Origin of the sequence: [Scytonema hofmanni] UTEX 2349 (genome assembly GCF_000582685.1) — a bacterium.
Lineage (GTDB): Bacteria > Cyanobacteriota > Cyanobacteriia > Cyanobacteriales > Nostocaceae > Hassallia > Hassallia hofmanni.
This window is the reverse complement of the sequence record NZ_KK073768.1, coordinates 1,390,865-1,448,248: the sequence shown is the minus strand read 5'-3', so window position 1 is coordinate 1,448,248 and position 57,384 is coordinate 1,390,865. Positions and strand designations below refer to the sequence as shown.

At 41.0% G+C, this 57,384-nt stretch carries 59 protein-coding genes and 1 pseudogene (1 of these 60 running past the window's edge); 28 read left to right on the top strand and 32 right to left on the bottom strand.

From position 1 onward, the window contains the following. From TOL9009_RS0111635 to TOL9009_RS0111605, 6 genes are all read left to right on the top strand, one after another. Window positions 1–854: the 3' portion of a nitrilase-related carbon-nitrogen hydrolase gene (locus TOL9009_RS0111635; protein ID WP_029632960.1), read on the top strand. It extends 190 nt beyond the left edge of the window; 854 of the gene's 1,044 nt are visible here — the last part of the coding sequence; its start codon lies beyond the left edge, outside the window; the stop codon is at window positions 852–854. Window positions 855–1,115: 261 nt separating this feature from the next. Beyond that, window positions 1,116–2,531: an aldehyde dehydrogenase family protein gene (locus tag TOL9009_RS0111625; RefSeq protein ID WP_029632959.1), complete on the top strand. Its 1,416-nt coding sequence runs from the start codon at window positions 1,116–1,118 to the stop codon at window positions 2,529–2,531. A 116-nt stretch (window positions 2,532–2,647) separates the two neighbouring features. Continuing rightward, on the top strand, window positions 2,648–3,094 hold the full coding sequence (locus TOL9009_RS0111620; RefSeq protein ID WP_029632958.1) for a DUF3598 family protein: 447 nt from the start codon (window positions 2,648–2,650) through the stop codon (window positions 3,092–3,094). Window positions 3,095–3,131: 37 nt separating this feature from the next. Next, window positions 3,132–4,520, top strand: coding sequence for a histidine--tRNA ligase (gene hisS / locus TOL9009_RS0111615; RefSeq protein WP_029632957.1), 1,389 nt, complete (start codon window positions 3,132–3,134; stop codon window positions 4,518–4,520). Between the two features lie 54 nt (window positions 4,521–4,574). After that, window positions 4,575–5,342: an HpcH/HpaI aldolase family protein gene (locus tag TOL9009_RS0111610; RefSeq protein ID WP_199341504.1), complete on the top strand. Its 768-nt coding sequence runs from the start codon at window positions 4,575–4,577 to the stop codon at window positions 5,340–5,342. A gap of 79 nt (window positions 5,343–5,421) precedes the next feature. Continuing rightward, window positions 5,422–5,877, top strand: coding sequence for a RidA family protein (locus tag TOL9009_RS0111605; protein ID WP_029632955.1), 456 nt, complete (start codon window positions 5,422–5,424; stop codon window positions 5,875–5,877). 8 nt (window positions 5,878–5,885) lie between these two features. Here TOL9009_RS0111605 and TOL9009_RS0111600 read toward each other — a convergent pair whose 3' ends face one another. The 3 genes from TOL9009_RS0111600 to TOL9009_RS0111590 all read right to left on the bottom strand — a co-directional run bounded on the left by TOL9009_RS0111600 (window position 5,886) and on the right by TOL9009_RS0111590 (window position 8,818). Further along, a complete protein-coding gene (locus tag TOL9009_RS0111600; protein WP_029632954.1) occupies window positions 5,886–6,707 on the bottom strand; it encodes an alpha/beta fold hydrolase in 822 nt (273 codons plus the stop codon). A 293-nt stretch (window positions 6,708–7,000) separates the two neighbouring features. After that, entirely contained in the window at window positions 7,001–7,924 is a 924-nt protein-coding gene (locus TOL9009_RS0111595; protein WP_029632953.1) for a BKACE family enzyme, read from the bottom strand. Between the two features lie 78 nt (window positions 7,925–8,002). Beyond that, window positions 8,003–8,818: an alpha/beta fold hydrolase gene (locus tag TOL9009_RS0111590; RefSeq protein WP_029632952.1), complete on the bottom strand. Its 816-nt coding sequence runs from the start codon at window positions 8,816–8,818 to the stop codon at window positions 8,003–8,005. A 115-nt stretch (window positions 8,819–8,933) separates the two neighbouring features. On the opposite strand from TOL9009_RS0111590, the gene TOL9009_RS49250 reads away from it, so the two are divergent. After that, window positions 8,934–9,062, top strand: a complete 129-nt coding sequence (locus TOL9009_RS49250) for a hypothetical protein (RefSeq protein WP_260675881.1) — start codon at window positions 8,934–8,936, stop codon at window positions 9,060–9,062. Window positions 9,063–9,206: 144 nt separating this feature from the next. Beyond that, window positions 9,207–9,815 carry a PEP-CTERM sorting domain-containing protein gene (locus TOL9009_RS0111585; protein WP_242055581.1) on the top strand — a complete coding sequence of 203 codons (609 nt, stop codon included), beginning with the start codon at window positions 9,207–9,209 and terminating at the stop codon, window positions 9,813–9,815. A gap of 180 nt (window positions 9,816–9,995) precedes the next feature. On the opposite strand, the gene TOL9009_RS0111580 is transcribed toward TOL9009_RS0111585, so the two are convergent. After that, window positions 9,996–11,471: an amidohydrolase family protein gene (locus TOL9009_RS0111580; RefSeq protein WP_029632950.1), complete on the bottom strand. Its 1,476-nt coding sequence runs from the start codon at window positions 11,469–11,471 to the stop codon at window positions 9,996–9,998. Between the two features lie 117 nt (window positions 11,472–11,588). Here TOL9009_RS0111580 and TOL9009_RS0111575 point away from each other — a divergent pair, with 117 nt between their 5' ends. From TOL9009_RS0111575 to TOL9009_RS0111565, 3 genes are all read left to right on the top strand, one after another. Next, on the top strand, window positions 11,589–12,389 hold the full coding sequence (locus TOL9009_RS0111575) for an aspartyl/asparaginyl beta-hydroxylase domain-containing protein (RefSeq protein WP_029632949.1): 801 nt from the start codon (window positions 11,589–11,591) through the stop codon (window positions 12,387–12,389). Window positions 12,390–12,562: 173 nt separating this feature from the next. After that, window positions 12,563–13,570, top strand: coding sequence for a zinc-binding dehydrogenase (locus tag TOL9009_RS0111570; protein ID WP_029632948.1), 1,008 nt, complete (start codon window positions 12,563–12,565; stop codon window positions 13,568–13,570). 16 nt (window positions 13,571–13,586) lie between these two features. Next, a complete protein-coding gene (locus TOL9009_RS0111565) occupies window positions 13,587–13,982 on the top strand; it encodes a nuclear transport factor 2 family protein (RefSeq protein ID WP_029632947.1) in 396 nt (131 codons plus the stop codon). Window positions 13,983–14,065: 83 nt separating this feature from the next. On the opposite strand, the gene TOL9009_RS0111560 is transcribed toward TOL9009_RS0111565, so the two are convergent. Then, complete coding sequence (locus tag TOL9009_RS0111560) at window positions 14,066–14,554, bottom strand: hypothetical protein (protein WP_029632946.1); 489 nt, start codon at window positions 14,552–14,554, stop codon at window positions 14,066–14,068. 213 nt (window positions 14,555–14,767) lie between these two features. Between TOL9009_RS0111560 and TOL9009_RS0111555 the strand changes: the two genes are divergently transcribed. After that, window positions 14,768–15,193 carry a ketosteroid isomerase family protein gene (locus TOL9009_RS0111555; protein WP_029632945.1) on the top strand — a complete coding sequence of 142 codons (426 nt, stop codon included), beginning with the start codon at window positions 14,768–14,770 and terminating at the stop codon, window positions 15,191–15,193. Here the strand turns inward: TOL9009_RS0111555 and TOL9009_RS45490 are convergent. The 4 genes from TOL9009_RS45490 to TOL9009_RS0111540 form a co-directional block, all read right to left on the bottom strand. Then, the gene (locus TOL9009_RS45490) at window positions 15,147–15,332 is read right to left on the bottom strand and encodes a hypothetical protein (RefSeq protein ID WP_144238209.1); all 186 of its coding nucleotides are present in this window, start codon (window positions 15,330–15,332) and stop codon (window positions 15,147–15,149) included. The two genes, TOL9009_RS0111555 and TOL9009_RS45490, sit on opposite strands and share 47 nt — an antisense overlap. 40 nt (window positions 15,333–15,372) lie before the next feature. Beyond that, on the bottom strand, window positions 15,373–15,798 hold the full coding sequence (locus TOL9009_RS0111550) for an ATP-binding protein (RefSeq protein ID WP_029632944.1): 426 nt from the start codon (window positions 15,796–15,798) through the stop codon (window positions 15,373–15,375). Window positions 15,799–15,801: 3 nt separating this feature from the next. After that, the gene (locus tag TOL9009_RS0111545; protein WP_029632943.1) at window positions 15,802–17,472 is read right to left on the bottom strand and encodes a SpoIIE family protein phosphatase; all 1,671 of its coding nucleotides are present in this window, start codon (window positions 17,470–17,472) and stop codon (window positions 15,802–15,804) included. A 729-nt stretch (window positions 17,473–18,201) separates the two neighbouring features. Then, window positions 18,202–18,921 carry a response regulator transcription factor gene (locus tag TOL9009_RS0111540; RefSeq protein ID WP_029632942.1) on the bottom strand — a complete coding sequence of 240 codons (720 nt, stop codon included), beginning with the start codon at window positions 18,919–18,921 and terminating at the stop codon, window positions 18,202–18,204. A gap of 619 nt (window positions 18,922–19,540) precedes the next feature. On the opposite strand from TOL9009_RS0111540, the gene TOL9009_RS0111530 reads away from it, so the two are divergent. Next, window positions 19,541–20,293 carry a WecB/TagA/CpsF family glycosyltransferase gene (locus TOL9009_RS0111530; RefSeq protein ID WP_029632940.1) on the top strand — a complete coding sequence of 251 codons (753 nt, stop codon included), beginning with the start codon at window positions 19,541–19,543 and terminating at the stop codon, window positions 20,291–20,293. A gap of 278 nt (window positions 20,294–20,571) precedes the next feature. Here the strand turns inward: TOL9009_RS0111530 and TOL9009_RS0111525 are convergent, their stop codons facing one another. After that, window positions 20,572–21,336, bottom strand: a complete 765-nt coding sequence (locus TOL9009_RS0111525; protein WP_029632939.1) for a hypothetical protein — start codon at window positions 21,334–21,336, stop codon at window positions 20,572–20,574. A 147-nt stretch (window positions 21,337–21,483) separates the two neighbouring features. Beyond that, the gene (locus TOL9009_RS0111520) at window positions 21,484–22,071 is read right to left on the bottom strand and encodes a hypothetical protein (RefSeq protein WP_038296297.1); all 588 of its coding nucleotides are present in this window, start codon (window positions 22,069–22,071) and stop codon (window positions 21,484–21,486) included. Between the two features lie 367 nt (window positions 22,072–22,438). On the opposite strand from TOL9009_RS0111520, the gene TOL9009_RS0111515 reads away from it, so the two are divergent. Then, complete coding sequence (locus TOL9009_RS0111515) at window positions 22,439–23,041, top strand: P-loop NTPase family protein (RefSeq protein ID WP_242055606.1); 603 nt, start codon at window positions 22,439–22,441, stop codon at window positions 23,039–23,041. Between the two features lie 79 nt (window positions 23,042–23,120). On the opposite strand, the gene TOL9009_RS0111510 is transcribed toward TOL9009_RS0111515, so the two are convergent. The 6 genes from TOL9009_RS0111510 to TOL9009_RS0111485 form a co-directional block, all read right to left on the bottom strand. Continuing rightward, window positions 23,121–23,807 carry a PHP domain-containing protein gene (locus tag TOL9009_RS0111510; RefSeq protein ID WP_029632936.1) on the bottom strand — a complete coding sequence of 229 codons (687 nt, stop codon included), beginning with the start codon at window positions 23,805–23,807 and terminating at the stop codon, window positions 23,121–23,123. A gap of 845 nt (window positions 23,808–24,652) precedes the next feature. Further along, complete coding sequence (gene purM / locus TOL9009_RS0111505; RefSeq protein WP_029632935.1) at window positions 24,653–25,678, bottom strand: phosphoribosylformylglycinamidine cyclo-ligase; 1,026 nt, start codon at window positions 25,676–25,678, stop codon at window positions 24,653–24,655. A 127-nt stretch (window positions 25,679–25,805) separates the two neighbouring features. Beyond that, a complete protein-coding gene (locus tag TOL9009_RS0111500; RefSeq protein ID WP_029632934.1) occupies window positions 25,806–26,012 on the bottom strand; it encodes a hypothetical protein in 207 nt (68 codons plus the stop codon). Between the two features lie 215 nt (window positions 26,013–26,227). After that, window positions 26,228–26,824, bottom strand: a complete 597-nt coding sequence (locus TOL9009_RS0111495) for a superoxide dismutase [Fe] (RefSeq protein WP_029632933.1) — start codon at window positions 26,822–26,824, stop codon at window positions 26,228–26,230. 420 nt (window positions 26,825–27,244) lie between these two features. After that, a complete protein-coding gene (locus TOL9009_RS0111490) occupies window positions 27,245–28,849 on the bottom strand; it encodes a bifunctional pantoate--beta-alanine ligase/(d)CMP kinase (protein ID WP_029632932.1) in 1,605 nt (534 codons plus the stop codon). A 203-nt stretch (window positions 28,850–29,052) separates the two neighbouring features. Further along, window positions 29,053–30,171, bottom strand: coding sequence for a septal ring lytic transglycosylase RlpA family protein (locus tag TOL9009_RS0111485; RefSeq protein ID WP_029632931.1), 1,119 nt, complete (start codon window positions 30,169–30,171; stop codon window positions 29,053–29,055). Between the two features lie 1,619 nt (window positions 30,172–31,790). On the opposite strand from TOL9009_RS0111485, the gene TOL9009_RS0111480 reads away from it, so the two are divergent. The 3 genes from TOL9009_RS0111480 to TOL9009_RS0111475 all read left to right on the top strand — a co-directional run bounded on the left by TOL9009_RS0111480 (window position 31,791) and on the right by TOL9009_RS0111475 (window position 33,518). Then, window positions 31,791–32,477, top strand: coding sequence for an acyltransferase (locus TOL9009_RS0111480; protein WP_029632930.1), 687 nt, complete (start codon window positions 31,791–31,793; stop codon window positions 32,475–32,477). 129 nt (window positions 32,478–32,606) lie between these two features. Beyond that, window positions 32,607–32,909, top strand: a complete 303-nt coding sequence (locus TOL9009_RS49245; RefSeq protein ID WP_072022125.1) for a hypothetical protein — start codon at window positions 32,607–32,609, stop codon at window positions 32,907–32,909. Between the two features lie 150 nt (window positions 32,910–33,059). Beyond that, a complete protein-coding gene (locus tag TOL9009_RS0111475; protein WP_029632929.1) occupies window positions 33,060–33,518 on the top strand; it encodes a hypothetical protein in 459 nt (152 codons plus the stop codon). An 87-nt stretch (window positions 33,519–33,605) separates the two neighbouring features. On the opposite strand, the gene TOL9009_RS0111470 is transcribed toward TOL9009_RS0111475, so the two are convergent. Then, a complete protein-coding gene (locus TOL9009_RS0111470; RefSeq protein ID WP_029632928.1) occupies window positions 33,606–34,814 on the bottom strand; it encodes a NupC/NupG family nucleoside CNT transporter in 1,209 nt (402 codons plus the stop codon). Between the two features lie 194 nt (window positions 34,815–35,008). Beyond that, entirely contained in the window at window positions 35,009–36,409 is a 1,401-nt protein-coding gene (locus TOL9009_RS0111465; protein WP_029632927.1) for an amidohydrolase, read from the bottom strand. Between the two features lie 71 nt (window positions 36,410–36,480). On the opposite strand from TOL9009_RS0111465, the gene TOL9009_RS0111460 reads away from it, so the two are divergent. Beyond that, window positions 36,481–37,248 (top strand): cysteine hydrolase family protein, encoded by a 768-nt coding sequence (locus TOL9009_RS0111460; RefSeq protein ID WP_029632926.1) that lies wholly within the window; start codon window positions 36,481–36,483, stop codon window positions 37,246–37,248. Between the two features lie 123 nt (window positions 37,249–37,371). Then, window positions 37,372–37,827, top strand: coding sequence for a cupin domain-containing protein (locus TOL9009_RS0111455; protein WP_029632925.1), 456 nt, complete (start codon window positions 37,372–37,374; stop codon window positions 37,825–37,827). Window positions 37,828–38,012: 185 nt separating this feature from the next. Here the strand turns inward: TOL9009_RS0111455 and TOL9009_RS0111450 are convergent, their stop codons facing one another. After that, entirely contained in the window at window positions 38,013–39,146 is a 1,134-nt protein-coding gene (locus tag TOL9009_RS0111450) for a DUF58 domain-containing protein (RefSeq protein ID WP_029632924.1), read from the bottom strand. Between the two features lie 191 nt (window positions 39,147–39,337). Between TOL9009_RS0111450 and TOL9009_RS0111440 the strand changes: the two genes are divergently transcribed. Beyond that, window positions 39,338–39,781 (top strand): DUF29 domain-containing protein, encoded by a 444-nt coding sequence (locus TOL9009_RS0111440; RefSeq protein ID WP_029632923.1) that lies wholly within the window; start codon window positions 39,338–39,340, stop codon window positions 39,779–39,781. Between the two features lie 163 nt (window positions 39,782–39,944). Here the strand turns inward: TOL9009_RS0111440 and TOL9009_RS0111435 are convergent, their stop codons facing one another. Then, a complete protein-coding gene (locus TOL9009_RS0111435) occupies window positions 39,945–40,517 on the bottom strand; it encodes a Uma2 family endonuclease (protein WP_038296296.1) in 573 nt (190 codons plus the stop codon). A gap of 217 nt (window positions 40,518–40,734) precedes the next feature. Between TOL9009_RS0111435 and TOL9009_RS0111430 the strand changes: the two genes are divergently transcribed. Further along, window positions 40,735–42,435, top strand: coding sequence for an AIPR family protein (locus TOL9009_RS0111430; RefSeq protein ID WP_029632921.1), 1,701 nt, complete (start codon window positions 40,735–40,737; stop codon window positions 42,433–42,435). Window positions 42,436–42,574: 139 nt separating this feature from the next. Here TOL9009_RS0111430 and typA read toward each other — a convergent pair whose 3' ends face one another. After that, the gene (gene typA / locus TOL9009_RS0111425) at window positions 42,575–44,365 is read right to left on the bottom strand and encodes a translational GTPase TypA (protein ID WP_029632920.1); all 1,791 of its coding nucleotides are present in this window, start codon (window positions 44,363–44,365) and stop codon (window positions 42,575–42,577) included. Between the two features lie 306 nt (window positions 44,366–44,671). Next, the gene (locus TOL9009_RS0111420; RefSeq protein ID WP_029632919.1) at window positions 44,672–45,118 is read right to left on the bottom strand and encodes a hypothetical protein; all 447 of its coding nucleotides are present in this window, start codon (window positions 45,116–45,118) and stop codon (window positions 44,672–44,674) included. 139 nt (window positions 45,119–45,257) lie between these two features. Between TOL9009_RS0111420 and TOL9009_RS0111415 the strand changes: the two genes are divergently transcribed. The 5 genes from TOL9009_RS0111415 (at window position 45,258) to TOL9009_RS0111395 (ending at window position 47,871) form a co-directional block, all read left to right on the top strand. Continuing rightward, window positions 45,258–45,470 carry a helix-turn-helix domain-containing protein gene (locus tag TOL9009_RS0111415; protein WP_029632918.1) on the top strand — a complete coding sequence of 71 codons (213 nt, stop codon included), beginning with the start codon at window positions 45,258–45,260 and terminating at the stop codon, window positions 45,468–45,470. Between the two features lie 80 nt (window positions 45,471–45,550). After that, window positions 45,551–46,813, top strand: coding sequence for a serine/threonine protein kinase (locus TOL9009_RS38890; protein WP_260675880.1), 1,263 nt, complete (start codon window positions 45,551–45,553; stop codon window positions 46,811–46,813). After that, window positions 46,746–47,087: a helix-turn-helix domain-containing transcriptional regulator gene (locus tag TOL9009_RS0111405; RefSeq protein ID WP_029632917.1), complete on the top strand. Its 342-nt coding sequence runs from the start codon at window positions 46,746–46,748 to the stop codon at window positions 47,085–47,087. The genes TOL9009_RS38890 and TOL9009_RS0111405 overlap by 68 nt, the downstream gene beginning before the upstream one ends. Window positions 47,088–47,186: 99 nt before the next feature. Further along, window positions 47,187–47,528 (top strand): type II toxin-antitoxin system RelE/ParE family toxin, encoded by a 342-nt coding sequence (locus tag TOL9009_RS0111400; RefSeq protein WP_029632916.1) that lies wholly within the window; start codon window positions 47,187–47,189, stop codon window positions 47,526–47,528. Beyond that, complete coding sequence (locus tag TOL9009_RS0111395) at window positions 47,518–47,871, top strand: helix-turn-helix domain-containing transcriptional regulator (protein WP_029632915.1); 354 nt, start codon at window positions 47,518–47,520, stop codon at window positions 47,869–47,871. The genes TOL9009_RS0111400 and TOL9009_RS0111395 overlap by 11 nt, the downstream gene beginning before the upstream one ends. Before the next feature lie 167 nt (window positions 47,872–48,038). Here the strand turns inward: TOL9009_RS0111395 and TOL9009_RS0111390 are convergent, their stop codons facing one another. Together TOL9009_RS0111390 and TOL9009_RS38885 are read right to left on the bottom strand one after the other, a co-directional pair. After that, complete coding sequence (locus TOL9009_RS0111390; protein WP_038296295.1) at window positions 48,039–48,725, bottom strand: hypothetical protein; 687 nt, start codon at window positions 48,723–48,725, stop codon at window positions 48,039–48,041. Window positions 48,726–49,150: 425 nt separating this feature from the next. Then, window positions 49,151–49,396 carry a Uma2 family endonuclease gene (locus tag TOL9009_RS38885; protein WP_398344923.1) on the bottom strand — a complete coding sequence of 82 codons (246 nt, stop codon included), beginning with the start codon at window positions 49,394–49,396 and terminating at the stop codon, window positions 49,151–49,153. On the opposite strand from TOL9009_RS38885, the pseudogene TOL9009_RS38880 reads away from it, so the two are divergent. Continuing rightward, a pseudogene (locus TOL9009_RS38880) lies at window positions 49,391–49,822 on the top strand (HD domain-containing protein); the annotation flags it as partial. The gene TOL9009_RS38885 and the pseudogene TOL9009_RS38880 sit on opposite strands and share 6 nt — an antisense overlap. A 36-nt stretch (window positions 49,823–49,858) precedes the next feature. On the opposite strand, the gene TOL9009_RS0111375 reads toward TOL9009_RS38880, so the two are convergent. Next, window positions 49,859–50,935, bottom strand: a complete 1,077-nt coding sequence (locus TOL9009_RS0111375) for an AI-2E family transporter (protein WP_029632913.1) — start codon at window positions 50,933–50,935, stop codon at window positions 49,859–49,861. A 118-nt stretch (window positions 50,936–51,053) separates the two neighbouring features. Here TOL9009_RS0111375 and pdxH point away from each other — a divergent pair, with 118 nt between their 5' ends. Next, entirely contained in the window at window positions 51,054–51,698 is a 645-nt protein-coding gene (gene pdxH / locus TOL9009_RS0111370) for a pyridoxamine 5'-phosphate oxidase (RefSeq protein ID WP_029632912.1), read from the top strand. Window positions 51,699–51,929: 231 nt separating this feature from the next. Here the strand turns inward: pdxH and TOL9009_RS0111365 are convergent, their stop codons facing one another. The 6 genes from TOL9009_RS0111365 to TOL9009_RS0111340 form a co-directional block, all read right to left on the bottom strand. Beyond that, window positions 51,930–53,567 carry a hypothetical protein gene (locus TOL9009_RS0111365; protein ID WP_242055603.1) on the bottom strand — a complete coding sequence of 546 codons (1,638 nt, stop codon included), beginning with the start codon at window positions 53,565–53,567 and terminating at the stop codon, window positions 51,930–51,932. A 275-nt stretch (window positions 53,568–53,842) separates the two neighbouring features. Continuing rightward, window positions 53,843–54,637 carry a DUF3153 domain-containing protein gene (locus tag TOL9009_RS0111360; protein WP_029632910.1) on the bottom strand — a complete coding sequence of 265 codons (795 nt, stop codon included), beginning with the start codon at window positions 54,635–54,637 and terminating at the stop codon, window positions 53,843–53,845. Between the two features lie 293 nt (window positions 54,638–54,930). Beyond that, the gene (locus TOL9009_RS0111355; RefSeq protein ID WP_029632909.1) at window positions 54,931–55,452 is read right to left on the bottom strand and encodes a tetratricopeptide repeat protein; all 522 of its coding nucleotides are present in this window, start codon (window positions 55,450–55,452) and stop codon (window positions 54,931–54,933) included. 14 nt (window positions 55,453–55,466) lie between these two features. Next, window positions 55,467–55,616, bottom strand: coding sequence for a hypothetical protein (locus TOL9009_RS47185; protein ID WP_186227536.1), 150 nt, complete (start codon window positions 55,614–55,616; stop codon window positions 55,467–55,469). Between the two features lie 98 nt (window positions 55,617–55,714). Further along, window positions 55,715–56,611 (bottom strand): acetylglutamate kinase, encoded by an 897-nt coding sequence (argB, locus tag TOL9009_RS0111345; protein ID WP_029632908.1) that lies wholly within the window; start codon window positions 56,609–56,611, stop codon window positions 55,715–55,717. Window positions 56,612–56,752: 141 nt separating this feature from the next. Beyond that, window positions 56,753–57,295 carry a shikimate kinase gene (locus TOL9009_RS0111340; protein ID WP_038296294.1) on the bottom strand — a complete coding sequence of 181 codons (543 nt, stop codon included), beginning with the start codon at window positions 57,293–57,295 and terminating at the stop codon, window positions 56,753–56,755. Window positions 57,296–57,384: the final 89 nt, after the last annotated feature.

Genomic DNA, 57,384 nt, shown 5'->3' with positions numbered 1-57,384 from the left:
CAGAATACTTTCTCACAGGCTTTCCGATGGGAGAGTCCCTGGCTGTCTGGGCAGAAAAAGCCTGTTTGGAAATGGCTGGTGCAGAGTATGAAGCTCTTGGTAAAATAGCCCAAAAACATAATATCTTCTTGGCAGGCAACGCTTACGAACTCGACCCCAACTTTCCAGGGTTGTACTTCCAAACCTGCTTTGTTATTGACCCCTCTGGGTCAATTGTCTTGCGTTATCGACGACTGAATTCGATGTTTGCCCCCACTCCCCACGATGTCTGGGATAAATATCTAGATTGCTACGGCTTAGAGGGTGTTTTTCCGGTAGCGAAGACAGCGATCGGTAATTTGGCAGCTCTGGCATCAGAAGAAATTTTATATCCAGAAGTGGCGCGTTGTCTAGCTATGCGCGGAGCAGAGATTTTTCTGCATTCGACATCAGAAGTTTATAGCAAGATGTTAACGCCTAAAGATGCGGCAAAAATCAGCCGTGCAGTAGAAAACATGGCATATTTAGTCTCAAGCAATACAGCAGGCATCGCAAATATCCCGATTCCGATTGCATCCACCGATGGAGGATCTAAAATTATTGACCATCGAGGAATTGTTTTAGCAGAGGCAAGTGTAGGTGAGAGTATGGCAGCTTTTGCCGAGATTGATTTGGCAGCTTTACGACGCGATCGCCGCAGACCTGGGTTAAATAATTTACTTTCACGGCAGCGATTTGAGCTATATGCCGAAAGTTACCGCCAGTCGCATTTCTACCCACCAAATACTATGCTGGATAAAGAAGTAGACCGCAAACACTTTATTCAAACACAGCAAGAAACTATCGAGCGTTTAGGCAAATTAGGAATAATTTGAGATTGGGGACTGGGGACTGGGGATTAGGGACTGGGGACTGGGGACTGGGGATTAGGGACTGGGGAAAAGGGAAAAGGGAAGAATTATTACCAATTCCCAATGCCCAAGCAAGAGGGAGAAAAGGGAAAGGGGAAAGGGACTCATGTAGAAATATTTTCTTTTCTCTTCGACTGATTTTAAATGACTCCATACCCTTTCCCTTTTCCCTTTACCCTTTTCCCCTCCTCAAATTGCCCAATGCCCAATGCCCCATACCCAATAATGAGTAAACCAATCGAAATTCGCAACCCCCGAACCGGAAAGTATGATTACGTGATTATACCGACGCCTTCCAAACTGCTGGTTCAACAATGTAGCCGTCTGCGGAGGGCGCAAAAAAGCTGGCTCCAAGAAGGTCTAGAAGGGCGAATTGAAGCCTTACAGCAGTGGAAACAAGTAATATTATCTGGACGTGACAAACTCACAGAGGCTTTAGTCACCGATACTGGCAGATTATCAATCTCGGTGATGGAAATTGATTCCTTCCTTTCCAGCATCGATCGCTGGTGTGGATTAGCGCCAAAATTATTACAAGACTTTGAAAAAGGTACAGCAATACCTTTTATCCAACTGCAACAAACAGCGGTTCCTTATAGTTTAGTTGGGGTGATTAGCCCTTGGAATTTTCCGTTATTGCTGTCTACAATTGATACGATTCCGGCATTGCTAGCGGGTTGTGCTGTCATTGTCAAACCCAGTGAAATTACTCCCCGCTTCATGGCACCCCTGTTAGCGACACTTAGCACTGTTCCTAAATTGCGCGACATATTAACTTTTATTGAGGGTGCAGGGGAAACTGGAGCCGAATTAATTGAGAATGTGGATCTGGTGTGCTTTACTGGTAGTGTAGCCACCGGACGAAAAGTAGCAGAAGCCGCAGCTAAACAGTTCATTCCCGCTTTTTTGGAATTAGGCGGAAAAGATCCGGCGATCGTCTTAGAATCAGCGGATATAGAATTAGCAACATCAGCAATTTTGTGGGGTTCCGTCGTCAACACCGGACAATCTTGCTTGTCGATTGAGAGAATTTACGTTGCTGAATCTATCTTTGATAAGTTTTACCATCAACTTGTAACTAAAGCCTATCGCCTACGACTGGCTTATCCTAAAATTGAAGATGGCGAAATTGGTCCGATTATTGCCGAAAGACAAGCAGCGATTATTAAAGACCATCTCCAAGACGCAGTATCTAAAAAAGCAGTAATTCACTGCGGTGGGGAAGTTGAGCAATTAAATGGTGGTTGGTGGTGTCGTCCAACAGTTATCACAAGTGTTAACCATTCGATGACAGTGATGACTGAAGAGACATTTGGACCAATTATGCCGGTGATGGCTTTTTCTACAATTGAAGAAGCGATCGCATTAGCCAACGATACCATCTATGGACTAAGTGCTGCTGTCTTTGGCTTGGAAGCAGAAGCTTTAGAAGTCGCACAGCAGATAGATGCAGGTGCTATCAGTATCAACGATGCTGGACTCACTGCCGTCATGCACGAGGGTGAAAAAAATGCTTTTAAATTCTCCGGTATGGGTGGATCGCGTATGGGAGCAGCCGCGCTAACACGATTCATGCGGAAAAAAGCATTTTTAGTGAAAACTAACACTGTTAGCGACCCTTGGTGGTTTAATAACCAATAAAGCCAGGGCTATTTTAGATTTTAAGACGCGCATCAGCTTGCCCCAGAGAGGGAAGTGTCTGCCACAGAAAAACAAGTAAACAACCCAAAGACAACAAGAAAAATAGGAGTTTTATTATGTCTACCATCAAAGAAGAAATGCCTGTTCTTTTCCGTCATGAAGGAAATTGGGTAGGTACGTATACAGTCGTTGATATAGAAGGAAAAATCCTCGACAAGCATGAATCTCACTTAACCTGTCAGTTTCCAGAAAACGGTTCTTATCCCTACTACCAAGTTAATCGCTACACATGGTCTGATGGTAAATACGAAGAACATCAGTTTCCCGGAACCTATCACGATAAAAAACTTTGGTTTGATACAGAGCGCATACAAGGAAAAGCCTGGGAAGCAGACGATTCAACTGTGATTTTATGGTTTTCTTATAAGACAATGCCAGAAATGTCTTTATATGAAATGATTCTAATTAGCCCTGACAATAACTATCGCGCTCGCACTTGGCACTGGTTTAAGAACCATCAAATTTTTCAACGTACCCTAATTCAAGAAGAACGGCTACGATAAGCTAATTGGCATTTTGAAGTTTTAATTTTTTAAAGGCATGGCAAAAGCTGACAAAATCAATTTTTCTACTCCTAGTGGTTTTCCAGAATTTCTTCCTAGCGAAAAGCGTTTAGAATTATATTTGCTAGATATCATCCGCAAGGTATTTGAAAGTTATGGATTTACACCGATTGAAACTCCCGCAGTAGAACGCTTAGAAGTGTTGCAAGCCAAAGGTAATCAAGGTGATAATATTATTTATGGGATTGACCCCATCTTGCCACCAAATCGCCAAGCTGAGAGGGATAAAGCAGGGGAAACAGGTTCAGAAGCACGGGCTTTAAAATTTGACCAAACAGTTCCTCTAGCGGCATATATTGCCCGTCACTTAAATGAATTGACCTTTCCCTTTGCTCGTTATCAAATGGACGTAGTTTTCCGGGGAGAAAGAGCAAAAGATGGGCGTTTTCGGCAGTTCCGTCAATGCGATATTGATGTAGTTGCTCGTCGGGAACTCAGCTTGCTTTATGATGCTCAGATGCCGGCAATTATTTCGGAGATATTTGAGGCAATTAATATTGGTGATTTTCTGATTCGCATCAATAATCGGAAAATTCTCACAGGTTTTTTTCAGACTGTAGGAGTTGCCGCAAATCAAATAAAATCCTGTATTGGGATTATTGACACGCTGGAAAAAGTCGGGGAAAGTAAGGTCAAACAGGATTTAGAAAAACAGGAAATTTCCGCAGAGCAATCTGAAAAAATTATCGAATTTATTAAAATTAAGGGCACAGTTGACGAGGTATTAGATAAGCTCAAATATTTAGCTGAAACAATGCCAGAAGCCGAGCAATTTACTCTCGGAGTTACGGAAGTAGAAACGGTTATTTCTGGTGTTCGTAATTTGGGAGTGAGTGAAAATCGTTTCTGTATTGATTTAGCGATCGCTCGTGGACTAGATTATTATACAGGAACAGTTTACGAAACAACTTTATTAGGACATGAAGCCTTAGGCAGTATTTGCTCTGGTGGCAGATATGAAGAATTGGTTGGAACATTTTTAGGTGAGAAAATGCCTGGTGTAGGCATTTCCATTGGCTTAACTCGCTTAATTAGTCGCTTGCTTAAAGCTGGTATTCTTAATTCCTTAGCTGCTACTCCAGCGCAAGTGATGGTTGTGAATATGCAAGAGGATTTGATGCCCATTTATTTGAAAGTGTCACAAAATCTGCGTCAGGCGGGAATTAATGTTATAACTAGCTTTGACAAACGAGGTTTAGGCAAACAATTTCAGTTAGCTGAAAAGCAAGGAATTCAATTTTGTGTAATTATTGGTTCTGAAGAAGCAGCAGCACAAAAATCATCACTCAAAGATTTGCAAACAGGTGAGCAAGTAGAAGTAGGATTAGCTAATTTGCCAGAGGAAGTTAAACGGAGGCTGCAATAATGAAGCTAATTTGTCGTATAACGAATTATGTTCAGACCTAATAGACTGAAGAAAATGCTCCAAACCGATTCCAAACCAATCGGTTGCTGGATTTTTTTCTCAGACGGTGACTCAATAGAACTTCTTTCTATGTGTGGATTCGATGCTTTTATCATCGACCACGAACATGGCGCTACGGAGATGGGTGTTTTAGTAGAACAACTCCGCGCCGCCCAAGCGACAGATGTTACCTGCATTTTGCGTGTACCTTCACACGATCCAGTCTATATTAAGCGAGCCTTAGACATGGGTGTGGAAGGTATACTCGTTCCAACGGTAGAATCAGCAGATGAAGCGCGAGCAATTGTCACTGCAACCCGCTATCGACCTCATGGCGGACACCGAGGTGTTGGTTATCCGGAGAGCCGAGCAGCCAACTGGGGTTTAGCAGAGCTAGAGTATCCTGCCAATTATCGAGAGAACCTACTTGTAGCTGTTATCGTCGAAACCCGTCGGGGTTTCGAGAATGTTAAGGAAATTGCCGCAGTTGACGGGATCGATATGGTATTTTTAGGACCAGGCGATCTTACGGCAGATATCGCAGACGATTTTGCTGCACTGACCAAGTTTGGCACTTACGATAATTCAGAACTTGACCGACTGATGGCGGAAGCTGAAGCGATAGTCCGCTCCACCCCTGATTGTTGGCTTGCGGGCATTAGTCGCAATGCCGCAGGAGGTCGCGAACTGTTCGCTAAGGGATATGATTTCGTGACACCTGCTGGTGATGCCTGGTTGCTATCCGATGCGGCGCGTTCGATTGTCGCTGCCATGAGAAGTTAAAATTTTGGTGTTGCTAAATCATCCCTTAATTCAGCAACGCCAAAATTTTCAGTTTAAAAAGTGTGGAGTTACTTAGATCGTGAATACTCGTGAAGTTATTATTCCCAAAGGGATGGAAGTCTTATATGAAAAGTATCACTATTGCCCTGGCATTAAGGTAGGCAATACATTATATATCTCAGGACAGGTGGGACGCGATGAAAATTTACAGGTAGTAGAGGGAACGGAAGCGCAATTTGTCCAGACTTTCGAGAATGTTAAAAAGGTACTTTCAGCAGCAGGAGCCACTTTTGACGATGTGGTAGAGATGATTACTTATCATGTTACAGGTGTCAATCTCGGCAATTTGCAAGTTCAGCCTTCTAATGCTTCAGAACAACAACAGTTTACTATTCCACATCTGCCACTGTTTATCAAAGTAAAAGATCGCTATTTCACTAATAATTTCCCTACTTGGACAGGGGTTGGTATAACTGCTTTATCTACACCAGGACTAATCGTAGAGATTAAGTGTACAGCAATTCTAGAAAATTAGAGGCGGAACTATTCTGAATTGTTCAGAAATTCGATTACTACCTTGGAAACTTCTTCAGGTATCTGATTCATCATGCAAATTGTTCCTTGTTCAAATTCAGCTACTTTGCCATGAGGAATTGCTTGGGAAAGAAAATAGCGATCGCCAACTTTTGCTAAACTCAGTCTTTCAAATTCTTTTACATCATCCATTCCCCAGATAATCAGAGTTGGGCAATCAATGGAACGAAATCTTTCTGGTGCATCAAGACAGTAATTGCCTACAGCCCAAATTGCATACAAAGGATGACCAAAACATTTTAAATCGTCTAAAACCCAACGGTGATTTAATTCGGCAGAGCCTACGTATCGAGAACGGGCTAACCATCTTTTCATGAGATGAGAGCCATCTTCTTGGATTTTAAAACCTTCCTCAAACATTCTGAATAGCTGTGTTTGTCCTCCTTCACCAAAACCAGCTACGTTACCTAAGATCAGTTTTTCAACGCGATCGCTATAAGTTGCTGCTACTTCTCCAGCCACAAAAGCACCTGTATGGTTTCCCATGATGCTCGTTTTTTCTATACCTAATTCATCTAAAAGAGCAATAACTGTTTTCGCGTAGTCGGCAACTGTGTACATTCTGGGCGGTTTATCCGAATCACCAAACCCCATCAAATCCATTGCTATGACTCGTCTGTGTTGAGCAAAGATGGGCATAAGTTCGCGATATTCATCACTACTGCGGGGGTTCATGTGCAGCAACAGCAGAGGTTCACCCTCACCGCCGATTCGATAAAGAATCTGTCCATCTTCTGTGTCTAAAAAAGCTCGTTTAATTTTTTGTTTCATTATTTTTGTGCGATCGCATTTATATTTCCCATTAGGGCGAGCATTGCCCACCCTACATTTATGTTGGCTTTCTCACCCGCCCTGAAATAAATTTCAGGGCTAATAGCTAAAGTAAACTGAAGTTTACTATTATATTTTTCACATTATTTTAGTCATCTTTAGATGACTTTAGCTATTAGCAAGGAAATTCATTTCCTTGCGGGACTGGGGTTTTACCTTAAATTGACACCAATGAGCAATGCTCATGTGCCCCTACGAGAAATCTATATGTATCAGGGTTTGGGTGAATTGTATTAGTTGGCAGTTACCTGTAACTCTTGTCTTCGGGAAGCTCGCGGCAGCATCTTCAGAATCTCGCGGGTTTGCGCTGGCGTCGCAACTTCCCGACCGAGGGTATGCGCCATCTTCGCAACCTTTTCCACTAACTCGCCATTATGCGGCTTACCGAAGCGAGTGTAAGCATAATCTCCAAGTCCAATTCCGACGTGTCCGCCAAGGGTGATTGCCCAGGCTGCCACCCTCATCACGTCTCCATTCCAGCAAAGTGCTAACCACTGATTACCCGCAGGAACTTCAGCCACAAACGCCTGCAAACCGGATATAGTCGGCGCAGCTCCTGCCGGCATAACTTCCCCAGTAAAGACAAACTCCCACAGCGTTTCCCGTGGCAGAAGTCCCATTTCCTGGAAGCAACGCGCTGTTCGCATTTGCCCTACGTCCCAACAGACTGAACTGACGTAGAGATTGTGCTGCTTGAATACTTCAAGCACCGCCCTAAGATTTTCGCGGGTATTAATGTACACTTGGTCATAACTAGTAAACTGTTTCACCTGGGGATTCCAGAAGTCCACGTTGAGCGACCCGAAATCTACTGGTACCATGTCAACCCGCAGCACTGGATCGTCATTCACTGCTAAGATGTGCCGGACGCGATCCTCTACCTGATTCTGTGTAATGTAGCCAAGCGTCGGATGAATTAGGAGATCCGTCTGTTCGCGAATTCCTTGGATCACTTCAAGATATAGTTCAACTTCGTTGCGCGGTTTCCCAGTCTCTGAATCTCGCCCGTGCCAATGAAAAATCGAAGCCCCTGCTTCCCAGGCACGAACTGCTTCGCGGATGATCTCTTTTGGACTGTAGGGCAAAGCAGGATTGTCCTGGCGATGGGTTATTTCGTTACAACGACACTCGATAATAAGTGGTAATTCCTGGTTCATTGTCTTCCTTCTAAATAGGTGGCAAATTAACTTGTATATTTACTAGCTAAATAGTTATATTCTTTGCACAAGTATTTACTACTTTTCCAAAAAATCAACTACTACTTTTAATACTTCCTCCGGCATTTGATTGATCATCCAAAGCGTTCCGCCTTCTAGTTCGACTTTTTGACTATGAGGAATTACTTCCTGGAGCCAAGATTGATTCTCAGCTTTGGCTAAACCAGCTTTTTTTAACGGTTCTAACGCCTTTTCCCCTGACAAAATCAAAGTAGGAGACTTTATCAAACGAAATCTTTCTGGGGCAGAAAGACAATAGTTTGCTACTGCCACACCAGGGTATACAGGAGAGCCAAAGCACTTCAAATCATCCAAAACACAACGGTGATTTAAGTTTCCCTGTCCAACGTAACTGGTACGAGCTAACCATCTTTCCATCAGGTGAGAGCCATCTTCTTTAATTTGAGACCCTTGAGAATATATCTTTAAAATCTTGTCTCTTTCCTCTTCGTCAAATCCAACTACATTGCAGAGGATGAGTTTTTCAACTCTTTCAGGGTAAGCTGCTGCCACTTCTCCGGCAATATAACCCCCTGTAAGACTACCGAAAATGCTCGTCTTATTTATGCCTAATTCGTCCAAAAGAGCGATCGCATTTTTGGCATAGTCTGCAACTGAATAAACTCTGGGAGGCTTGTCAGAATCACCTAACCCCATTAAATCCATTGCAATTACTAATTTTTTGGGAGCCAAAATAGGCATCAATTCTCGAAATTCATCACTACTGCGGGGTGTCATGTGCAGTAAAAGTAGAGGTTCGCCTTCTCCACCCATACGGTAAAGAATTTGTCCATCCTCTGTGTCTAAAAATGCTCTTTTGATACGTTGGCTCATGTTCTTATACTCCTGACTATGCCAGTCGTAGTACCGTAACTGAGAATACAACTATTATTGGCGTATTGGCGATCGCTAAACAATTGCATTGACCTGATTGTAAAACATCCCCTGCTTGCTACCTTCACTAAATACGCAGAAAGTAAATATTCCACCAAGGCTGAACTTTTTAGCACGTCTTGGCGCGGCTTCTAGGTCGGTTGCGATCGCCCGAATGCTCTACAAAAAGCAACTTGCCACCTGACTGGCGTTTAGTCCTTTACTGGAATATATGGTAACTAATGATGTAATTATTTTGCTAGATTTACTGATAAATTGGTGCTAAACTACTCTTGTTTCTGGGTTGCGCTGTAGCTTAACTCAACCTACAAGATCCACGATTACACTAATGATGAAAAATCTAGCTCTACTATCTGCCACAGTTCTTGCCACTACATCTGGATTGATTTTCGGGACAATACAAGCCGCCTCTGCGTTAAATTGGAACTGGAATTATTCTGGTACTGGCATCGCGGCAAACGGTATTTTCACCACTAATGATACCCCTGACGATTTGGGATTTTACCAGATTTTGGGAATTACTGGTACACGAAATGGTGAAACAATTACTGGTTTGCAAGCTCCTGGGACTCCAGTACCGGGAAACGAACCTTTTAATGTTGACAATTTAATTAGTCTTAATACTCAGCAGTTAACCAATAACGGCTTCGGGTATTTAACATCGGGGGGAAGTTATTCTAGTCCGTTTTTCGCGGATTTTTTAACGCCACCAGGTTATTTAGAGGTTTTTTCTGCCGTACCACTTGTACCAGGTTTTGAAAATTTTGGACCAGAAGATAGTGAGTTACCCATTAGGTTTTCTGCAAGGATAATCACCGTCCCTGAACCCAACTCCATTTTTGGCTTAGTTACCATCGGCACTCTCGGTGCTGGTTTAGCATTGAAACGTAAAAAGCCATCCAAATTCACCGAGAAGAAGCTCGAAAAAATTTCCTAAAATCATCAAAAAGTTCATGAAGGCAGAAGCCAGCTATGTTCCCACGCATAAAAACGTGGCATTGAAACAAGGACTCCTTGTATCTCTGGCTTGTGCATCTCGATATAAATTTTCTTCTTTAGTGGGCTTTATACTCATAACTGAAGTTTTTATTAATACTTCTTACATCGTCGCTGCCTTCTACGCTCTGCCTTTTTTTAAATAGCGTCCAGTGGGTGAACCCAAGACCTGTCCGTTATTATAAATAAGATTTCCACGCAAAAAGGTACTCTTGACTCGCCCAGTTAACTCCACACCTTCAAAGGGTGTATAACCTTGTTGTGACTTGGACTCAGCCGCATTTACTACAAAAGTTTCGTTGGGGTCTAACAGCACCAAGTCAGCATCATAACCAATGGCAATGTCACCTTTTTCTAACAAACCAAAGCGTCGGGATGGGTTCCACGATAGCAACTTAGCCATGTGATTGTAAGACATTCCTCGCTTACTACCTTCACTAAATACACCAGAAAGTAAATATTCTGTACCCCCAAAACCAGACTTTGCTAACCAAATATTATTGGGGTCTTTAGCACTTCTTTTTTGTTCAGCGGAACAGCAAGCGTGGTCACTAACTATCCAATCTACCTGATGATTAAGTACTGCTTGCCATAAGTATTCCACATCAGCACGGGGACGAATAGGGGGGTTAACTTTTGCCCAAGCACCATTGGGAGTATCAACATCTAATAGTAGATGTCCAACAGTAACTTCGCGCCGAAAATTGATATGAGGAAAAGCAGTTTGCATAGTTAAAGCTGCTTCCATTGCTTTACGCGAACTCAGGTGCAACAAATTGATATTTGCACAGTTAGTCTCATGTGCCAAATAGGAAGCAATACAAATGGCTAATCCTTCGGAATGAGGGGGACGCGCTGCACTATAAGCGTGAAGTCCACTAAGACTAGAATCATTTTCAACTATTTTAGTATAAGCGTTGAGAATTTCTGCAACTTCACAGTGCAAACTTAAGCTGATAGTATCTCGCGCTTCTGGATGTTTTTCCATCAAGCGAGTTAGACCACGCATAATAAATTCAAAATGGGCAAAGTCGTAGCGTTCCTCTTTATTAATCATTAAAAATAGATTTTGCTGGTCTGACAAACCATGCAACCCATATCCGCCATAAAACATGAAGATTTTAAATGAAGATACCCCATATTCTTCAAACAGTAAAGGTATTTCGTCGATATGCTGGCTAGCTATCGGTGCAACGTGATAGCTGTAATCTACAAAAAAATTACCTGCGGATAACGCTAATACTTCTGGGAAAAAATCTTTATAAGAACCACCTTTATTAAGATAATACTGCCCTGTACGGATGTAATTTAGACTAGTTGTTACTCCCCCCATTGCGGCTGCTTTGGTTTCAGTCACAGCATCTTTATCCAGAGGTTGATAGATACCGATGTGCATATGGGCATCCACGACCCCAGGAAAGCCCAGCAAGTTTTTGCCATCAAATACCTCTTTGCCTTCTTCTGGGCTAATATTAGGGGCAATCTGAGCAAATTTCCCATCCTTAATTCCTAAATCAAGTAGTTCGACAGCATCATGATGGGGACGAACTACCCGCACATTTTTGATAATTTGATCTAATACGGGACTTTCAGACACAGTAAACCTCACAGTAAAATGAGTTTAGTTAGGAATTACAACATCGAATCGAGACGAAGACCAAATCCCATCATTATATAACGGTTTTTTATCAAATCATCTTCAGGAGAAAAGACAATGGAAAGTTTTAATGAGTATCATATAGACCCAAATGAATTTACTTTTCTTAAAAGTTTTCAAGATAACTGGCAAGTCATTAGAGATGAGTTTACATGCTTTATGAAGCAAGCATCTAATGACGAGTTAAAATTAACTTACGATATTCTGGGTCCTAAAAGTAAAACTATTAAAACCAAAGGTAATGCAAAATACACTGCTTTTGGTATTTTATTTCAAGGTTTATTTATTGAAGAATATATTCAATTCCATCAAATACAATATCCTGATTATGAATCAGATGATGTATCAAAAAAAGCACTGGCATTAAGAGAGAAATACTTTCCTTCTTTAGCTAAAGTAATAGAAAAAGTCAACTTTAGCGATGATGATATTATCAGAAATGTCTACTTTGGTACATTTCATCCCGGCTTGGATATCAAGCTACATGTGAACTATAACCCTCACATGAATCGTGGCTATTTAGGATTGATTGTACCAGAGGGAGATGTAGCTATGAAAATATGCCACGATCAACTTTATTGGCATGAAGGAAAATTCCTGGTTTTAGATCACAGCTATCCACACTGTCCGCATAATTACACCAATTATGATAGAACTGTCTTGGTTGTAGACTTTTTTAAACCGGATAAACCTAGAGAGGAAGTTATCCGATTTGAGAAAGAGCAGGTCACACAACGTATGCAAGAGAATCCTTACAGTTTAGGTGTTTTTGGTAAAAGCGATAAAGCTAAAGAAGAAGATTTTATTAAGTATGGTTTAGCTCATCAGTTAGAGTGGGATAAAGCTTTAGAAGCTTAATATAATATCTGGCTGGGGAAACTAATTGAATAGAAACTCTTTGGCTTCTCTTAAAAATCCTATGTTTTGAAATGTCTCCACACTGGCTAGGTAAATTAATTAAATGACAATATTCCAGAATAAATAAGATAATTTAAACAGATTAAAATAGCAAAACGTTTTCAGATTTGTAAATGAGCATAAAAACCTACAGAAAGTTAATAGCAAAGCAACTTAACCAAGATTTTAAATCTGCGGTTGAAATTGTCGAAATTCCTATTCCCAAACCTGCTGCTAATCAACTTTTAATTCAAAACAAATTGGCTGGCATTAATGGTGGCTTTGACACTCTACTTTGTCGTGGCGAAGTTCCGTATTTTCACTTAATTCCTCCCTTTGATTTAGGTGTGGAAGCAGTGGGAAACGTTGTCAGTATGGGTGAAAATGTCAAAGATTTTCAAATTGGTGATGCTGTCATAACCACAACGCTTGGTGGTGGTTATCGAGAATATCAGGTTATCGATGCAAACTTAACGGTGAAGGTGCAACAAGCAACACCAGAAGTACTAACACTAATGCCTACAGGTGTATCAGCTTTAGTTGCATTGGAACAAGTGGGAGAGATGAAAAGTAATGAAGTGGTTTTAGTGACAGCAGCAGCAGGGGGAACCGGTCATATTGCGGTGCAATTGGCTTCTTTAGCAGGTAATCATGTCATTGGTACTTGTAGCACCGAGGCAAAGACACAATTATTAGAGAAATTGGGGTGCGATCGCATTATCAACTATCGTACAGAAAACCTCAACCAAATCCTCAAACAAGAATACCCCAATGGCATTAATTTAATTTTTGAATGTGTCGGTAAACAAGTTTTCGATACCTGCGTTGAAAATTTAGCGATTCGCGGACGTTTAGTTACTATTGGCTACATTTCCGAATATGCTCTAAATGTAGAACAGGTGCTACAACCTCGAATCTATCATCAACTGATGTGGAAAGCTGCTTCTGTACGAGGTTTTTTAATGCCTCATTATAAAGAATATATACCAGAAGCACGCGATCGCCTGTTAAACTTGTTCTATACAGACAAACTAAAAGTTGCCATTGACTCAACTCAGTTCAACGGCATAGAATCCATCCCTGCTGCTGTGGAATATTTAATTACTGGTAAAAATTGTGGCAAAGTAGTTGTCAGATTTTAGTCAATCGGTGGTGACAATGGCAGAAAAATCAGAAAATACTTTGAAAGTTGCACATCAAGCATTCAGCCACTTTCAACACGCTTTAGCAACAGGGGAGTGGAACTCCTTTCTCGATATGCTTACTGAAGACTTTAGCTTTTGGTTTCCGATAGGAAAATACCACGGCTTAAATGTCGGTAAACAGAAAGCTGAAGCTTTTTTCGATTATGTTAATGAAGTCTTCAGTCCGGGGTTAACTCTCACTTTAGACAGCGTTACTAGTAATGAAAAGACGGTGATTTTTGAGTTCCGCGATGAGGGAATGATGTACAAAGAACCTTATAAAAATCGCGTAGCTGTTGCTTTTGATGTGCGGGGAGATAAAATTTGTGGCTATCGAGAATACTTTGGTAGTGATGGTAAATCGAATTAAAAAGTTGTTAGTGGTTAGTGGTTAGTTGTTAGTTGTTGGTTGATGGAGACGCGAGAAACATCGCGTCTGTACAATGTTAGTTGTTAGTTAACGTCGAGGTTTGGTTTATTCAATTCTTGAGACTTAGCTTCTGCTGCTTGATATGCATCTAAGTAGTCTTTACCACCTAACATTACATCACCATAATATTCATAAGGTGCTGCACCATAAACTGGTAGCGGTTCGTCTTCTGGATAATCTTCTTTCGATTCTTCGATTATCGCTTTCAGTTTTTTCACACTCAAGCTTTGTGCTGGAAAGTACCAGAATTCTTGCTCGTTTTTATTCAGGTGCGGTAGGGTAGGATCGATAATGCTGACAACAGAGTCGTTGCAGTCGGTATCGCTTAACTCAATCCAAGCATGTTCAATCGGTTTGTAAGACTTGCGACCAATAACTAAAAAGCCTTGCACATAAGTTGCTCCCTCAGTGGCTAATGCTGCTTTGTAAGCATTGTCAAACGGAGTTCTAGCTTTGCTTTTTACACTTTGAGCAATCTGAAAAGAAAGCGTTTCATCTAATGCTTTGTCCATTTACAGCGGGAATTAGAGCGCCGACTACAATATCCTAACACTACTCTTCATTTGCCACTGTAATCAGCGTGTTGCTAGACAAAAACAGGAGATGCAAAAAAACTAAGTACGGCTTTTTTCATTCTCTAAAATACTTCTTTAGTAGCAGGTTTTCTGTAGCTTTTAATTCTAGATTGATGAAATCTTCACTTATATCACTACCGTCATTAACATATGTTTTCCGAAAAATCAACTATTGTTACTACCCAAGCTGATAAATTCCAGATAGAGGGAATTACTGAACCTGTGATACTGCGTTATTTTGAAAGTTTAAACGCAGGAGAGTTTGATGAGGTTGCTCGCTTGTTTGCGTCGGATGGTGTGATCCAACCGCCTTTTGAATCTGGTATTGTGGGGCAAGATGCGATCGCAGCCTATTTAAAACAAGAAGCTCAAGGCATTAAAGCGGAACCCTGTCAAGAAATAGCCAAAAATTTGGATAATAATCAAATCGAATTTCACGTAAGTGGAAAAGCACAAACTACTTGGTGCGGTGTCAACGTCATGTGGCTGTTTATCCTCAACCAACAACGGCAAATTCAATTTACCAAAATCAAACTTTTAGCTTCTCCTCAAGAATTGCTAAATCTGCGACGATGACAGGATACGGGTTAGGAGTTAGTGGATAGTTGATAGTGGGAATTTGAAGAGGAGGAAAGGGAAAAGGGGAATAAAAAGAAGATTTGTGAACTTCACCTGCCCAATGCCCATTGCCCATTGCCCATTGCCCAATGCCCATTGCCCAATGCCCAACATTGTAGTTTTTTCAATTTTCTGGCTTATTTATCTAGTTCAGACAGAGTGACTTCTAACTTAAGACAGTTACCACCATCACACTGCAACTGGTATTCTACTTTATCCATTAAACGATGCATAATCAGCCAACCATAACCACCTTCTTGTTTGTCCAGTGGGTTGGGAGGAAAGTAGCTGGACATATCAAAGCCGTTACCGCGATCCCAAACTTCTAAGGCTATGTTATGGTCTTTGAATTCCAAGCGAATTAAAACTGGCGCATTGGGCTGATCTTTGTGAGCGTGACGTACTACATTCGAGTAAGCTTCCACCAACGCTAGCCGCAAACGATTTGATACCTCTGACCAATCAACTGTCTCTTTTAGATGGATTTGTAAGCATCCTAACAACCAGGTTTCCACAATGCTTAAAAACTTTAAGTCACTTGGTACATGAAGCTCACTTTTCATTGCTTACATAACCTCCAGTGAGAGAATAGTTTGGTCATCTTCTTGAACGTTGTTATCTGCTTGGATGCGGGCTAGCAAATGGTTGAGAGAAAGTGGTTTAGGCTCACTTTTTAAGAGTTGCCAAAGACCTTCTTGATTTAACATAGAATGGGTAGCTGGCTGCGTGCCATCCACAGTTTTCTTGTTTAACTGCGTCTGGTTTAAGACCATTGCTTCAGTAATACCATCACTAGCAAGTAACAAGGTATCTCCAGATGAAAGAAGTAATTGACCAGACTGTGCTTGCCATTTGGGTAAAATACCTAAAGGAATGCTGCGTACCTTGAGATAATTGGGATTTTCTGCCAAATTTGCCCCTGCTGTCCAATGCATGGGATATATGTGACCGGCGTTTGCGTAAATTAGTTTCCTAGTGGTGGGGGTATAACAAGCTAAGACGAGGGTGATGAAGCAATTGTTGCTGATCAAGTCCTCAGACAAAGCATGGTTGAGATTTTGCATAATTACGTTTGGCGACGGTGGCAATTCTACAGATAATTCGCGGCGCAAAACGGAAATAGCACTTGACATGAATAAAGCCGCTGGGACACCTTTGCCGGAAACGTCACCGACTGCTAACCACAAATCACCTTTGGGATGAGCAAAAACTTCAAAAAAATCTCCTCCTACTTCGCGAGCGGGGTAGCAGCAAGCTTGAATTTTCGCGCCTTTGATTTCAGGTAAGCTTTGGCGCAGGAGGTTATTTTGAATTTGGCGGGCAACTTCTAACTCGGTGCTGATTTGTTGTTGCTTTTCTTGGAGATGTTGGTAGAGTTTTGCTTGGGAGAGGGCTAAAGCTGCTTGTTCGGCGACTCCGGCAATTAGTTGGATATCTTCATCTCCCCAAGTGCGATCACCTCCTTTTTGATATAAGGCAAGAACTGCTAGCAAATGTTTCTGATAGCTTATAGGCACAACTAGTTGATAACAGCAGCCGTCTTGTGTATTTGTAGATACCTGATATTGATGGGTTTCAAGAACTTTTTCAATCAACAAGCTGGGGTCAAAGGTGCAGCAATTGATGGGAACTTTGGGGTTTTGGTAAGAAAACTCATCTAGGGTGAGGCGATCGCTTTCCACTGGTTTGAGTAAACAACAAGTGGCTTCAAATGTCTCTCCAATGGTGGTGACAATCTTTTGCAGCATACTGCTATAATCCAGAGACTCGCGAATTGCTGTAGTCACCGCATTAAACAAAGATTCTCGCCGCAAAGCGCGACGCAACTCGTGGGTGCGTTTCTTCAACACCATATATGTATCAGCCGCTTGCCCAACTATTGCTTTGAGGCGCTCCGGATTCCAGGGTTTAATGATATACTTAAACACCTGACCGGAGTTGATTGCCTCTACCAAATCCTCCACATCAGTAAAGCCTGTCAGCAAAATCCGAATCGTATCCGGAAAGCGATCTACCGTGCGACTGAAAAATTCTGTGCCGTTCATCTCTGGCATTCTTTGGTCAGAGATAATTACAGCCATTTCGCCTTCTCTGTCTAAAATTTCGATAGCTTCTAGTGCGTGACTTGCTCTATATACTTGAAAATCTCGCCTAAAAGTGCGGTAGAGTAAATCTAAGTTATCTGGCTCGTCATCCAGCACCATGAGCTTTAGTTTGCCTACATCTGTCTCACTCATATTTGATTTTATATTTCAGATTCTTTAACGTGTCGCGGAAGTCCCCACCTTCAATGTACTTATAAGGTGGGGATTGTGAGCGTGGGGTGAGGATTGCATCCAGTATTGTTTTTTTGCTGAAGCAAAAACAAATACTGGATGTATGACGAAGCACCAAAATTTTCTGATAGAATTATTGGGTCTTGACCACCAATGCCGTAAGCGAAAACCAAGCTGTATAGGTAAGTGTCGCAAGAGAAAGATTTGGGTCTTGGGAACCAGGACTCCTGCCCTTGGAGGGAACGTCAGACTTTCTAGTACTACGAAGTTCTGGAGGCTGTTCCCGATGAATTGGGAAGCCCCGTCCGTCTTACTGTGGGGTAGTTCACTAGGATGCCCACCGAGATTTAAATACATCTCAAAATCTCCAAAAATATGCAATACGCTTGCGCTAAACCGTCTTGTGGACGTTAAGGGATAACTGCTTCCATGCTCCCGTTGAAACGTCAAGTAATGTCTAGCTTTGTCTAGATTTTATGTAGCAGATGCTACTTTATTTATCTCAACCGATAATTAACAAAACAATAAAAAAGTCAGCATTTATACACCTCTGAACTTTTGGTGAAACCCCCCGTGCTCTCTTCCGGGGGAAGGTTACTTTATTGAAGATACCCACTTTGAAGGTATAAATTCCTCAAAGCTGTAAACTTACCTTTAATCGCCAAAGTTTGCCAGGGTTTGCAATTAACTTTATCCCACTAAACCAGAACGCAAGGCTCTGACTGCCGCTTGGGTGCGGTCATCAGCGCATAGCTTATTCAAAATATTTCGGACATGAGTTTTCACCGTTCCGACGGTAATGTATAGTCTTTCGGCGATTAATGCATTACTGCAACCTTCGACAATCAACTGTAACACTTCTAACTCTCTTTCTGTCAGGGTGTATGGGTCAATAATTTCATCATTTTCGAGAGAATCAGATTTGAGGGCAAAACTCTTACTATCTACTGATGGCACTTCTGGCTTGGGTGGATTTTGTTGTGCTTGTTGTAAAACGATGCGAGCGATCGCTGGATCGATCCAAGAGTTGCCATTGTAAGTCACTCGCACTGCTTCGAGTAAATTATCAAACCCGATATCTTTCATACAGTAGGAATCAGCCCCAGCCGCAAAAGCCGCTAGCACCGCTTCTTTATTATCCCGCAATGTCAAAATTAACACTTTGATTTCTAAGTTTTCTTTATTACCACTAGATTTAACATCGCGTGTTAGCTCAATGCCATCCTTATCTGGTAAACCAATATCTATAATAGCGACATCGGGATGTAACGTTTTTAACATTTTCATTCCTTCAGCCGCAGTTGCAGCTTCGCCGACAATTTCAATTTCATCCTTTTGTAGTAGTGCTGTCTTAATACCCACACGGGTTAGGTCATGATCTTCAATCAGAGCCACACGAATTTTACTCATAATCAACTTTCGCCCGTTACACTACTTTAACTGTAAAATTGAATTTACTAAAAGTCCTACGAGATGCAGTTTTAAAACAGATAAAGGTGCTTTGTAAGTCAGATACATAAGAAGATTGCCTATATTTTAGGTATTTCTTCTTGATGCGAACATGACTAACAATAAAATCAGGGCAACTTTGCCACAAATAGAAGCACTCAATATCAATTAGTTTAACGGGAATCGGGCATGGGAGAATAGGGAGTTGGGAGCTTTTCTCCGTGGGGAGGTTTCTGACCCTGAGCCGACTGGCGCTCTTGGTGGGGAAGAGAGGAACAAATTTGATAGACTATCGTTCGATGGACTTGGTGTGAGGTTGTGCCGGGTAAACAAGTTTGGCTTTCCATGCTCAGAACCTCGCAAAAAACATCCCCATAGCTGGAAAACTGGTGATTTTGCTTATTGTAAAGGTGCTACGGGTAGGGTTGTAGTACAATCCGCCACGCGACTAGAAATTAGGGTAAATGGGAAACGCATAGGCGGACAATTGATTGATTTTAAAAAGTATCATTCAAAAGATGCTTATAGCTACTGTTAGCTACGCTTAACTACGATTGGGACGAGATTAGATTACTTGGCTATGTCTAAACCCTATAAAGTGTTTTCGGTTTTGGGGCTACCGATTCATTTAATGACTAACTATCCGAACTGGTTGCTAGAACGACTGCAACAAGGTAAGGGAGCTCATGTGGTAACGCTAAATGCAGAAATGACTATGCAAGCAGAACGGAATACGTCTTTAGCTAAGGTGATTCAAGCTGCTGAATTAGTAATTCCAGACGGAGCGGGGGTAGTTCTATACTTACAGTTACTATTAAGGCAAAAAGTACAACGTTGTCCAGGAATTGAGCTATCAGAAAAACTGTTGCAAGAACTTGAGCGTCATACTGACGCAAAAGTGTTTTTCTATGGAGGTGCGCCAAAAGTGGCTGCAACAGCGGCAGAGTTTTGGCTTTCTCAATTACCGAAATTGCGTATAGCAGGTACTCACTCTGGTTATCATTCCCCAGAAGAAGAAGAAAAATTACGACAAACTCTTAGTCAATTACAGCCTCAAGTGATTTTTGTCGGTTTGGGAGTCCCGCGTCAAGAGTTATGGATTGCTCAAAACCGACATTTGTGTCCGCAAGCCATTTGGATCGGTGTTGGTGGTAGTTTTGATATTTGGTCGGGGACGAAATCTCGCGCTCCTGCTTGGTTGGGAGATAATAATCTCGAATGGCTGTATCGGCTTTATCAAGAACCTTGGCGCTGGCGCCGCATGTTAGCTTTGCCGGAATTTGCTTGGAAAGCTGTAGTTTATCGGTTAACGGCAAGAGGCGCAATTAGTTAATAATCGCCCTGCGCCAAGAAATAGCCCTCAGACTGGAAGTCTGGGGCTATACAAACAAAGCCTGCCTTCGCAGGCTGGATTTCTTTAGCCTGCGAAGGCAGGCTTTGTTCGAGTAGCCGCACCTTTCTAAGGTGACGGCGGTATTTGGAACAACAGTAGTTGGTTGATGGTTGATAGTTGATGGTCAATGGTCAATGGTCAAAAGTCAACAGTTATCCACTATTAACCATCAACCATCAACTAACCACCATCAACCACCAATATCAACCATCAACTAACTAATATGTATGCTGTTTGACTTTGGCGGAGAGAGGCTTTAAAGGAGTTGCGGGACTGGATGATATGTGTTCTACTAAATCTAGTGCTTGCAAACTCTCAAAAGCAGCTTCGCGAATCATGACTTCTTCTTCTCGACTAATAAAAAGTCGCAAGCATTCGATAATATTTTGCTGTACAGAAGAGTCAATGCGGTTATTGGTCACGAATTTGGTCAGCCGACGCAGGGCAATCAAACGCTTGAGGGGGTCTTGTTCTGTCAAGGTGAGCAATAACCGATCTAGTTGCTCTTCTTCTCGAATGCTGTAAAAGCTGACGATTTGCCACACTAATAAAATTATAGTTAACAGTGTGCCCAAAGCTTGCAAAATTGCACCCGCAGCAATCCAAGGACTGTTGGAGTCAACCCAAATCGCAGCAGCCATGTAAGTGCTGAGGGTGGCAATACCGCCACTTGTAACTGATAAAGCTAACCGACGGTTGGGACTGTTGAACAATTTACGAATTTTTGACCAATGCGATCGCCAATCCCACCGCTGCATTGAGTAGACCAAAACCATTATCCCAACGCCGACAAGAATTGCCAACAGAAGTTTCCAGTTCCACAAAAGCATCGCAATGACAATTGTCAAAAACCCTAAGTATCCTCCAGGTTCTCGGTATAGTTGAAAATTTCGTTGCTTTGTGGCTCTCCCTGTCTTGAATAAAAGCGACCACTTTGCAAGCTGGTTGAGCAATTGCTGCCAAGAAGATGAAGCCTCTGCCACTGTGTTTACCTAAGGGAATTAATAGATTGCCTAATATATCAGTTTTCACTGATATCTGGGATGTAGTTTACAATCAATATACTCTACAAGGATACCTGTGTTTAGTCTGGTATAACGGTTTTGTCAAGGAGTTTTTACAGTTTTGTTTTAAAAACAGAAACTAAAGCCATCAATGATGAATTGACCATCAAAAGCGCTGAAGGTAATGCGGTAGATGTCATTCGCTGTTAAAGATAATAATGTGCTGGGGGGCAGCGCCGAGTCAGAGTTGGCAAGATTAGCTGCTGGTAGTGCTGTTTGGGTGAGTAGTTGGTTGTGGCGATCGTAAGCGCAAAGTACTAACTGCTGCGAACTTGTGACAAACGTACTAACCCAGCAGACAGGACGCAGGAAAGTAGCTTCTAAAAATCCGCTTTTGGGCGACCCCATCAACACTGTCTGCCCCAAATGAGTTGGAAATGCTGGGTTTGAGGGTTGTATTGCGATAGAATTATGAAATATTACACCCCAACGCTCATATTGTCGTTCCACAGCTTCAAAGCATTTCAAATCTTCTAAATTCAAATAAATACAACTAGGTACAGCTGTCTGTTCAGAGTCAATATCTATTTGATTTTGACTTGGCAAAGCTGAATCTATTGTTTGTTTTTCAAGACTTATGTAGTTTCCACGTAAGAATTTACGGTCTTCAAACGTTGGTACTTTATTCGATTGAAGAGTAGCCTCCTTTATCATGACGCCCCGCCTTACCATTGCCTAGAGAATAATTTAGCTACTAGCTACATCGGATTGATTATTTCTCCGTGTAAAACTAGAGTTCTTAAGTGATATTCATGAACACTCCGAGTATTCTTGACGCTCAAAACTATCGGTAATGTTTCTGATATAATATCATAAATAATTTATCGAGTACCTCAGCCCTAAGTAATACTCGCTACCGACAGAAAACGCCTAGAGACGTTACTCTAGAACAAAAATCTTTCTAGAAAGTGAAAAAAAAATCACAAAGTCTTTACAACTAAGGCAGTAATTTTACATTTACTTAATCAGACGCAGATGAAGGAAGAGGGGGAAAGGGTAATTTGGCAAATTTATACAACAAATGAAACATGAGTTTTCTCGAATCTCCCTTCGGGTTCGCCACTTCGACGGGACGGTACAGGCAACCCCCGAGTGGACTTCACCGCAACGCATTTCTGTAATTGGTACTAGCGGTTCTGGTAAGACGACTTTGGCACGAGAAATTTCGCAGCTTCTTGCCATTCCTCATGTACAACTAGATTATCTGTATTGGGAACCGAATTGGGTGGAAGTGCGGAATGATGTTTTCCAAAAGAGAGTTTCTCAAGCGCTGTCAGGCAATACTTGGGTTGTTGATGGCAATTACAGTATGGTGCGTGATATCGTTTGGGGAAGGGCTGATACAATTGTGTGGCTAGACTATTCTTTGTCGGTGGTGATAAGTCGTCTAGTTTGGCGGACATTTCAACGGGTAGTGAAGAAACAAGAAGTCTGCAATGGTAATCGTGAGACTTGGAAAACTACCTTCAGCCGTGATTCAATAATTTTATGGGCGCTTCAAACTTATTATAAAAATCGTAGGCAATATTCGCTGCTATTGAAAAAACCTGAGTATGCACATCTTAATATTGTCCACTTGCGATCGCCTGAAGAAGCACAAAATTGGTTATCACTAATTCATTAGTATATCGCTCTGGCATTTTAAGGACTAAAGTCCTGACTACAAGTTTACATTTAATTTAGTTCTCCTACTTAGCCCTTTTTCATAATCGTTGCAGCAGACTTAAACCGTGAGTATCAGTACCACAAGTGCTGTAAAGATTAAATTCATTGGCTAATTGTTGTACCTGTTTTGATTCTAAGACACTTGCTCGCCAAGGATTAGGATTATTGTAGGCGTAAAACGTTTCCACACCATCAATACCAGCCTCCGCAGCTGCGGGAATCAACTCAAAATGCGATCGCTTGTAACGAGCTGGATGAGCCAGTACCGCTAATCCCCCTGCATTGTGAATTGCCCCAATCACATTAGCTATCTGATAATCTTCGTCAGTAGCAATCTTACTTTGCAGATAGCATTTTATACTTGGATGTTCTGGTTCAAAAGCATAACCCAAAATGTGAACTTCCACATTTAAAAGGTTGGCATGAATTTCAACACCAGTCCACAGGTAAGGAGTATTTGCACCTGGGTTTTTCCACTTCCAATCTTCAAACCAAGATTGTGCTGCTTGATAGCCCTTAATACTATGATGGTCTGTGATGGCAAATCCTTGTAAACCAATAGCGATCGCCTGTTCCATCAATGCAACCGGCTGCAATCTGCCATCAGAATGGACAGTGTGCATGTGAAAGTTAAAACACTTCGGACAACTTTGTGCGTCGATGTTCTGGAATACTTCTTTTAAAAGTTCTCTGGAAGTAGAAGTCCGGGCAAAATTTACAACCATAACCCCCTCTGAAAAATATATAATCTAACACTCCAACAAGATAGATTTACAGATGACAAATACCACCACTGTAAATCAGTGTTGGAGCCGCTATTTTTTCAGCTTCATCAGCAAATTTTTTCAATATGTTAAGACTACGTTAGCAAATTAAAAGGCTGACGGTCATGAGTATTTTCGATGACAGTTATGATAAATATCACAATTGTAGCAATTTCTAACCGTACAAATCGCCAGAAATATCACGGTTAAATGGTACTTCCGGATAGAGACAAGCTCTATAACTAAGAAAAAATTCAGAAGGCAGAAGGCAGGAGGCAGAAGGCAGAAGGCAACCCACCCTTACTCATAGTGGGATTGAAACAAGGACGTTTTATACCGTCCGTGCAAGCCATCTTGAGTATAATTATTTGTTTCAACTGGGCTTTAAACCCACAAAGTAAGTTTTAATTGATACTCCTAACATAAGTGCCTTCTGCCCTCGAACTTCTGCCTTTCTTGTAATCAGTATATAGACAGAAAATCCTATACTTTAGCTTACAATGATACTAGATGGCAAAGCCGTAAATGCTGGTCATCGTTCTTTACGGAACCTTCTCCCAAAGGGAGACGCTACGCGAAGACAACTCAGAGTATGGGGTTCTACCCAATAACAGGCACTTCTGCGTCGCCACTGTGGGTAGGTAAAACTCTGGCAGTACAAAGGATTGAACATTTTTTGTATTGTTCAACTGTGGGGAGGGGCATAGGAGTGCAGTCTAAACAAAGCTCAGTTAATGTCCGACGGGATACCGGGAGTCGCTGAGAAGCCCACACTGTATGCTTGCTTTACTTGTGGGAGTATGTCACTATGGTAATTCTAATAATTCCCCTGAACCAGCAATTACCTGCGCGATCGCATTCGCAGGAATATCCTGTGATTGAAAGTAATTAATCGTCACATCAACCTGATTTGGGGGAACTAGCAACACAAATCCAATCCCCATATTGAAAGTGTTATACATCGCTTCGGGACTAACTGAACCAGCATCAGCTAGCCATTGAAATACACCGGGAATAGTCCAACTACCTGGGTTAAGTTTAAGCGCTTGATTTTTGCCCAAGCATCGCGGCAGATTTTCTGGCAAACCACCACCAGTAATGTGTGCCATACCGTGAATTTCTAATCCGGCTTGAAGCGCGGCAAGAACTGGTTTCACGTAAATGCGGGTAGGTGTAAGAAAAGTTTCGCCTAAAGATTGACCGTTAAGTAATTCGGGGCGATCGCTCCAAGAAAAATTGCCTTCAGTGATAATCTTTCTTACCAAACTAAAGCCATTACTGTGAACACCACTGCTAGGGAGTGCGATCGCTACATCTCCCACTTGCACCTGAGAACCATCCAGCATCCGGCTTTTTTCCACAATTCCCACACAAAACCCAGCCAAGTCATACTCACCCAAAGAGTAAAAACCTGGCATTTCGGCGGTTTCTCCCCCCAGCAAAGCACAACCAGCCAGCTTACACCCAGAAGCTATACCCGCAACCACCTGAGTCAACTGCTCTTTTTCTAACTTACCTGTAGCGACATAATCTAAAAAAAACAGCGGTTCGGCACCAGATGTCAGCACATCATTAACGCACATCGCCACTAAATCAATCCCAACAGTATCATGGCGATTAACAGCAGAAGCGATTTTCAGCTTTGTACCCACACCATCCGTCCCAGAAACCAAAACTGGTTCCTTGAAACCCCCTGGTAGTTGAAAACAGCCACCAAAGCCACCCAATCCCCCAATTACTTCCGGTCGAAAGGTGCTCTCGACCAAATTGCGAATTTGATCTACAAAAGCTCGACCAGCCTCTACATCAACTCCTGCATCCCGATAATCCATAACACTTAGTCAATAGTCAATGGTCAATAGTCCACAGTAGATGAGTATAAAGTCAAAAGTGCATCATTGGTGAGTTTTTCACTCCCAACTCCCAACTCCCAACTTTTGACTTTTGACTTTTGACTCCTCAAAATACCTCATTTTCAAGACCACGCCACCATTCCCCCAAATTCATCAAATCTTCGTGTATGTCTGCTAATTCACTCGCGTAGTCATTTTCTGAAAGCGTGACTTGACGTTCTTGGAGCTTTTTTAGTCGCAGTTGCACCAACAGCCAAGGTTTAGTGATGCTATTTGTGACTTCGATGTATTGCGCTAATTCTTTGCTATTCATAAATTTTGATTTTTATTGCCCTACCTTTTAAGATACAAGTTATGTAGCAATCAGTTGAGAAATCGGTGAAAAACAAAATACCCGACTTCTCGCTCGAAGTCGGGTATCTGAGCCTTAAAAACAGCCACAAAACCAAATCGGGACTGTTTGTAAACTAGATAAATAAAGTAATGATTTCTGCGTTAGGTGGCGACAAAAAAAGCAGATAATTAAACCTAGCCTAAATTCTCTGCAACAAAATCCCAGTTTACCAACTGATCTAAAAAGTTCTTGATAAAGGCAGGACGAGCATTGCGGAAGTCAATGTAGTAAGCATGTTCCCAAACGTCTAGAGTTAGGAGTGCCTTCTGACCATGCGCTAGAGGGTTCTCTGCATTGGGTGTTTTCGTCACCTTTAGCGTACCATGATCGTCAATCAACCAAGCCCATCCACTGCCAAACTGTGTTGCAGCAGCGTTAGAAAATTCTTCTTTGAATTTATCAAAGCTACCAAAATCTTTGTTGATTTTAGCAGCTAAATCACCGCTTGGTGTACCACCACCTGCTGGTTTTAAAGAATTCCAAAAGAAAGTATGATTCCAAACTTGAGCCGCGTTGTTGAAAACTCCTGTTAAAGAGGGGTCTTTAAAAGAAATTTGGATCACTTCTTCTAGAGACTTATCAGCGAGGTCTTTACCTTCAACGAGCTTGTTAAGGTTGTCTACATAAGCTTTATGATGCTTGCCATAGTGATACTCAAAAGTCTCCGCTTTCATGCCATACGGCTCTAAAGCGTTAAAATCGAAGGGTAGGGGGGCTTGTGTAAATGCCATGAGTGTGAAATCCTCTCTTTACCGTTTTCTAGTTTAAAGCTACTGTTACAGCTTTGGAAACTATAGGTTTTGTGTTGAGCAGTTGAAGGTGCTGAACACTGTTAAATAAAACTTAACATTGTTATTTTACTACCAAAGGCTCGATTCAGACAAAGTGGTTTTACGACAATTGAGAGCAAATCTATCTAAATGAATATACAATAAGTAAGAGACGATAGGGTTTATGTGGTGATAAATATATTTTTTAATCAAAAATAATGATATAAAATGAGTATTTATTGTTAATAAAATCAGTCACAAATAATAGACAAGATTGAATAAATAATTTTTTATTTTATATAATGTCCTGGAAATGACAGATATTGTAGAGACGTTCCGGCGGAACGTCTTTACTAGATACAATAAATGGCTATAGTTTAATTACAATTGAGATAACGTTTGCTCATAGAAGTCAACAATTTTTGCAGTGACTTCTGAAATTGAGAGACCATCGGTTTGCATTTCAATTGCATCTGCTGCTTTCCGCAAGGGGGAAACTTTGCGGGTGCTATCTTTCCAGTCGCGTTCGGCGATTTCTTTTTCCAGCTGATCTAAACTGACTTCGGGTTGACCTTGTTTTTTAAAGTCTTGCTGACGACGACGTGCGCGTTCGCTAACAGAAGCGGTTAAGAAGATTTTGACTTCAGCATCGGGAAAAACGTGAGTACCGATATCCCGTCCTTCAGCAACTAAACCACCTTTTTTACCCCAGTTTTGCTGTTGTTTAACTAGTGCTTGACGTACAGCGCTCTGTGCGGATATAGCGGATACTTTTGATGTTACTCTAGGCGTGCGAATTAGCTGAGTCACATCAGTATGATTAATCCAGACTCGTACAGGAGATTGTAAATTTTCGCCTGGGGTCAGTTCAATGACACACAGATTAGCTAATTCAGCGATCGCACACTCATCATCCAAAGCAATTTCCTCTTGCAACACTAGCCAAGTGAAAGCTCGGTACATTGCCCCAGTATCTAAATATACTAGACCCAAGCTGGCTGCCACTTGACGAGCCACCGTTGATTTGCCAGCACCAGCCGGTCCATCAATGGCGATGACGGGAGAGCGATCGCGCAGGATGGTATTGTCAATCAAGCGTGTAGAACCAAGACGAGCGGCGATCGCAAGCATTCCTTCCTCCTTAACTTCCTCTAAAGACATCAACGTAGTCGGTTCAACCAATTCAATATATTCGACTAAAACAGTTGTTACCATTGCTAGTTCTTGCTCCACCTTCGCGATAAGAGTGTTGGTGTTACGAACGCCCGCTTTAAATGCTGCTTCAGCTTGCCGTAAGCCGCGATATAATACCGCTGCCTGCTGCTTTTGCGTTGCAGTCAAATATTGATTGCGGGAACTTAAGGCAAGCCCCGAGGCTTCCCGCATCGTTGGACAAGCAACAATTTCTGTGGGCAAATTCAAATCAGCCACTAGCTTTCTAATAATTGCCAGTTGCTGACCATCCTTTTGACCGAAATAGGCTCGATCGGGCTGTACCAAGTTAAAAAGCTTGGTAACAATCGTAGCCACACCCTGAAAGTGACCTAGCCGAGAACTACCACACAAGCCTGATATCATAGCAGATGGAGGGGTAACTTGTGTAACAATTGAATCTTGTATATTCTTCTGGGGGATTCCTAATTCTTCCGGAGAAGGCGCAAAAATCGCATCCACACCAGCTTGTTCACAAAATTGCCCATCTGCCTCTAAAGTACGAGGATAGCGTTGAAAATCCTCATTGGGACCAAATTGCAGAGGATTAACGAATATACTAACGATTACCGTGGCGTTTTCTCGCCGTGCTCGCGAAATTAAGCTTAAATGACCTTGATGCAAAGCTCCCATTGTCGGAACCAGACCAACTGGCGTCTGATACCAGCTAGACGCTTCATTTGATAGCAGTTCCTCTTTTTGGCAAAGCTGATTTTCCGAACGACGTTTAGCTAAATAACAGCGTAAAGCTGCAACTGTTGTCAGCAGGCGCACAAAATACCCCTAGTTCTTCTTAACCCTCTCCCCCGTTAAGTTTATATCTGAATTCGGGGAAAAACGAGTGAACTAGGGGAAATGGGGAAAGGGGACAAGGGGACAAGGGGACAAGGGGACAAGGGGACAAGGAGACAAGGAGACAAGGAGAATAATTCTTCTTTTCCCCCAGTCCCTAATCCCCAGTCCCTAGTCCCTAGTCTCTACCTTCCTAAGACTTCAATTCGCACTGGTGCAACACCACTGCCCATCATTCCTAAAATGCGTGCAGCGGCAACAGAAAGGTCAATTACTCGACCGCGAATGAATGGACCGCGATCGTTAATTCGCACTACTACAGAACGACCATTGCGCGTGTTGGTGACGCGGACTTTTGTCCCAAAGGGTAAATGACGATGGGCAGCGGTTAGTCCTTCTGGATTAAATCTCTGACCGCTGGCGGTGCGATTGCCGGAACCATCATAGCCATAATAAGAAGCGACTCCTTTAAAGGAGACTTTCACAGGTCCAATGTTAATTTCTGATGGCAACTTTGGTATCGATACCGGTAGTCGTGCCGGTAAGTTCAGAATCTGGTTTAGGGGAGATGCGTTGCCTAGTAATCTCCGCAAGCGATTGGTGGTTTGTAATGCGTCTTGTGCCAGATCATTGGTTGTGTCTGGCGATCGCGTTTGGGAGTTAATTTCCACCAATTCTTGGTTATTGACTTTGATGATATAGCGATCGCGCTTATCTTGGTCAGCAGAGGCACTTTTATTCTGTGCCTGATTTGTTGTCGATTCGCTTATAGCTTTCCAACTGACGATTATTTGACTGGCGTCTACATTTTCCCGGCTTAACTGGTTTATCCTCGCTGCTACTACACCAGCTCTTTGAACCGGGTCATCATCGCCAATGTTTGTTTGGTTACTGACGTTTGTTATAGTTCCAACACTCGCTACTTTTACAAAACTGTCAGCAACACTATTGTTTGACTGTGTACTTTGAGTATCACCACCAGTTACACCAACTTTGACATCTACTTTGCTTTCTTCGCTCTTCACTGGTGTAGAACTCACAAAGGTGAGAACAGGAATTTTGCGAATAAATAGCGTTGCAGCCTGACGACCTCCAAGAATGTGAGGATGAATTTCCGTGATTACGGCATCCGAGGTAAGGTTCCCTGCTGAGGATTGGTACTCTCCCACCTTGACGACATCGGCTGAAGGTGTTTTTTGGGAAGCGATATCCGTTTTCTTGACTGTTTGAGAGCGACCGATTGAGGGTATTCCCAAAACAGTCATAAACAGGGTGACAATAGTCCACAAATGTCTTTGATTCATGTGTCCGTTTTTAAAGCGTGTTAAGAACTGAGGTTTTATCTTTCGTGAGATTTTGTACAACTTAATGTAAAATGCCCCAAAAATTTAAACTCATTCCGCTTTCACTTTTTGTTTATAACTGCAACACATTAACATGAACTTTTTCTTTAGGGAATCGGGGTTGTATCGTAACTCTTGGTAAATTTATCTAATTGAAATTTCAATTTTCAGCACAAAACCTTTCCCGAATGCGGATTTTGGCTGTTTAATAGTTCTTTCAAAAATAAAATTTTTTCTTAGGGAAACTTAATAATATTTGCTGGCTAAATTTGGTTTAGGTAATGTCTCCAATCGTTCATCAAGTTAATTGCTGTATATGTATTCTCTAAAACAAATTTAAATGCACAAAAACACTTAAAAAACAATAGTATTAAGTTTAAAGTTTTAAATATAAAAACTAAATTTGATTAGGTTAGTCAATTAATTCCCTTTTATCTCAGAGACAATACATAAGTACTTGCACAAATTGAGATTAATTATTTTTTTTAAATAGTTTGATTATATACAAATCGCCATCCACACAGTCTTAACCGGTACTTGATAATTTGTCAAATAAGCCACCTATACAGTAGCTGCTAGGAGTAATTATTAGTAGTAATGAAGTTATAGTTTTTAAGGTTACTTTTAAATAAAGGTTTAAGTACCGTTATGAAAATTAAATTAAATAAAATGATAAGAACTAGATAAACAGATAAGTAAGTCGTTAAATTAAACATCACCCCAGGAGTTAGAAATCAAACAACACACTTACGAAAATACTCGGTTATGAAAACATAGCTTGATAAAAAATTCATAAACTTTCAATAGTCTTTACAGTTAGTTTAAAAACGATTTAATATTTAGCTATAAGATAAAGATCGTTGTGTCCCTACTAAGACGCTCTGGACTAATATGTAAATTACTCTTGCACATCATGTTTATAACAACAGACTCTAAAAACTGGCTACAGCAAAGCCGTTATAGTAGTCGGGGAAGTGTGTACTTATTCGCTCCGATGGTCAACTTCAATATAATGGCTGAAGTTGGTGACACTCCACCCTAGATGTGCATGTATTTAGTTGGAAATTTATGGAGAAATTCAATAATTACATCCAGATGAAGTAAGAAAATTTTACTTTTGTGTTGGTATCACTTAAACGGATGTAATTTAGTTGAAATCGCTGCTTTGATATTTAAATAAGGCATATCAAAAAACCTATTCAAGCTGCAATTTGTAGAGATTAGCAATTATGTAGTTAAGTTTTTGATGGGTAAATTGATGATATTCGCTTATTAATGAGTTCCGAATATATAAAGCAGTGTCTCTAATTTCCAATAAATGTAAATATTGAATACTAACCACAAAAGTTGCTTGAAATCTAAGAAAGCATCTCTTGTGCAGCTTTATCTAACAATTAAATAACACCTGCGTTTAATGCATTTTAGAGATACCTTATGGTTTTTGAAAGTTTGATAAACCATTTGGTTTGTATCTGTGCTTTTTAATCACTATACATTCCTAAAATACAGATTAAAAAGTGTAACTGACAACGCAGGACAGAATGCAAACATCAAGACAACTATTCATCTGGATAAAAATCATGAACGAGCAAGCTTATATCTCAAAGTGGAAACAAATCCAAGAAACTGTTTTAACTAATTTGTTAAAAGGTATACCCACAAATTTTATAGGTAGCAAATTACGAACTTCGCTTTATAGTAATATTTTTGGCGAAATAGGTAAATCAGTTTATATTCAATACGGGGTTGAATTCATCAACACTCCTTGTATTAAAATAGGCAATAATGTGCAGATTTTACGAGGTGTTAATCTTGATGCCAGTGGAGACAAAAACAACAAAATTTATTTAGCAGATAGAGTTGGACTTAACTATGGTGTTGATATAAAGGCGTTAATAAATACGTCAATATACATAGATGAATCTACCTTCATCGGTCCTTATGTTTGTATTGCTGGTCCTGGCAATATTAAGATTGGTAAAAACTGTTTGATTGCAGCACACACCGGAATATTCGCTAATAATCATATCTTTTCACATCCCACGGAGTTGATTAGCTTACAAGGTGTAACTCGCGAGGGAATTGTAATTGAAGATGATTGTTGGTTAGGTTCTGGAGTGAAGGTATTAGATGGAGTCACTATTGGTAAAGGCAGTGTTATTGGTGCCGGTTCTGTTGTTAGCAAAAATATTCCTCCTTTTTCAGTTGCTGTAGGTGTTCCTGCACGAGTAATTAAAAGCCGTAATATCAAAATTGCACAATGTTAAATATTAAGATGGTAATAAGATTTTTTAATTAAATTGCAGTTTTAATTAAAACTATTATTTCTTTATTTACCTGAATTTTGATAACTGAGACAAAATTTCTCATAACATCACTAGCAAAAAAACACAGCAGTGACATTGTACTTCTTGAGTGTGGTAATATCGTTAATATTTGCTTATTTGTTTGACTTAGCCTTGGAAACACCATTTATGTCTGGTTTCTTAAAAAAGCGGAAAGTTATGCAATTAGTTGATGTTTACACAAAACCAGGAAAGAAAATGCAGCTTGTTTGTAGTGAAGTAACCTTTACTACATTTTTTTGTGAATTTTATAATAAGCGATCGCTCTTTGCTATCAGGACTTACGCACGGACTGCATATTTCCGTCCCTATCGACGCTTCGGTTGCACCTATCTAAGTCTTGTTTTCTGGTAACAAGTGCGTAAGTCCTAGCTATGTCAAAATTTCGATATATACTCCCACTTTGGGATTAACCCCAGACAGATTTTTTAGAGTTAAAATTACTCTAGCCGCAGGAAAATTTTGTAAGCTATAAACTTAAAAAGACAATCATGGGTAGAACAAGTGCGAAAAAATCAACTGCTTTACATCTTATTTGCACTTAGCTTATTAAGCATTTTAGGCTTTTCTTACGTCTCGGAATTCTCAGAGCGATCGCCAATCACTAGTTGCCGTGAATGGGGGTTTTTTTCCTCAAAAAGCGAAAAATACTACACTCATCCAGAGAAAATTGTAATAAAGCCTTGGAATGGTCCGCATAATGTTTACGGTCTATTTATGATTCCGAATGGATATCGCAATGACTTTTTGTTTACAGTGACAATAGATAAAACTGAAGTTAATTGCGGAGTCTTTAAATATGTTGACACGAACTTAGCTGAAAGCATAAATGCCAAACCAGGATATTATCTGATCAAAGGATTTTTGAACACGCGGGTTGCTCTTCAATTAATTATCCAAGGTAAAGGAGATCAATTAAAACAGCCACAAAATTGGAAAGTGGGTTACGTCAATAAAGAATAATGGGATTTGTTGGTGGATGGTGGTTAGTTGTGAAGAAATATCAATTAACAACTAACAACTAACAACCAACAACTAACAACTAACAAATTATACCAATATCCCAGCAATACAAGCGGTGATAAAACCTGCAAGCAATCCGCCAATCATTGAGCTTACACCCATACGCGCTAAATCGTGCTGGCGGTTTGGTGCCATCCCGGTAATTCCACCGATGGTAATGCCGATTGAGCCGATATTCGCAAAATTACACAGCGCGTAAGTGGCAATAATTGCTCCTCGCTGGGAAATTTTGCCCTCTTTAATCAGTTTCCCCAAATCTACGTAAGCAATAAACTCATTCAAAATCGTCTTTTTACCTAACAACGCTCCTACTTGTCCGCAATCAGCTAAAGGCACGCCCATCAACCACGCCAATGGTGCCATAATAAAAGACAATATCCACTCTAATGACAACTGCGGTAAATTAACAAGCACTCCCAACCATCCCAGCAGGGCATTTACAGCGGCTAACAATCCTAAAAAGGCAATAATCATCACCCCGACATTAACGGCTAATTTCACACCGTCAAGCGCTCCGGTAGTGGCAGCATCAATGACATTGACGTAATTGGTTTTCACATCCATCTTTACTTTACCCGCCGTATCGGATACTTCCGTTTCTGGATAAAGCAGTTTTGCTACCACAAGGGCAGTGGGAGCAGTCATAAAGAATGCGGCAATTAAGTGTTCTGGTGGGATACCAAACGATAAATAAGCACCTAGTACTCCACCGGCAATTGTGGCAAAACCACCTGTCATTACCGCGAACAATTCTGATTGTGTCATTGTTGCCACAAAGGGTTTAACTATCAGCGGTGATTCAGTGGGTCCCAAAAAGATATTACCAGCAGTCGATAAAGATTCAGCCCCTGATGTTTTCATTGTCTTCATCATCACCCACGCCAGCCCATTCACCACCCACTGCAAAATTCCGTAATGGTATAATACACTGATGAAGGCAGAGAAAAAGATGATTGTCGGTAGCACTTGAAAGGCAAATAAATGATCTTTAAATTTTTCTCCAAAGACGAATTTTGCACCTTCATCAGAGAATGCTAAAAAATTACTTACCACATCGCCGAGAGATTTAAACACAGCTAAACCACCGGGAGTTTTCAAAATCAACAGTGCAAATGTAAATTCTAACCCCAACCCCCAAGCGATAGTTTGCCAACGTATAGCGCGACGGTTGTTAGATAAAGCGTAGGATATGGCAATGAAAACTAATACACCCAATGCGGAAATGGCTCGTTCCATGTATACTCCCAAGGCAATTAAGATATTGAAGCAGCTTAAGAATTATCTCGTATCATGTACGCTTAATTAACATTAATAAAAACATTCCAATCGTCGTAAAGACGTTCCAGCGGAACGTCTCTACAATTGTCGTAAAGACGTTCCGGCGGAACGTCTCTACAATAATATATGTGATTTGTCGGATATGAGATGATTTAACTTAAACCCATCACTGTGCGATAATGCGTTTCTATTTGCGCGACGGTTTGCGATTTGCGTGTTGTCTGCCACTGACTGTGATTGAATAATTCTTGCCGCAAGTTATCAACATCAATAGTTGTTACTTTACCATCAGCGACGATTTGCTTGCCATTTACCCAGACGCTATTTACAACGTTGGTAGGACGACCTAAAACTAATAAACCAATTGGATCGGTACGCGGCAAAAGTGATAAACTGGTGAGGTCATACATTACTAAATCGGCTTTTTTGCCAACAGCAAGGGAACCAATTTCATCTGCGATATTAAGTCCTTTTGCACCACCATTAGAAGCCATTTCTACAGCTTGACGGGGTGTAATCCAGTGTTGATAATCAAAGTCGGTGACGTTGTGCAGTATTGAACCCATTTTGATGGTTTCGAGTAAGTCTTGGGAGTCGTTGCTAGATGAACCATCACAGCCAAAGGTGACGTTTACCCCAGCTTGAAGATATTTTAATATGGGAGCAATGCCACTACCTAAACGCAAATTGCTTAAGGGGTTGTGAACGACTGTAGATTTTGTTTCTGCAAGGATGGTGATGTCAGCTTCAGTTAAGTGTACGCAATGTGCCAAAGAAGTGCGATCGCCTAAATATCCAATTCGTTTCAGATGTTCAACAGCACTGCAACCGTATTTTTCTTGAGCGAGTTTTTCTTGCGCTTTGGTTTCGAGTAAGTGCGAGTGACGGCAAAGATTGTATTTTTCGCTTAATTCAATACAGCCAGTAAATAAAGCATCAGAACACAATTGTATCCCTGTGGGTGCTGTAACAATATATATACCCTCATCTGGGCGATGAAATTGCTTTACCGCTTGAGAGATAATTTCCAATGTTGCCTGGGTTGAGCGAAAATAAGGCTCATGAGTCTGTTCTGATTCTCCAGATGGTATCCCCGCAGTCAAAGATTCATCTTGAATTAACGGTGCGACAAAAGCGCGAATTCCTACTTCTTTGTAAGCACGAACCGCTGTGGCAATGGTTTCTAACTCTTTCCCCGGAATTAGTATCAGATGATCTACTATAGTTGTACCACCCGAAAGTAAAGTTTCTACAGCTGTACCCAACGCGCTGAGGTACACTTTCTCGATATCTAGCGGTGCAAAGTCGTAAAGTTCCGCCAACCATAATTCTAGGGGAAACACTGACATAATTCCCCGCTGCCACATTTCCGAAGAGTGGGTGTGGGCGTTAACGAAACCGGGTAGTAGCAGTTTATTTTTACCATCAATTGCCATCGCTGTTCCATCTATCCCAGGAGAGATTGCAGCGATCGCATTATCTACAACCTGCACATCTACGGTATCGTAACCGTTTTCAACCGGAATTAAAACATTTATTATTGTCAAGTCCACAATATTTAACCTTAATTAAGTAATTTCACCTTCAAAATAAATTCAAGATACAATATCGAGTGAAGGAATTTATGAATTTGCCTTTTCGGACACTGGGAGTTGCACCAAATGCTTGGATGGTGAATGATGCGATCGCAGATATCACTCGTCCTCCCGTAACCCCACAAAGAGTTATCTTAGCAACAGAAACTAAACAACTGCGCCTTGACTTGGCAAAAACCGCCATCGTCATCATTGATATGCAAAACGACTTTTGCCACCCTGATGGTTGGTTATCACATATTGGCGTGGATGTCAATCCAGCACGTCAGCCCATCGAACCTTTGAAAAACTTACTTCCAGAACTTCGTTCTGCTGGAGTTCCCGTAATTTGGGTAAATTGGGCTAATCGTCCCGACTTACTCAATATTAGCGCTGCTACGCTTCACGTTTACAACCCCACAGGCGAAGGCGTGGGATTAGGCGATCCCCTACCTACTAACGGTGCTAAAGTATTAATGGCAGGTAGTTGGGCAGCTGCGGTGGTCGATGAACTCGAACAACTACCCGAAGATATTACCGTAGATAAATACCGCATGAGTGGCTTTTGGGATACCCCTTTAGATAGTATTTTGCGGAACCTGGGAAGGACGACACTGTTTTTTGCTGGTGTCAACGCTGACCAATGTGTAATGACCACGCTATGCGATGCCAACTTCTTAGGATATGACTGCGTGCTAGTCAAAGACTGCACTGCGACAACTTCTCCTGAGTATTGTTGGTTGGCAACCCTATACAACGTCAAAGAATGCTTCGGCTTTGTAACTGACTCTCAAGCGATTTTAAAAGTGTTGAAGTAGATATTTTAAGAGGGGGAAGGGGGAAGGGGGAAAGGGAAAAGGAAAAGAATTATTAACAATGCCCAATGCCCAATGCCCAATGCCCATTAACAACCATCGACAACTTATGAGGAAGTAAATTAAATGTACGCTACTCGTTGTGTAATTCCTGTTGTCAAGTCTCCTAAAGATTTCCAAACCTATCGCATTAGTCCCAATGACACAAATCGGTTAGCAATCATCTTTGATTCGGCAAATGCTAACGCTTCCATAACTTGTTGTGTAGAAATTTTTGATATTAATGGGAAAACACCGCCCAATCGCCATCAATGGGCATTAGAAATATTTTTTGTCCTCAAAGGTGAGGGTCTTGCTGTTTGTGATGGAAAGTCTGTAAAAATTAAAGCCGGAGATAGTTTGTTAGTTCCACCCACAGGCACGCATTTAATTCAAAATACAGGTTCAAGTCGCTTGTATACGCTGACAATTATGGTTCCTAATGAAGATTTTTCCGAATTAATTAGAAGTGGTATACCAGTAGAATTAGATGAAGAAGATATGACAGTACTTGGAAGATTAGATTCTTTGATGCCTTATTGAAAAGACAAAAAAATTGGATTTAAATTAGAACCCTCGCATCTGGAGACGTAGCAATGCTACGTCTGTGTCCAAGTGTCCCTAGTAGAGCATGGCGGAAATAAACCAACCATTCTCAATCGCTAAAAAGTTTACTCCATATTACTTTTGACTTTTGACTTTTGACTTTTGACTTCCGCCTTGCGGTACTAGTACCCTGTTTGCAACTGGGGTTGCAGTGGGCGATCGCTTTGGATAATAATTCCTGGGTAATCCCAATTTACGGTTGATGTATTCTGCCACAACACCCAACGACTGCCGTTAGGAAGTCCGGCGATCGCTGGATTTGGAGTCAGCCAAATTAAAGGCGAGCTACTAGGAACTTTTGTGATATTATCTTCCCCTGGATGAGTTGCCGCTAAAGTTTCCAAAACCATCGTTTCACCTTTAACTAAATCTGTGGCTGCTGTCCACAGTTGCACTTGCATCTGTTGCCTTTGTGCGTAAAAATACAGCGATGCTGCGGCAATCACTGCTTTCTCAAAGTTGTCTTCTTCCCAGGTTGCAGCACTATCTAAGGCAATAATAATATCTTGTCCGTTTGTAACTTTTTCTAATTCCCGTACCCGTAAATCGCCGTAGCGGGCGCTGCTGCGCCAGTGGATGAGACGAATGGGGTCGCCTGTGCGGTAGGGACGAAGCGATCGCGTTAATCCGGCTGTGGCTGTTTGAAAAGGTTTCCCACGAGGATCGCTTGTTATGCTATCATCTTGCCCAATTTCGTCTATCAAAGGGCAATTGGTCAGGGGTAACACAGTCGGGTAAACGATCGCTTTTGCGGCACATTCATGCTGACGCCGACACCAAAACAATCCTAAAGGCGCACCTGTGGCTAGTTCGACTGTCTGCCACCGATAAACACCCCGGCGCACAGTTGGGTGATTGCATACCCATTTATAACTATTTTGGCTTTGAATCGTTTCGATTGGCTGCTGTACTGGTTTGCCCAAAACAATCGGCAAGATATCCTCGACTTGCAGCAAGTTAATAGGTTGTTTTGTGTTATTGCGGATTTCTAATTCTACCGTGAGTTCATCGCCTGCGGAAACTGGGTTGATAAAACGACGTTTGACAACTAAACCGACAAGCGATCGCTGTGGTAAAAAAGCCGCAACAATTAACAGGGCAAAACTGACCCCGCTAATAACATATAACCAACCAGCCATCGTATTTACACCAGCCCCAAAAAAACAAATTGCAATTCCTGCTAGTACCCAACCGCTGTGTGTAGGGGCACAAGCGCGGATTTCTAGCCAGTTGATGAAGGGTTTAATGATTTTCATAGTTTCCTTTTTAACCCAACACCACCTGAAATTCACAGTATTTCAAGCATGGGGTATCAAAAAGGGTGATAAAGGCGATCTACTTTTGAAAATACCTGTTGGAAAGAGCGATCGCGCATTTTGGTGGATTGTATCTATAAATTTCTAATTGTATATGATTAAATTATGGAATGTAGGTAGAAGGTAAAAATATGACAATTACTACCAACTTAAAACAACTATATGAAAGCGATGACAATTTATGGTTAGAAGAAACTATTGAATTATTAAAACAAAAACAGTTTAACCAACTTGATTTAGAAAATTTAATTGAGGAATTAATCAGTTTGGGGAAAAGAGATTTAGCTAAAGCAAAAAGTCTTTTAAGGCAAATTATTATTCATATATTATTACTCCAATATTGGCAGGTGGAATATGAAAGAAACTATCGTCATTGGATTGGAGAAATTAAAACCTTTAGATATGACTTAAATAATCATTTAACGACGAATTTAATAAACAAGTTACAGGATGATTTAGAGAATATTTATCAAAGTGCGGTTGATTTTGTGAAAATTAAAACCGATTTAACTATTTTTCTAGAAAAATGCCCTTACACTCTTGCACAATTATTAGATAATAATTATTTACCTTAAAGATATCAGTCTGATCTGATTTTTATGAAATCAAAGCAGCATTGGGAGGCGATGTCTACGACGGGCTACGCCTACGCACTGTAAATCTATGCTGCTGGCGATCGCAATATCACGAATAGTCATGATAATTGCCCTTTCAGTACTAAAGGAATAACGAATAATGTCAATTTTTCCGCTGTAACCAAGCAAAAATTTCATCGACAGAGAGTGTCAAATTCAAATCTTCTAACACTGGTAATATATCTTTTCCTGCTAACAAATCTGGTAAACAATTAGGCTGATAAACTAAAATAGAGCGCTCACTTGGGTCAATCAACCATCCTAGCTGAGTGCCATTTCTCAAACAGTGTAAAATATTGCCAGTTACTTTAGTTTGACTTTGAGCTGGGGAAAGAATTTCTATTACCCAGTCGGGTGCAAAATCAATACCACTGCTGATAATTTCACCGCTTTCATCCAGCGGTAGTTGATTGGTGGAAATAACAACCACATCAGGAACTACTGAACGATTACCGCAGGTACAGCGCAATTCCGGAAAAGCTTCGTAGTGACTGCCCAACGCATCAATTACTGCAACTAGACGTTTTTGCAATAAGCTGTGTTTACCTCCTCCCATAGGTTTCTGAATTGCCTCTGCGTTAATATATTCCCAAGCTGGTGACTCCTCAATATATGGAAGTTTTAAGAACTCCTCTAGAGTTGTAATTTTTCCTTGCGTCAACCCAAAATTTTTCATAATTAGGTTTTTAATTTACATTCAGTTACAAGCTTTCATTGGGTCATCTGTTGAAACGACTGGTATTTTGAGATCAAGATTGTTCTGGTCTTCCCTTTTTAGTATAGGCTGAAGCCTTAACTAGTCTTGAGCGATCGCTTTCTACTGATCACTACTCAACTGCCCTTCAAGCTTACGTCGTATATCATAAGAGAATTTAGCCTTTCTACCCGAATCTATGCTTAATCTTGATTACACCAATCTTGTCCAAATTATCCAGCCTTATAAGATTCTAGGACGTGAAGAAGCTAGTGCGTTCTTAAGTTGGTTTTTAGTGAATATCTACAGATTAGACAGTATTGAAGTTCAGAATATAGTTTGTGACGGACGTGGAGATAAGGGTATTGATGGAATTTATATTAATGAGAATGAAGAATGTATAGATATTTTTCAATCCAAAACCGTTCAAAATTCTAATAAAACTTTGGGAGACACGCAGCTTAAGGAATTTGTAGGAAGCTTGAAGCAGCTAGAAACGGCTGAAGGCATAGATTCGATGATTTCAACAACTGGAAATACTCAACTTAAAAATTTGCTCATAGAGTACAGAGATATTTTTATCTCTTCAAGATATACAATTCATGGCATTTTTGTGACTAATGCAAACAAGGATTCAAATGCTGAAAGTTTTCTTCAAGCGACCTCACAAACACTTAAGTTGGAGGTATGGGATAAGTCTTTAATTTCTCAGATGTATGTGCAAAGCGAGAAAGCAATTCCAGCAACATCCGAGATTGCCTTTGATGTTTTTGGCTTTGACTATACTGAGTATAATGTTGCCAATACTGCAAAAGTAGTAATTGCTCCAGTGTCGGCAGTGGATTTGGTACAGATGGAAGGCATTGAAAATCAGCAACTTTTCGATTTGAACTTGAGGAAAGGTTTAGGAAAGACAAAGGTTAACAAAGATATTACTAAAAGCATCTCTGAACCTTCAGAACATATTAACTTTCTACTTTACCATAATGGAATAACTATTATTTGCGACAGCCTTGATACGTCAGAGGAAGATAAAGTAAAGATACAGGGATACTCAGTAGTTAATGGTTGTCAAACAGTATCTAGCCTTTATGAAAATAGAGGTAAAGTATCCAAGGATCTAAGAATATTGACTCGAATTATTCAAGTAAATTCTACACAGTCAAGTCTTATATCTAGAATTACTCATAACAGCAATAATCAAAATGGTATCCAAGCGCGAGATTTTCGGTCAAACACACAAACCCAAGTCAGACTTCAACAAGAAATTGATCAAAAATATCCAGACTATTTCTATGAAATTAAGCGCGGAGATACGCCTGGTCAACGTATAGCTATAGAAAATACACTTGCTGGGCAGATCCTACTTGCATTTGACTTGAAGCGACCTTCAGATGTTCAAAGATATAGTAAGATTTTTGATGATTTACACCATGAGATTTTTGCTCGACCAGAAGTAACTGGAGGAAGAATTGTAGTTTTATTTGATTTATATAAAGAAATAGAACAAGAATTGGTAAAAATTGAACCTCCACTATTTGGTGGTTATCAAATAACTAAGTTTTTTCTTCTTTACCTTCTTTCAGAGGTTTTATCAGAAGATGAAGTTGGAAAAGCTTTTTGCAAAAAGCCTGAAAATTTTTACAAAAATCCTAGCGAGAAGGCAAATCTTCTTAAATGTATCCACATCATTATGGGAGATATAGTTATCGATCTCAATGCAGAATTTAAGGAAGCAGGTGCGGAAAACTTTGACTTTAAAGGAACTTTCAAAGCTCCAAATCTTCTACGTAGTCTTCTAGCAAACAAAGTAATTACTTCTCATAAAAAACTCATTGCGCGTGACCGTGTTGATTCATTTTCTAAGTTATGGAATAAATTAGTGAATCAGAACAGCTAAAAAACATAACTTAGCAGGGCTTGACTCTAGTAATCGCACCTCAATCAAAGGCTTACAGCTACTTGATCGTCATATTCCATAGATAGTAAAACAAAAAGCCCGCTGATGCGGGCTTTCTAAATCAATCAAGTAACTAAACTTAGCGTTTCGCCAACTTCTTCGACATCTTCCGCAGACGAATCGATTGGGGTGTAACTTCCACTAATTCATCGGGTCCGATGTACTCTAAAGCACGTTCAAGACTCATGTCAACTGGTGCTTGCAACTGCACTAATTCGTCACCGCCGGCAGCGCGGTGGTTGGTAAGTTGCTTTGTTTTACAGATGTTTAATTCCAAGTCTTGGGGACGATTGTTTTCTCCGACAATCATGCCTCTGTAAACTTTGGTACCGGGAGTGATAAAAAATGCTCCTCTATCTTCGGCATTCTTCATGGCGTAGAAGGTAGAAACGCCTTCTTCAAAGGAGATTAAAACGCCTTTGTTGCGTGCCTCAATATCGCCACTGAGTTGACGGTAGTCTAGGAAACTGTGGTTCATGATGCCTTCACCACGAGTCATCCGCATGAATTCACCCCGGAAACCAATCAAACCACGGGCAGGAATGACAAATTCTAACTGACTCCGGTCATTTCCACCAGGTTGCATATCTTGCATTTCGCCTTTGCGTTGTCCTAATCGTTCGATACAGCTACCAACTGCATCTACGGGAATGTCCAGTACTAGGAGTTCGTAAGGTTCGCAAGGATGACCGTTGACTTCGCGGTAAATTACTTGTGGCTGGGATACTTGAAATTCAAAACCTTCACGACGCATGGTTTCGATTAAGATGCCCAGGTGAAGTTCACCACGACCGGAAACTAGGAATTTATCAGGGGAATCTGTTTCTTCGACACGCAAAGCAACGTTAGTTTCTAATTCGCGGAATAGGCGATCGCGTATTTGTCGAGATGTCACCAATTTTCCTTCTTGACCAGCAAAAGGCGAATCATTCACCCAAAAGGTCATTTGCAAAGTTGGTTCATCCACCTTAATTAGTGGCAATGCTTGCGGATCGTTCGGGTCAGTAATCGTTTCCCCAATATAAGCATCAGCGAAACCAGCCACCGCGACTATATAACCTGCGGTTGCTTCTTCCATGTCTACCCGCTTCAGCCCTTCAAAGCCCATCAACTTGGTAATTTTACCCTTGACAATAGTGCCATCTTCTGTAATTAAAGCGGCTTGCTGACCTTGGCGGATGGTACCATTGTGAATTCTGCCAATGACAATCCGTCCCAGATATTCTGAATAATCTAGGGTTGTGACTTGCAATTGTAAAGGCTTGGCAGGATCTCCGACTGGTGGTGGAACATGTTGCAGAATCGCATTAAATAAAGGTTGCATGTCTACCGATTCTGCTTCCAAACTTTCCTTGGCGAAACCTGCCATACCGGAAGCAAACAGATAGGTAAAATCACACTGGTCTTCATCTGCCCCTAATTCCAAGAACAGATCCAATACTTTATCAACAGCAACGTGGGGGTCAGTTTGACCACGATCAATTTTGTTGATCACAACGATGGGACGAAGACCTTTTTCCAAAGCTTTTTTGAGTACGAAGCGCGTTTGGGGCATAGGACCTTCGTTGGCATCGACAATCAAAAGACACCCGTCAACCATACCGAGTACGCGTTCGACTTCACCACCAAAGTCAGCGTGTCCCGGAGTGTCAACAATGTTGATCAGCGTGCCTTTGTACTGTACCGCTGTATTTTTAGAAAGAATAGTGATACCTCGCTCTCTTTCGAGAGCGTTAGAGTCCATAACGCAATCCGGAACGTCTTCGCCTTCGCGGAAAATGCCGGATTGTTTGAGGAGTGCATCAACGAGGGTTGTTTTGCCGTGATCTACGTGGGCAATGATGGCGACGTTACGGATTGGGAGCGTCATAAAAGAGGGAGTTCTGTGAACTATAGAGGAAATTTTTCAGACTTACTTGTAATAAATACTGATCTGAACTAACAGAATTAGGAATTTTATGCAAATTCTGTAAAGAACCTTTAACAATTCTAGCTTAAACGTCACAATTGCGCCGCTTTTTTGCAACGAAACGCCATGAAGCAATTTAAAATTTAATTTTGGGTTGAAGTCAAGTTTGTGCTTTCTTTCTGGCGGTTATGTGTATTTATTGTTACTTTAAAATACGTTCTAAAATTAGTTAATCTTGTCTGTGAAGCGGTTAGAATGCCAAGCTGATTATGAAACAGGCACAAGTGTTTGTTTAACTTGGAGATAATCACTCCGTAAGGACTCTATATGTGTTGGAGAAAGAGCAAATTTGATTAAGCGTATCAATTGCCCCCAAGTGTGAAGTTGAGCAACAGAAACAGCTTGCATGAATTTCTGCTGATAGAATTTAAACCAAAAACCGGGTGCTTTTTTCGTTTCACTTTTCTTCCATCGCTTGCGCCAACAGAGAAAATCTTGAGTTTTTGGCGCTTCGGCTTCTATAATCGGTGGGAAGTCGGCGTAACTGACAAACCGTGTCTTTCCTTGGGCTATTACCAGAATTACATGCCGCCACAAGCGAATATCTTTGATTTGCTCGACTTTGATATTTAAGAGTAAGGCGATCGCCTCTGGGGTGACAAATCTTGCTAATGGATTAATTGGCTCTGATTCAGACTGCGGTGTTATCATCATAGTAGAACTCCTTATTGGGTTAGTAAAACTCCTTATTGGGTTTTTCGGTTTATAGGCGATCGCACTTGGAATGCGAAACCCGGGCGATCGCTTTGAAGCATTAAAAATATTAAAGACTAGAGTTAGCCTTTTGTCAAGCATGGGCGTAGTAAGATTAAGAATTAAAGAATTTGCTGACAAAGAAGGCTGGACGATTAAGGAACTTTCCGAGCGCTCAGGGGTGCCATACAGTACGATTAAAACTTATGCACGCCTTCCGGAAAGGGCAACTGTTGACCTTACTGCCTTAAAAAAGTTGGCTCAGACGTTTAATGTTTTGTTGGAAGACTTGTTTGAAGTAGTTGAAGAGTAGAAAGAAAAATGTAGTTGTAGTGGTGCGTAGATGCGATCGCAGCTACTTTTCAGACTTGTGCCATAATTGACACCAATATTTTGGCATTGTCAGTAATGGTTTGGGAATCAGGAAATCAGTTGCAGAGCGGTAAATACACAATTGATAAAGAATTAGGTGAAGGTGGCTTTGGTATAACTTATCGCGCTACAGATAATAATAAGCACTACGTTGCGATCAAGACTTTAAATGATACTGTGCAACGTCGTCCAGATTTTGCTAAATTTCAGCAAGATTTTTTGAATGAAGCAATAAAATTAGCAAAATGCACTCATCCCCATATCGTGCGGATTGATGAAGTCATCCAAGAGGGTGCGTTGTGGTGCATGGTGATGGAATATATTGATGGGGAAGATTTAGCAAATCTAGTTGAGAATCAAGGTGCTTTATCTGAAGTACAAGCATTACGCTACATTCAGCAGATTGGTGAAGCGCTAATTGTAGTTCATAATAACGGCTTCTTGCATAGAGATATCAAACCACAAAATATCATGTTGCGTTCTGGTAATTCGCAAGCTGTTTTAATTGACTTTGGCATTGCGCGGGATTTTACCCAGAATTTGACAAAGACGCATACGCAAATGTTAGCGGATGGTTTTGCACCAATTGAGCAATATGACAAAAGAGCAAAAAGAGGTGCTTATAGTGATGTTTATGCTTTAGCGGCAACTTTGTATGCAATTTTAACAGGAGAAGTACCAACAATGTCTCCAGTTAGGGCTATTGGTACACCGTTGGTGGAACCAAAAGAGATTAATTCTAGTATTAGTGAAAAGGTGAATCAAGCGATTATTAAAGGAATGGAAATAAAGCCAGAAAATCGCCCTCAGTCGATAGAGGAGTGGTTATCACTTTTAAACGTTCAAAATACTAATGTTAATCTACCTGCTGTCAACATAGTTAGTTCTCAAGAAATCGAGAAAGCTATTAATGCATTTTATGCTCATGTAGACTACAACAGTTCAAATGCGGGATTACTCATTCATCATAGAGAACATCCTAAAGATTCAACCTTACACTATCACATAACTATATCTGATACCCACTGCTTTAACTTTGGCGCAAACGGATTTGCGGTGTTTCCAATTCCACGCAAGGCTAAGAAAGCAAGACATATAAAATTACTACCTAGGAAAGATGTTCTTGATAGATGTTTAATTGCTTATCAGCTTTTTGAAGACTGGGATTATGGCGTTTTGGGATGGAATTGCGAACATTTCGCGAGACTGGTAACAAGTGGTGAAGCTATATCCTTACTTAATTTCGCATCTCAAAGACCCAAGTTATGCTGGTGGTTATATTGAGGCTATTTTAGAGGAAGAAGATCCAGAACCGGAACTGTTGAAAATGGCACTCAGCAATGTTGCTGAAGCGCTTGGTGAACAAAGTATGACACCAGAACAAGCAAAAGTGCATTTAGAAAAACTAGACGAATTGCTATCACAAACCGGCAGCGAGGCAATTTATAATTTGGGAACTTGGTTAAATGCTTTGGGATTAAAACTAACTGTTGCTGTTGCCCAAAAAGTACAGGATAGCAACACAGATTCTGTAAATAACTCGGAAATAACCGTTTAGGAACTATAAGATTTGCAGCGATTTTTAACAATTAAGAGCGTTGATGCGATCGCGCAGCGACTCTGCAAGAGTATCGCACCTTGCCTGTAAAATAAAATAATGGAAGCACAACCAAGAGATATTCAGCGTTATGTGACGCAAGAAGGTAAAGTTCCTTTTGCTGAATGGTTTGATTCGCTGCGAGATACCAATGCTAAAGCTAAAATTATATCTAGGCTGAACCGAGTCACTGCTGGAAATTTAGGAGACTATCGTTCAGTAGGTGAAGGAGTTTGTGAATTAAGAATTAAATATGGTTCCGGTTATCGCATCTATTTTGGATTCCGAGGACTTACAATTGTGCTTCTGCTATGTGGTGGAGATAAAAGTACCCAAGAGCAAGATATTCAGAAGGCTAAGGAATATTGGGCAAATTATGAAAGAAGTGAAAATGCCAACTAGTGATAGTTACTATAACTACTTAATTGAATCTCTTAGAAAAGAACCTGAATTAGCAGCTGCTTACATAACAGCGACATTAGAGGAAGAAGATCCAGAACCGGAACTGTTGAAAATGGCACTCAGCCATGTTGCTGAAGCGCTTGGTGAACAGAATATGACACCAGAACAAGCAAAACTGCATTTAGAAAAACTAGACGAATTGCTATCACAACGCGGCAGCGAGGCAATTTATAATTTGGGAACTTGGTTGAATGCTTTGGGATTAAAACTAACGGTTACTGTTGTTCAAAAAGCAGAGGATAGCAACACAGATTCTGTAAATAATTCGGAAATAACCGTTTAGAATCTATAAGATTTGCAGCGATTTTTAACAATTAAGAGCGTTGATGCTAAAGCGCAGCGACTCTGCAAGAGTATCGCACCTTACTTGTAAAATAAAATAAATGCCAACTCCGGGTGTTTCGCACCCGGAGAGTCGTCTGGGCACCCACGACAAAACCTCAGTTCAAATTAAAAATTCTCTGTTTTAGAATAAAATAACAGAGTTTTATACTCGTGTGATTTTTTAATTTTACCTGCTTCTACAAATGATTCGACAATAGATTTAGCTGTACCCCATGCAAAGGAACCCGTATAGAAAACAATATGTCCTCCGGGATTAAGTTTATCTAAAAATAGCTGAACTAGCGATTCATCATTTTGATGCACCAAAGGGGCATTTTCAGGTATATAGAATTCACTTAAATGGAAAAGCGTCACAATATCAAACATTGGTAAATTTCTTGTCGTTAATGTGTATATATCTCCAAAAAGAACTTTATAAAACTTGCTCAGAGAACTATCTTTAATAACCAATTTTATATATGACTGCTGTTCTAAAGCTGAAGCTGTAATTCCCATAATTTCATTTGGTTCAGTCAGCTTTTGATTTTCTAAGCCGATAAGATGATGTTCTCCTGTACCAAAATGGAAGATATTTTTACCATTAATTTTTGATTCTTGAATGTATTCAACAAAGTATAGATCGCACGGACAACGCTTTGGATCGTAACGCCATGTAGATGTTTCTTGAAAAAATCCGATTCCCAAATTATTAAGAACTACCGGGCGCTTTAGTCCAATGGCATATAATAATTTTATGGGTAAATAATTCTCTACAAAAAATTTAATTTTTTGTTTTATGGTTCCTGTACTCATAATTAACTACCTCAAAAAATATCAACTACAAGAATAATTGAAGACCTTACATTTATTTATTTTAATTGCGTAAATATTTGTGAAATAAATCATCTAAATTTTGTTTATGCTAGAAAATACGAACTTGACAAATGGGTTATTATATGTGTAAAGAGAATTTGGTTGTTACAAGCTTTTGATAATTACCGTGATTGCATGGCGTAGGCGTAGCCCAACCAAGGCATCGCACTCAAAAGCATGGAAAAATCAGGTTTGAATGCCCCATACCTCATATTTGCTAAGTAGTCAGATAGAATTAATTACACAACGTCCCCTTGACTTCCTTTCAGGACTTACGCACGGACTACGTATTTCCGTCATTGCGACGCAAGGAAGCAATCTCAAAGTCTTGTTTTCTGGTAACGAGTGCGTAAGTCCTACCTTTTTTACAATAACTTTTTTAAAGGCAATGTAAAACCCGGTACAACATCTTCACCACTTAAAGTTGCCGTTGCTGGATATTGAGTAATTGAGTTATCAATTCGATAAACAAAAGCTTGCTGATTATGACGGTCAATTAACCATCCCAAACGCACACCATTGGCAATATATTCTGCCATTTTTGCCTTCAGTTTTTCCAAGCTGTCATTTTTAGAACGAATTTCAATGACAAAATCAGGTGCTAAGAAGATGAAGGCATCGCAGCCCTTTTACATGATGCCATAGAAGACCAAGGTGGAGCGGCGACAAGAGAAGAAATTCGCCGTCGTTTTGGAGACAATGTAACAGCAATTGTCGATGGTTGCACTGACTCTGACACTATACCTAAACTACCTTGGCGACAACGCAAAGAAGCATATATTGCTCATATTCCTACAGCATCGCCATCGGTGTTACTTGTTTCCGGAGCCGATAAACTCTACAATGCTCAATCAATTCGCAAAGATTATCGCATGTTGGGCGAATCAGTTTGGGAACGCTTCAAAGGTGGCAAAGAAGGCACTCTTTGGTATTATAGATCCCTTGTAGATGCTTTCCACAAAACTGGATCGATCCCAATGATTGAAGAATTAGAACGGGTGGTTTCAGAAATAGAAGTTTTGGCTGGTTGCAGATAGTCAACACCCTAGAAGGGTGTAGGGTGAAATAGCCCATTACTCTGGTGGGTGAGGAATAGTAATTGAACCAAATTCAGTTGGCTTGCCGTTTTTAATCGCATCGAAAGTACCTTTAATAGTACCTGCGATCGGCACAGCAACAAGTGTCCCCAACAACCCAGCAATTTCAAATCCCATCAAAATAGAAACGAAAATCCAAATAGGATTAAGTCCGATAACATCGCCGAGTAATTTGGGCGCTATCAAGTTATCTTTAATCTGTTGCAACAAAACTGCTGCTATTGCGACTTGAATTGCTAACCACCAACTTTGCAGCAACACTAAAATTACCACCAAACCGATACCAAGAGACGCACCAATAAAAGGAATTAGTTCCGAGATGCCAATAAGTATGGCAAATAACAAAGCAAACGGCACTTTGAGAATCAAGAAAATCGGGGTGAGACAAATTATCATGAACAGCGCTAGCAAAAGTTGGCTGAGGAAAAAGTTGTGAAAATTGAGACGCAAAGATGTAATTAAGGGAACTCGAATGTTAGCGGGTAAGAGATTAACCGTACCAGACCAAACGCGATCGCCATACAAAAGCATGTAAAATGCTAGTACGACTATTAACACTATATTCAGTAATCCTGATAGCAGCGTCCCAGCCACGCCTACAGCACTAGAGGCTAGTTGTTGTACCACGTTCTGAATACTGGCATTGATTTGATTGCTCACAACCGTCAAATCTAATGGTAAACGCCGCTTTCTCGCCAAAATCTCAAACTGTTGTAGGTTTTCTTGACTAGCGCTTAACAAACCAGGAATCTTATTTAAAAGTTGAAGGGTTTGATCAACTACTATCGGCACTAAAGTGACACCCAAAATCACAAACAGCGTTAAAGCTATCAGCAAAACTATAATCACTGCCTGAGTGCGCGTAATTCGAGCGCGTTCAAAAAACTTAACTGGATAATTCAGTAAAAAAGCAAGAATCGCGGCAACGATTAAAATGGTAATTGGATGCTGAAATAACCGATAAAACTGAGATACCAGCCAAATATTCAGAGCGATAATCGGACCGCTCAGACCATAGAATAACAGACTTTTAACGGAGGCTGAACGGCGCATATTGGCTGGGGACTCTTTACTGGGCAAGATAGGAATAGCTTATCTGGTGCTGATGAATATGATAGATATTTTTAACAAAGGTGTGTAAGCCTAGCTCATAAAAAGGAAGCAAATCATCATGGACAAAACTATAGCTGATCTTCGCAAAGACTATACTTTAGAGGGTCTAAGCGTCTCGGAAGTTGATTTTAATCCTTTTAAACAGTTTAAAAAATGGTTTAATCAGGCGCTAGATGCCCAACTTATTGAACCAAATGCGATGACTATTGCCACTGCTACACCAGAGGGCAATCCGTCAGCAAGAATAGTATTATTGAAAGATTTTGATGAGCGGGGTTTTGTTTTTTATACTAACTATAATAGTCAAAAAGGACAAGAATTAGCCGAAAATCCCCACGCATCTCTTGTTTTTTGGTGGGCGGAACTAGAGCGCCAAGTCCGTATTTATGGACGGATTGAGAAGGTTTCTGAGTACGAGTCAGATGAGTATTTTCACATACGCCCATTAAATAGCCGTTTGGGTGCGTGGGTATCTAATCAAAGCGAGGTGATAGAAAATAGAGAAGTTCTTGAGCAACGCTTGCAAGAACTTCAGGTAAAATATGAAAATCAAGATGTGCCGCGACCGCAGCATTGGGGAGGGATGCGAGTGATCCCCACAAAAATTGAGTTTTGGCAAGGGCGCCCCAGTCGCCTGCACGATCGCTTGCTTTATACTTGCTTGGATGATAAAAGTTGGAAAATAGAGCGTTTGTCGCCTTAATTATTTTCGTCTAGTCAAGGTGGTATTGCACCTATTAGACATGTCCGGTAGATTACATATGATGAGACGTAGCATTGCTACGTCTCTACAAAGATTTCGGATTTTTTTATTAATGTCAATTAAACGGTCTTAATATCAGACACGCGAAAGTGAAAATGAATGTAGAGACGTTACATGTAACGTCTCTTGGGTTTCGGGTAACGCATCATCAGTTTTGAATTTTGTCATCGCTCAATTTATTAATTGCCCATTACTCAATAACCAGAGAATTTCTTCTGTGTGCTGGGTAAAATTTTTACCCGTTAAACTGGGAAGTTCGGGGACTTCATTTAATTTATTCAACAGAATAAATTTCAATTCTGCATAATCTTCACAAATACCTTGTAAATCTGGATCTTTACTAGCCCATTCCCATATTGTGCGATCGCTATTTCTTACCAAAGCGTAAACTAAATAACGGCGTGCTAGTGAAAGCGCAGATTTTACCCCGGCATTAATTCGGTGAGCGATGGCATACCAAGCCGCGAGATTATATAAAAACCGAGTATTTAACTCTGATGTCTCATCCCAACCTTTGGTCAGCTTTTCTATTTCGTGTTTAGCGTCCAAAATCAAATTGACATCACCTATCATTAACCCAGCCATCGCTTTACCAATTCTAATTCTGCGCTTGACAGATTCATCTTCACATGCATTCAGTGCGCGATCGTATTGCAGTAGTGCTTGACGTTGGTAATTGAGACTTTCTTTGTCTAAAGTTTCTCCTCCAAAGCTGCTGTATGTGTCAGCTAAATTTTCATAAGGTTGAAACCACTCAGGATACAAAACTATTGCTTGCTGTAAATCTTCAATTGCCAAAGAGTAAAACAATTTGCCATTAGTCGGAGCGCTGGCTAGATTAAGAGCGCCAAAAAAGTTATAAATCTTTGCTTGATAGCGATCGCGTTTTCGTCCCAAGTAATACCAAGGCACAGCAGCCACCATTTCTCGGCGACTGAGTTCCAACGCCAACCAGCGAATAGCGGAGCCAAGGAGCTTTCTGTAGCGGTCTTTCAGTGCTTCTTCGGGTACCGAATCTTCAACTGACTCCCAAACTGTGTATAACTTAGAAGAAAGACGACCTTCAATATTAGTAATTTCAAAAGTAATTCCCAGGCGATCGTATTCTTTACCTTGGCTTTGCAAAATGCTAGTTACTTTCGTGCCTAATGTTGGAAATATCACCTTCAACATTTTCACCGCTGGATGCATTTGTTCTGGTGTGAACTCGCTAAGTGAAGTTACCAAGTCACCAAGTCGTTGGTCTGGGGTTGTTTGTGGCAACGGTAACTTATCAGGAGGGTGATAGGTTTGCGGTCCTTGGTTGATGATATGCTCTTTCACTCGTTGACGCACGCCTTTCATCTCCCCCACAAGTCTTTCTCGCGCTAATTGCGAAAGACCTGGTAACACGCAGTTCATTTCTTCAGCATCAGAGGCATTGATGAAATTGTCTATAATCAACTGAGATGAACGCTGAAAAATCATTAAGATGAGCCGATAGACGATCAAAATACTTAGTAAAACCGCCAGCACTTTCACGAAAATCTGGAAAATCCTGGTGACGTTTTTCTCCACCACTTCGAGGTCGTCTGTCCACTTGGTGACAGATATCTTTGGCTTATTAGATTGACTCGGTGTTGGTGTTGCAATCGGTGTTGGTCTGGCAATAATCTGTTGACTATATATGGATGGTCGCCGATATGCTGACAATCCATAACTAAAGACAAATAAGACGGCGAATACTAACAACAGTCGTACTTTCACAACTTTCAGTTTGGTGATATTATGTCCGCTTTCAGGTAAATTAGGTACATGCGTAAAACCCAAAACCCGCTCTGAGACGTTTTCGTGGAACGTCTCTACGTGTATTTAATCACAACGCAATCTGCTGTAATAGTCAATAGACATCGACCGAATTTAAATATGCGCTACCCACAACCCTTGTAGAGACGCGATCGGTCGCGTCTCTACATTAGACTCTTGCACTCATTCCCCTAACACCCCACCCCAGCCCCTCCCCGCTAGGGGGGAGGGGAGCGTTTGCGTAGGCAAATGCGGGGTGGGGTTCTTTTTTTGATTTATGCAAGAGGTCTCTACATTCTTTATTTAGCTGAAGAAGCAGAAAATTGAATGCTGGGGTCTGGCATAAAAGTATACCTTAGATAAAGTCCACCGACAACAAACAAAATTATGAACAAACTACCAATACCGAGGGGACTGGGAAGCCAAAAAACTATTTCGATGTGGTTTAGTTGACCGGGGATGGGTTTCCATACCAGTTTATTTTGACTTTTTTCTGGAGAAATCGCGCTTTCGGTTTGTTGAATGTTTCTTGCCCCCCAAGGAGTTTTCAAGCTAAATTCTAAATCGAGAATCGAACCTGCGGCTTCTAAAACGTTACCATTGCTGGCAATTAGAGAAAGCGATCGCAAATCCACATCGTAAATCAACCGATTCCGCACTAACAGTAAAAAATTGTTCTGAAACAAAAGTAAGTTTGACTCAATTTTTGGCAATTCTGAATCAGATGTGCCTTTAACTTCAGCTTTTTGATTAATCTTGGGATTGAAAAATTCGTTAAACTTTGTTTGTAATTCCTCACCACTACTGAAGGGAATTGTGACGATAATTTCTGATTGAGAAAGTCGCCGTACTTTGCCTTCTTCTTTGCGGGCGCGGCGTTCGATGCTATTTAACCATTCGTCTACTGAGTCACCGCTAAAACTAGTCAGCCGTTGTGCTAACTTAATATGTTGCACCAGTTCGCCGCGATTGGAGTTTTCAAAGTTTACCCCCACTTGATACTGCACGCAACCAGAAAGCAGCACAGATGCCAATAGCACAAGGCAGACAAATTTTAGCCGTGCAAAGATTTTTCCTAAAACCGATAAATTCATAACTATAAATCTCCACAAAAGTCAACTAAAGGATGAAGTTAAGACATTAGAGAAGTTTCGTCTAGCTTGAAATTGTACCGGAAGGCTTTTTTCATCCTTCATATCATGTCAGGTTTATTAATTACTTTTGTAAAGACGTTCCGGCGGAACGTCTCTAGGACGGTTGTAAAGACGTTCGGTCTGGAACGTCTCTAGGACGGTTGTAAAGACGTTCCGGCGGAACGTCTCTACGACGGTTGGGATGTTTTTATTACTGTTAATTAAACGGACATGACATCACACTTCATCCTTTTTTATAGACTCAACCAAAGCAAGCTACCCAAGATTAAACTAATGGTAATTAATGCAACCCAAATAAAGCGATTATCTTTAGTATTAACTTGGCTTAAGTCAACGAATTCTCGCTCAGTCGGCTTTTTGGGTTGGGAAGATTTTGTACTATTAGCAGCAAGACGAATTTTACTTTCATTATCAGACAGTGCGCCCAAATCGGGAATTTGAGTCATCCATTCGCTTGGTCTTTGTAGCCTTGGTGCTTTGAGAATGTAAACCAAGTTTCGGGCTTGTTTGCTGGTTTCGGAAAAAGGATGACGTTTAAGTTCTTCGCAAAGGGCGATCGCATCCTCTGTGCGTCCAGCAGCTTCATAAGCTGTTACCAGCCAGATTTGTACCTCTCCCCCTAAGCGAGAATTGCGATTCACCAGAGCGATCGCTTTTTCGAGATTTTCCACCGCTTGCCGATATTGCCCACTTTCAAAAGCAGCTTTCCCAGACTGGTAAAGATTTTTGGCAATTTCTAAACTTTCTGCACTCACGTTTTCTACACAAATCAGTAATATTTGTAATGGGGCATGGGGCATTGGGCATGGGGCATGGGGCATTGGGCATGGGGCATTGGGCATTGGGCATGGGGCATTGGGCATTGGGCATTGGGCATGGGGCATGGGGCATGGGGCATTGGGCATTGGGCATGGGGCATTGGGCATCGGGAAAAAATAACTAACTATTTGCCTCCCCTGCCTCCCCTGCCTCCCCTGCCTCCCCTGCTTCCTTGTCCCCTTGTCCCCTTGTCCCCTTCTAAGAAGTATATTGAGAACCCATCAACATTGTCCCGATACCAACGTCGGTGAAGATTTCTAGCAGTAGGGCGTGAGGAATGCGACCATCAATTATATGTGCTGCACGTACTCCTTGAGCGAGCGATCGCACGCAACAATTGACTTTCGGGATCATCCCACCACTAACTACATTAGTTGCAATCAACTTGCGGGCTTCTTGAATATCCACTTTCGGAATCAAGCTTGACGGATCTTTGTAATCTTTTAAAATACCCCGCGTATCTGTGAGCAAAATTAACTTTTCTGCCCCAAGTGCTGCGGCTATTTCTCCAGCTACTGTATCGGCGTTGATGTTGTAAGCTTGTCCTGTTTCGTCTGCCGCTACGCTAGAAACTACTGGGATATAACCATTGCTAGCGAGTGTATCCAAAATCTTGATATTCACACCGCAAACTTCCCCCACAAAGCCAATGCCTTCTTCTCCTTGGGGACGAGCTTTAATTAAGTTACCATCTTTACCACATAATCCTACCGCCAAGCCGCCAGCTTGGTTAATCAAAGCGACAATTTCTTTGTTAACTCGACCGACTAAAACCATTTCCACTACATCCATTGTGGCGGCATCGGTGACGCGCAGACCATTTTTAAATTGCGGTTCGATTCCTAGTTTATCGAGCCAACTGTTAATTTCTGGTCCCCCACCGTGGACTAAAATTGGTCGTAAGCCCACGCAGGATAAGAATACAACATCGCGGATAACTTTATCTTTGAGGGTGCTATCTTTCATCGCCGCACCGCCGTATTTGACAACAACGGTGCGTCCCGCAAATTGCTGGATGTAAGGTAATGCTTCGCTCAGTACTTGCACGCGAGTGGCTGCGTCTTCTCTAATATATTCAGTATCGTTGACTATCATGGGGCGCTGTTGACAGTAAAAACTGATCTAAATAGTTTAAATGAGTTTGGTACTTTCAACAATGTCTCTTCACTTATAGGGGGAAAGGGGGGAAGAATTGTTCGTGGATTGTAACCCAAATCCCTAAGAGACTATTCTGTGCTACGTCTCTACATCGGTTGCCTGTTTGAGAACAGTAGGAATCGCCTCAAGTACTCGTGTAGCGGTTTTCGTGGGTGTTTCTTCGTCACTGACGCTGATTCGCAGATCGGCTTGATTGTAAAGTGATTGTCGTTGTTCAAGAAGCGATCGCAGTTTTTGTTTCAAGTCAACATCTTGCAGTAATGGTCTTGTGGTATCAAGAGCTAAACGGGTGCAAAGTAATTCTACTGGCACATCCAGCCAAACAATCAAGCCGTGACGTAGGTAACTCCAGTTTTTTTGTTGGAGAATAACACCCCCACCAGTAGAGATAACTAATTTTGTAAAAGAGCAAATTTGTGCTAAGACATCGCTTTCTATTTGACGAAAACCCGCTTCACCTTCTAAAGCAAACAACTGATTAATACTTTGTTTTGTTGTTTCTTCAATTACGTTATCCGCATCCAGAAACCCGTAACGTAATTGTTTCGCAAGTTCACGCCCTACAGTAGTCTTACCGGCGCCCATCATGCCAATTAAGTACAAGTTAACTCCTTTTAACATACTCACTGTCAATTTCCTACTACTCCGAACCTACTAATACCAATTTAATATGAAGACGCATAGAAAGAACCCCACCCTAACCCTCCCCG

Excerpts from the sequence above, each read along its gene's own strand:
- TOL9009_RS0111520 (WP_038296297.1), bottom strand. The coding sequence starts at position 22,071 with ATGATAAAGGAGGCTACTCTTCAATCGAATAAAGTACCAACGTTTGAA.
- typA (WP_029632920.1), bottom strand. The coding sequence starts at position 44,365 with ATGACGCTCCCAATCCGTAACGTCGCCATCATTGCCCACGTAGATCAC.
- TOL9009_RS0111515 (WP_242055606.1), top strand. The coding sequence starts at position 22,439 with ATGAAACATGAGTTTTCTCGAATCTCCCTTCGGGTTCGCCACTTCGAC.
- TOL9009_RS0111435 (WP_038296296.1), bottom strand. The coding sequence starts at position 40,517 with ATGAAAAATTTTGGGTTGACGCAAGGAAAAATTACAACTCTAGAGGAG.
- TOL9009_RS0111485 (WP_029632931.1), bottom strand. The coding sequence starts at position 30,171 with ATGAATCAAAGACATTTGTGGACTATTGTCACCCTGTTTATGACTGTT.
- TOL9009_RS0111400 (WP_029632916.1), top strand. The coding sequence starts at position 47,187 with ATGGAAGCACAACCAAGAGATATTCAGCGTTATGTGACGCAAGAAGGT.
- TOL9009_RS0111395 (WP_029632915.1), top strand. The coding sequence starts at position 47,518 with ATGCCAACTAGTGATAGTTACTATAACTACTTAATTGAATCTCTTAGA.
- TOL9009_RS0111450 (WP_029632924.1), bottom strand. The coding sequence starts at position 39,146 with ATGAAAATCATTAAACCCTTCATCAACTGGCTAGAAATCCGCGCTTGT.
- TOL9009_RS45490 (WP_144238209.1), bottom strand. The coding sequence starts at position 15,332 with ATGGGCATTGGGCAATGGGCAATGGGCAATGGGCATTGGGCAGGTGAA.
- TOL9009_RS0111340 (WP_038296294.1), bottom strand. The coding sequence starts at position 57,295 with ATGTTAAAAGGAGTTAACTTGTACTTAATTGGCATGATGGGCGCCGGT.
- TOL9009_RS0111595 (WP_029632953.1), bottom strand. The coding sequence starts at position 7,924 with ATGAACCAGGAATTACCACTTATTATCGAGTGTCGTTGTAACGAAATA.
- purM (WP_029632935.1), bottom strand. The coding sequence starts at position 25,678 with ATGGATTATCGGGATGCAGGAGTTGATGTAGAGGCTGGTCGAGCTTTT.
- TOL9009_RS0111480 (WP_029632930.1), top strand. The coding sequence starts at position 31,791 with ATGAACGAGCAAGCTTATATCTCAAAGTGGAAACAAATCCAAGAAACT.
- hisS (WP_029632957.1), top strand. The coding sequence starts at position 3,132 with ATGGCAAAAGCTGACAAAATCAATTTTTCTACTCCTAGTGGTTTTCCA.
- TOL9009_RS0111555 (WP_029632945.1), top strand. The coding sequence starts at position 14,768 with ATGTTTTCCGAAAAATCAACTATTGTTACTACCCAAGCTGATAAATTC.
- TOL9009_RS0111460 (WP_029632926.1), top strand. The coding sequence starts at position 36,481 with ATGAATTTGCCTTTTCGGACACTGGGAGTTGCACCAAATGCTTGGATG.
- TOL9009_RS0111470 (WP_029632928.1), bottom strand. The coding sequence starts at position 34,814 with ATGGAACGAGCCATTTCCGCATTGGGTGTATTAGTTTTCATTGCCATA.
- TOL9009_RS47185 (WP_186227536.1), bottom strand. The coding sequence starts at position 55,616 with ATGCCCCATGCCCAATGCCCAATGCCCCATGCCCCATGCCCCATGCCC.
- TOL9009_RS0111625 (WP_029632959.1), top strand. The coding sequence starts at position 1,116 with ATGAGTAAACCAATCGAAATTCGCAACCCCCGAACCGGAAAGTATGAT.
- TOL9009_RS0111430 (WP_029632921.1), top strand. The coding sequence starts at position 40,735 with ATGCTTAATCTTGATTACACCAATCTTGTCCAAATTATCCAGCCTTAT.
- TOL9009_RS0111375 (WP_029632913.1), bottom strand. The coding sequence starts at position 50,935 with ATGCGCCGTTCAGCCTCCGTTAAAAGTCTGTTATTCTATGGTCTGAGC.
- TOL9009_RS0111600 (WP_029632954.1), bottom strand. The coding sequence starts at position 6,707 with ATGAAACAAAAAATTAAACGAGCTTTTTTAGACACAGAAGATGGACAG.
- TOL9009_RS0111560 (WP_029632946.1), bottom strand. The coding sequence starts at position 14,554 with ATGGACAAAGCATTAGATGAAACGCTTTCTTTTCAGATTGCTCAAAGT.
- TOL9009_RS0111440 (WP_029632923.1), top strand. The coding sequence starts at position 39,338 with ATGACAATTACTACCAACTTAAAACAACTATATGAAAGCGATGACAAT.
- TOL9009_RS0111620 (WP_029632958.1), top strand. The coding sequence starts at position 2,648 with ATGTCTACCATCAAAGAAGAAATGCCTGTTCTTTTCCGTCATGAAGGA.
- TOL9009_RS0111550 (WP_029632944.1), bottom strand. The coding sequence starts at position 15,798 with ATGAAAAGTGAGCTTCATGTACCAAGTGACTTAAAGTTTTTAAGCATT.
- TOL9009_RS0111530 (WP_029632940.1), top strand. The coding sequence starts at position 19,541 with ATGTCTAAACCCTATAAAGTGTTTTCGGTTTTGGGGCTACCGATTCAT.
- TOL9009_RS0111455 (WP_029632925.1), top strand. The coding sequence starts at position 37,372 with ATGTACGCTACTCGTTGTGTAATTCCTGTTGTCAAGTCTCCTAAAGAT.
- TOL9009_RS0111415 (WP_029632918.1), top strand. The coding sequence starts at position 45,258 with ATGGGCGTAGTAAGATTAAGAATTAAAGAATTTGCTGACAAAGAAGGC.
- TOL9009_RS0111590 (WP_029632952.1), bottom strand. The coding sequence starts at position 8,818 with ATGAGCCAACGTATCAAAAGAGCATTTTTAGACACAGAGGATGGACAA.
- TOL9009_RS0111575 (WP_029632949.1), top strand. The coding sequence starts at position 11,589 with ATGGAAAGTTTTAATGAGTATCATATAGACCCAAATGAATTTACTTTT.
- TOL9009_RS0111500 (WP_029632934.1), bottom strand. The coding sequence starts at position 26,012 with ATGAATAGCAAAGAATTAGCGCAATACATCGAAGTCACAAATAGCATC.
- TOL9009_RS0111610 (WP_199341504.1), top strand. The coding sequence starts at position 4,575 with ATGCTCCAAACCGATTCCAAACCAATCGGTTGCTGGATTTTTTTCTCA.
- TOL9009_RS0111360 (WP_029632910.1), bottom strand. The coding sequence starts at position 54,637 with ATGAATTTATCGGTTTTAGGAAAAATCTTTGCACGGCTAAAATTTGTC.
- TOL9009_RS0111545 (WP_029632943.1), bottom strand. The coding sequence starts at position 17,472 with ATGAGTGAGACAGATGTAGGCAAACTAAAGCTCATGGTGCTGGATGAC.
- TOL9009_RS0111420 (WP_029632919.1), bottom strand. The coding sequence starts at position 45,118 with ATGATGATAACACCGCAGTCTGAATCAGAGCCAATTAATCCATTAGCA.
- argB (WP_029632908.1), bottom strand. The coding sequence starts at position 56,611 with ATGATAGTCAACGATACTGAATATATTAGAGAAGACGCAGCCACTCGC.
- TOL9009_RS0111510 (WP_029632936.1), bottom strand. The coding sequence starts at position 23,807 with ATGGTTGTAAATTTTGCCCGGACTTCTACTTCCAGAGAACTTTTAAAA.
- TOL9009_RS0111585 (WP_242055581.1), top strand. The coding sequence starts at position 9,207 with ATGATGAAAAATCTAGCTCTACTATCTGCCACAGTTCTTGCCACTACA.
- TOL9009_RS0111495 (WP_029632933.1), bottom strand. The coding sequence starts at position 26,824 with ATGGCATTTACACAAGCCCCCCTACCCTTCGATTTTAACGCTTTAGAG.
- TOL9009_RS0111390 (WP_038296295.1), bottom strand. The coding sequence starts at position 48,725 with ATGAGTACAGGAACCATAAAACAAAAAATTAAATTTTTTGTAGAGAAT.
- TOL9009_RS0111540 (WP_029632942.1), bottom strand. The coding sequence starts at position 18,921 with ATGAGTAAAATTCGTGTGGCTCTGATTGAAGATCATGACCTAACCCGT.
- TOL9009_RS0111565 (WP_029632947.1), top strand. The coding sequence starts at position 13,587 with ATGGCAGAAAAATCAGAAAATACTTTGAAAGTTGCACATCAAGCATTC.
- TOL9009_RS0111570 (WP_029632948.1), top strand. The coding sequence starts at position 12,563 with ATGAGCATAAAAACCTACAGAAAGTTAATAGCAAAGCAACTTAACCAA.
- pdxH (WP_029632912.1), top strand. The coding sequence starts at position 51,054 with ATGGACAAAACTATAGCTGATCTTCGCAAAGACTATACTTTAGAGGGT.